Annotated in this window: 58 protein-coding genes, 1 tRNA gene, 1 other RNA gene and 1 pseudogene (2 of these 61 only partly in view); 39 read left to right on the forward strand and 22 right to left on the reverse strand. The window is 70.7% G+C overall.

From position 1 onward, the window contains the following. The 4 genes from ftsX to HUT12_RS05960 all read left to right on the forward strand — a co-directional run. Positions 1-256, forward strand: the end of a protein-coding gene (gene ftsX, locus HUT12_RS05945) for a permease-like cell division protein FtsX (RefSeq protein WP_131054688.1). 620 nt of this gene lie to the left of the window's left edge; the window shows 256 of its 876 coding nt (coding positions 621-876); its start codon lies off the left edge, out of view; its stop codon occupies positions 254-256. A gap of 133 nt (positions 257-389) precedes the next feature. Then, positions 390-869, forward strand: coding sequence for an SsrA-binding protein SmpB (gene smpB, locus HUT12_RS05950; RefSeq protein ID WP_131054687.1), 480 nt, complete (start codon positions 390-392; stop codon positions 867-869). A 107-nt stretch (positions 870-976) separates the two neighbouring features. Then, positions 977-1,352: a transfer-messenger RNA gene (ssrA, locus tag HUT12_RS05955) on the forward strand. Positions 1,353-1,445: 93 nt separating this feature from the next. After that, positions 1,446-2,414 carry a hypothetical protein gene (locus tag HUT12_RS05960; protein ID WP_176092738.1) on the forward strand — a complete coding sequence of 323 codons (969 nt, stop codon included), beginning with the start codon at positions 1,446-1,448 and terminating at the stop codon, positions 2,412-2,414. A 55-nt stretch (positions 2,415-2,469) separates the two neighbouring features. On the opposite strand, the gene mdlC is transcribed toward HUT12_RS05960, so the two are convergent. Next, the gene (gene mdlC / locus HUT12_RS05965) at positions 2,470-4,065 is read right to left on the reverse strand and encodes a benzoylformate decarboxylase (protein WP_176092739.1); all 1,596 of its coding nucleotides are present in this window, start codon (positions 4,063-4,065) and stop codon (positions 2,470-2,472) included. A 271-nt stretch (positions 4,066-4,336) separates the two neighbouring features. Here mdlC and HUT12_RS05970 point away from each other — a divergent pair, with 271 nt between their 5' ends. Both HUT12_RS05970 and HUT12_RS05975 read left to right on the forward strand, forming a co-directional pair. Further along, complete coding sequence (locus HUT12_RS05970; RefSeq protein WP_131053527.1) at positions 4,337-4,927, forward strand: YqgE/AlgH family protein; 591 nt, start codon at positions 4,337-4,339, stop codon at positions 4,925-4,927. Positions 4,928-5,027: 100 nt separating this feature from the next. Next, positions 5,028-5,100: transfer RNA gene (locus HUT12_RS05975), tRNA-Ala, on the forward strand. A 96-nt stretch (positions 5,101-5,196) separates the two neighbouring features. On the opposite strand, the gene HUT12_RS05980 is transcribed toward HUT12_RS05975, so the two are convergent. From HUT12_RS05980 to HUT12_RS06045, 14 genes and pseudogenes are all read right to left on the reverse strand, one after another. Continuing rightward, on the reverse strand, positions 5,197-6,333 hold the full coding sequence (locus HUT12_RS05980; protein WP_176092740.1) for a site-specific integrase: 1,137 nt from the start codon (positions 6,331-6,333) through the stop codon (positions 5,197-5,199). Further along, entirely contained in the window at positions 6,334-6,543 is a 210-nt protein-coding gene (locus tag HUT12_RS05985) for an excisionase family DNA-binding protein (protein WP_176092741.1), read from the reverse strand. It lies immediately after the preceding gene. Between the two features lie 248 nt (positions 6,544-6,791). Beyond that, positions 6,792-7,906, reverse strand: a pseudogene (locus HUT12_RS05990) (AAA family ATPase). Next, a complete protein-coding gene (locus HUT12_RS05995; protein ID WP_176092743.1) occupies positions 7,903-8,826 on the reverse strand; it encodes a bifunctional DNA primase/polymerase in 924 nt (307 codons plus the stop codon). Before HUT12_RS05995 ends, HUT12_RS05990 begins: the two are co-directional and overlap by 4 nt. A gap of 15 nt (positions 8,827-8,841) precedes the next feature. Beyond that, a complete protein-coding gene (locus HUT12_RS06000; protein WP_176092744.1) occupies positions 8,842-9,144 on the reverse strand; it encodes a hypothetical protein in 303 nt (100 codons plus the stop codon). Continuing rightward, the gene (locus HUT12_RS06005) at positions 9,144-9,431 is read right to left on the reverse strand and encodes a hypothetical protein (protein WP_176092745.1); all 288 of its coding nucleotides are present in this window, start codon (positions 9,429-9,431) and stop codon (positions 9,144-9,146) included. Before HUT12_RS06005 ends, HUT12_RS06000 begins: the two co-directional genes overlap by 1 nt. Then, positions 9,428-9,670, reverse strand: a complete 243-nt coding sequence (locus HUT12_RS06010) for a hypothetical protein (RefSeq protein ID WP_176092746.1) — start codon at positions 9,668-9,670, stop codon at positions 9,428-9,430. Before HUT12_RS06010 ends, HUT12_RS06005 begins: the two co-directional genes overlap by 4 nt. Before the next feature lie 143 nt (positions 9,671-9,813). Further along, positions 9,814-12,018 (reverse strand): cell division protein FtsK, encoded by a 2,205-nt coding sequence (locus tag HUT12_RS06015; RefSeq protein WP_176092747.1) that lies wholly within the window; start codon positions 12,016-12,018, stop codon positions 9,814-9,816. 97 nt (positions 12,019-12,115) lie between these two features. After that, positions 12,116-12,583, reverse strand: coding sequence for a DUF3307 domain-containing protein (locus tag HUT12_RS06020; protein ID WP_176092748.1), 468 nt, complete (start codon positions 12,581-12,583; stop codon positions 12,116-12,118). Between the two features lie 92 nt (positions 12,584-12,675). Then, on the reverse strand, positions 12,676-12,867 hold the full coding sequence (locus HUT12_RS06025) for a hypothetical protein (protein ID WP_176092749.1): 192 nt from the start codon (positions 12,865-12,867) through the stop codon (positions 12,676-12,678). Next, entirely contained in the window at positions 12,867-13,667 is an 801-nt protein-coding gene (locus tag HUT12_RS06030) for an ABC transporter permease (protein WP_176092750.1), read from the reverse strand. Before HUT12_RS06030 ends, HUT12_RS06025 begins: the two co-directional genes overlap by 1 nt. A 15-nt stretch (positions 13,668-13,682) precedes the next feature. After that, complete coding sequence (locus HUT12_RS06035; RefSeq protein ID WP_176092751.1) at positions 13,683-14,369, reverse strand: NUDIX domain-containing protein; 687 nt, start codon at positions 14,367-14,369, stop codon at positions 13,683-13,685. Next, a complete protein-coding gene (locus HUT12_RS06040; RefSeq protein WP_176092752.1) occupies positions 14,366-14,740 on the reverse strand; it encodes an RRQRL motif-containing zinc-binding protein in 375 nt (124 codons plus the stop codon). Before HUT12_RS06040 ends, HUT12_RS06035 begins: the two co-directional genes overlap by 4 nt. Further along, a complete protein-coding gene (locus tag HUT12_RS06045) occupies positions 14,740-14,988 on the reverse strand; it encodes a DUF6284 family protein (protein ID WP_176092753.1) in 249 nt (82 codons plus the stop codon). The genes HUT12_RS06040 and HUT12_RS06045 overlap by 1 nt, the downstream gene beginning before the upstream one ends. 126 nt (positions 14,989-15,114) lie before the next feature. Between HUT12_RS06045 and HUT12_RS06050 the strand changes: the two genes are divergently transcribed. From HUT12_RS06050 to HUT12_RS06060, 3 genes are all read left to right on the forward strand, one after another. Then, the gene (locus tag HUT12_RS06050) at positions 15,115-15,528 is read left to right on the forward strand and encodes an XRE family transcriptional regulator (RefSeq protein WP_176092754.1); all 414 of its coding nucleotides are present in this window, start codon (positions 15,115-15,117) and stop codon (positions 15,526-15,528) included. Positions 15,529-15,602: 74 nt separating this feature from the next. Beyond that, positions 15,603-17,090 (forward strand): helix-turn-helix transcriptional regulator, encoded by a 1,488-nt coding sequence (locus HUT12_RS06055; RefSeq protein ID WP_176092755.1) that lies wholly within the window; start codon positions 15,603-15,605, stop codon positions 17,088-17,090. Between the two features lies 1 nt (position 17,091). Beyond that, positions 17,092-18,030, forward strand: a complete 939-nt coding sequence (locus HUT12_RS06060; RefSeq protein WP_176092756.1) for an NAD-dependent epimerase/dehydratase family protein — start codon at positions 17,092-17,094, stop codon at positions 18,028-18,030. A gap of 290 nt (positions 18,031-18,320) precedes the next feature. Here the strand turns inward: HUT12_RS06060 and HUT12_RS06065 are convergent, their stop codons facing one another. Further along, complete coding sequence (locus HUT12_RS06065) at positions 18,321-19,541, reverse strand: hypothetical protein (RefSeq protein ID WP_176092757.1); 1,221 nt, start codon at positions 19,539-19,541, stop codon at positions 18,321-18,323. 575 nt (positions 19,542-20,116) lie between these two features. Further along, positions 20,117-20,524 (reverse strand): VOC family protein, encoded by a 408-nt coding sequence (locus tag HUT12_RS06070; protein ID WP_131053528.1) that lies wholly within the window; start codon positions 20,522-20,524, stop codon positions 20,117-20,119. Between the two features lie 74 nt (positions 20,525-20,598). Between HUT12_RS06070 and HUT12_RS06075 the strand changes: the two genes are divergently transcribed. The 3 genes from HUT12_RS06075 (at position 20,599) to HUT12_RS06085 (ending at position 23,271) form a co-directional block, all read left to right on the forward strand. Further along, entirely contained in the window at positions 20,599-21,177 is a 579-nt protein-coding gene (locus HUT12_RS06075) for a TetR/AcrR family transcriptional regulator (RefSeq protein ID WP_131053529.1), read from the forward strand. A 151-nt stretch (positions 21,178-21,328) separates the two neighbouring features. Then, positions 21,329-22,159 (forward strand): aspartate/glutamate racemase family protein, encoded by an 831-nt coding sequence (locus tag HUT12_RS06080; protein ID WP_176092758.1) that lies wholly within the window; start codon positions 21,329-21,331, stop codon positions 22,157-22,159. Continuing rightward, positions 22,129-23,271, forward strand: coding sequence for a nitronate monooxygenase (locus tag HUT12_RS06085; RefSeq protein ID WP_217705958.1), 1,143 nt, complete (start codon positions 22,129-22,131; stop codon positions 23,269-23,271). Before HUT12_RS06080 ends, HUT12_RS06085 begins: the two co-directional genes overlap by 31 nt. A 53-nt stretch (positions 23,272-23,324) precedes the next feature. On the opposite strand, the gene HUT12_RS06090 is transcribed toward HUT12_RS06085, so the two are convergent. Beyond that, on the reverse strand, positions 23,325-24,548 hold the full coding sequence (locus tag HUT12_RS06090) for an MFS transporter (protein WP_176092759.1): 1,224 nt from the start codon (positions 24,546-24,548) through the stop codon (positions 23,325-23,327). 266 nt (positions 24,549-24,814) lie between these two features. Here HUT12_RS06090 and HUT12_RS06095 point away from each other — a divergent pair, with 266 nt between their 5' ends. From HUT12_RS06095 to HUT12_RS06220, 26 genes are all read left to right on the forward strand, one after another. Further along, the gene (locus HUT12_RS06095) at positions 24,815-25,693 is read left to right on the forward strand and encodes a hypothetical protein (protein ID WP_176092760.1); all 879 of its coding nucleotides are present in this window, start codon (positions 24,815-24,817) and stop codon (positions 25,691-25,693) included. Beyond that, positions 25,690-26,496 (forward strand): enoyl-CoA hydratase/isomerase family protein, encoded by an 807-nt coding sequence (locus HUT12_RS06100; protein ID WP_176092761.1) that lies wholly within the window; start codon positions 25,690-25,692, stop codon positions 26,494-26,496. The genes HUT12_RS06095 and HUT12_RS06100 overlap by 4 nt, the downstream gene beginning before the upstream one ends. Beyond that, a complete protein-coding gene (locus tag HUT12_RS06105) occupies positions 26,477-26,905 on the forward strand; it encodes a MaoC/PaaZ C-terminal domain-containing protein (protein WP_176092762.1) in 429 nt (142 codons plus the stop codon). The genes HUT12_RS06100 and HUT12_RS06105 overlap by 20 nt, the downstream gene beginning before the upstream one ends. Beyond that, positions 26,902-28,431 (forward strand): class I adenylate-forming enzyme family protein, encoded by a 1,530-nt coding sequence (locus HUT12_RS06110; protein ID WP_254876730.1) that lies wholly within the window; start codon positions 26,902-26,904, stop codon positions 28,429-28,431. Before HUT12_RS06105 ends, HUT12_RS06110 begins: the two co-directional genes overlap by 4 nt. 262 nt (positions 28,432-28,693) lie before the next feature. Beyond that, positions 28,694-29,716, forward strand: coding sequence for an ABC transporter substrate-binding protein (locus HUT12_RS06115; protein WP_161594969.1), 1,023 nt, complete (start codon positions 28,694-28,696; stop codon positions 29,714-29,716). A 29-nt stretch (positions 29,717-29,745) separates the two neighbouring features. Then, positions 29,746-30,606 (forward strand): ABC transporter permease, encoded by an 861-nt coding sequence (locus HUT12_RS06120; RefSeq protein ID WP_131053536.1) that lies wholly within the window; start codon positions 29,746-29,748, stop codon positions 30,604-30,606. Further along, positions 30,603-31,427 carry an ABC transporter ATP-binding protein gene (locus tag HUT12_RS06125; protein WP_176092763.1) on the forward strand — a complete coding sequence of 275 codons (825 nt, stop codon included), beginning with the start codon at positions 30,603-30,605 and terminating at the stop codon, positions 31,425-31,427. Before HUT12_RS06120 ends, HUT12_RS06125 begins: the two co-directional genes overlap by 4 nt. Continuing rightward, positions 31,424-31,936, forward strand: coding sequence for a MaoC/PaaZ C-terminal domain-containing protein (locus HUT12_RS06130; RefSeq protein ID WP_176092764.1), 513 nt, complete (start codon positions 31,424-31,426; stop codon positions 31,934-31,936). The genes HUT12_RS06125 and HUT12_RS06130 overlap by 4 nt, the downstream gene beginning before the upstream one ends. Continuing rightward, positions 31,933-32,724, forward strand: a complete 792-nt coding sequence (locus tag HUT12_RS06135; protein ID WP_176092765.1) for an enoyl-CoA hydratase/isomerase family protein — start codon at positions 31,933-31,935, stop codon at positions 32,722-32,724. The genes HUT12_RS06130 and HUT12_RS06135 overlap by 4 nt, the downstream gene beginning before the upstream one ends. Further along, positions 32,724-33,656, forward strand: coding sequence for a TIGR03564 family F420-dependent LLM class oxidoreductase (locus HUT12_RS06140; protein ID WP_131053045.1), 933 nt, complete (start codon positions 32,724-32,726; stop codon positions 33,654-33,656). Before HUT12_RS06135 ends, HUT12_RS06140 begins: the two co-directional genes overlap by 1 nt. A 118-nt stretch (positions 33,657-33,774) precedes the next feature. Then, positions 33,775-34,551 carry a FadR/GntR family transcriptional regulator gene (locus HUT12_RS06145; RefSeq protein WP_176092766.1) on the forward strand — a complete coding sequence of 259 codons (777 nt, stop codon included), beginning with the start codon at positions 33,775-33,777 and terminating at the stop codon, positions 34,549-34,551. A gap of 172 nt (positions 34,552-34,723) precedes the next feature. Beyond that, on the forward strand, positions 34,724-35,257 hold the full coding sequence (locus HUT12_RS06150) for a MaoC family dehydratase (protein WP_131053043.1): 534 nt from the start codon (positions 34,724-34,726) through the stop codon (positions 35,255-35,257). Beyond that, positions 35,254-36,294, forward strand: a complete 1,041-nt coding sequence (locus tag HUT12_RS06155) for an LLM class flavin-dependent oxidoreductase (protein WP_254876731.1) — start codon at positions 35,254-35,256, stop codon at positions 36,292-36,294. The genes HUT12_RS06150 and HUT12_RS06155 overlap by 4 nt, the downstream gene beginning before the upstream one ends. After that, positions 36,291-37,565 carry a CaiB/BaiF CoA-transferase family protein gene (locus HUT12_RS06160; RefSeq protein WP_176092767.1) on the forward strand — a complete coding sequence of 425 codons (1,275 nt, stop codon included), beginning with the start codon at positions 36,291-36,293 and terminating at the stop codon, positions 37,563-37,565. The genes HUT12_RS06155 and HUT12_RS06160 overlap by 4 nt, the downstream gene beginning before the upstream one ends. After that, the gene (locus HUT12_RS06165; RefSeq protein ID WP_176092768.1) at positions 37,562-38,920 is read left to right on the forward strand and encodes an MmgE/PrpD family protein; all 1,359 of its coding nucleotides are present in this window, start codon (positions 37,562-37,564) and stop codon (positions 38,918-38,920) included. The genes HUT12_RS06160 and HUT12_RS06165 overlap by 4 nt, the downstream gene beginning before the upstream one ends. Positions 38,921-38,934: 14 nt before the next feature. Beyond that, on the forward strand, positions 38,935-40,173 hold the full coding sequence (locus HUT12_RS06170; protein WP_176092769.1) for a RidA family protein: 1,239 nt from the start codon (positions 38,935-38,937) through the stop codon (positions 40,171-40,173). After that, positions 40,170-40,673, forward strand: a complete 504-nt coding sequence (locus HUT12_RS06175) for a MaoC family dehydratase N-terminal domain-containing protein (RefSeq protein WP_131053039.1) — start codon at positions 40,170-40,172, stop codon at positions 40,671-40,673. Before HUT12_RS06170 ends, HUT12_RS06175 begins: the two co-directional genes overlap by 4 nt. Further along, the gene (locus HUT12_RS32690; RefSeq protein ID WP_176092770.1) at positions 40,670-41,131 is read left to right on the forward strand and encodes a MaoC/PaaZ C-terminal domain-containing protein; all 462 of its coding nucleotides are present in this window, start codon (positions 40,670-40,672) and stop codon (positions 41,129-41,131) included. The genes HUT12_RS06175 and HUT12_RS32690 overlap by 4 nt, the downstream gene beginning before the upstream one ends. Next, the gene (locus HUT12_RS06185) at positions 41,128-42,285 is read left to right on the forward strand and encodes an acetyl-CoA acetyltransferase (protein ID WP_176092771.1); all 1,158 of its coding nucleotides are present in this window, start codon (positions 41,128-41,130) and stop codon (positions 42,283-42,285) included. Before HUT12_RS32690 ends, HUT12_RS06185 begins: the two co-directional genes overlap by 4 nt. Then, positions 42,285-42,701, forward strand: a complete 417-nt coding sequence (locus HUT12_RS06190) for a Zn-ribbon domain-containing OB-fold protein (RefSeq protein WP_176092772.1) — start codon at positions 42,285-42,287, stop codon at positions 42,699-42,701. The genes HUT12_RS06185 and HUT12_RS06190 overlap by 1 nt, the downstream gene beginning before the upstream one ends. A gap of 21 nt (positions 42,702-42,722) precedes the next feature. Further along, positions 42,723-43,880 carry an acyl-CoA dehydrogenase family protein gene (locus HUT12_RS06195; protein WP_131053035.1) on the forward strand — a complete coding sequence of 386 codons (1,158 nt, stop codon included), beginning with the start codon at positions 42,723-42,725 and terminating at the stop codon, positions 43,878-43,880. Continuing rightward, positions 43,880-44,740 (forward strand): CoA ester lyase, encoded by an 861-nt coding sequence (locus HUT12_RS06200; RefSeq protein WP_176092773.1) that lies wholly within the window; start codon positions 43,880-43,882, stop codon positions 44,738-44,740. The genes HUT12_RS06195 and HUT12_RS06200 overlap by 1 nt, the downstream gene beginning before the upstream one ends. Further along, positions 44,737-45,345, forward strand: coding sequence for a hypothetical protein (locus tag HUT12_RS06205; protein WP_131053033.1), 609 nt, complete (start codon positions 44,737-44,739; stop codon positions 45,343-45,345). Before HUT12_RS06200 ends, HUT12_RS06205 begins: the two co-directional genes overlap by 4 nt. A gap of 3 nt (positions 45,346-45,348) precedes the next feature. Beyond that, on the forward strand, positions 45,349-46,128 hold the full coding sequence (locus HUT12_RS06210) for a thioesterase family protein (RefSeq protein WP_176092774.1): 780 nt from the start codon (positions 45,349-45,351) through the stop codon (positions 46,126-46,128). A 7-nt stretch (positions 46,129-46,135) separates the two neighbouring features. Continuing rightward, the gene (locus HUT12_RS06215) at positions 46,136-47,308 is read left to right on the forward strand and encodes an acyl-CoA dehydrogenase family protein (RefSeq protein ID WP_176092775.1); all 1,173 of its coding nucleotides are present in this window, start codon (positions 46,136-46,138) and stop codon (positions 47,306-47,308) included. A gap of 152 nt (positions 47,309-47,460) precedes the next feature. Continuing rightward, a complete protein-coding gene (locus tag HUT12_RS06220) occupies positions 47,461-49,479 on the forward strand; it encodes a sigma-70 family RNA polymerase sigma factor (RefSeq protein ID WP_176092776.1) in 2,019 nt (672 codons plus the stop codon). 33 nt (positions 49,480-49,512) lie between these two features. Here the strand turns inward: HUT12_RS06220 and HUT12_RS06225 are convergent, their stop codons facing one another. The 4 genes from HUT12_RS06225 to HUT12_RS06240 form a co-directional block, all read right to left on the reverse strand. Beyond that, the gene (locus HUT12_RS06225) at positions 49,513-49,911 is read right to left on the reverse strand and encodes a carboxypeptidase-like regulatory domain-containing protein (RefSeq protein WP_176092777.1); all 399 of its coding nucleotides are present in this window, start codon (positions 49,909-49,911) and stop codon (positions 49,513-49,515) included. A gap of 132 nt (positions 49,912-50,043) precedes the next feature. Beyond that, the gene (locus HUT12_RS06230; RefSeq protein ID WP_176092778.1) at positions 50,044-51,084 is read right to left on the reverse strand and encodes a serine protease; all 1,041 of its coding nucleotides are present in this window, start codon (positions 51,082-51,084) and stop codon (positions 50,044-50,046) included. A 175-nt stretch (positions 51,085-51,259) separates the two neighbouring features. Continuing rightward, positions 51,260-52,531 carry a cation:proton antiporter gene (locus HUT12_RS06235; RefSeq protein ID WP_176092779.1) on the reverse strand — a complete coding sequence of 424 codons (1,272 nt, stop codon included), beginning with the start codon at positions 52,529-52,531 and terminating at the stop codon, positions 51,260-51,262. Positions 52,532-52,610: 79 nt separating this feature from the next. Next, a complete protein-coding gene (locus tag HUT12_RS06240; protein WP_176092780.1) occupies positions 52,611-53,921 on the reverse strand; it encodes an MFS transporter in 1,311 nt (436 codons plus the stop codon). 489 nt (positions 53,922-54,410) lie between these two features. On the opposite strand from HUT12_RS06240, the gene HUT12_RS06245 reads away from it, so the two are divergent. Continuing rightward, on the forward strand, positions 54,411-55,500 hold the 5' portion of the coding sequence (locus HUT12_RS06245) for an amino acid adenylation domain-containing protein (RefSeq protein WP_176092781.1). It continues 785 nt past the right edge of the window; only the first 1,090 of its 1,875 coding nucleotides appear in the window; it begins with the start codon at positions 54,411-54,413; the stop codon falls past the right edge of the window.

The following is a 55,500-nucleotide window of genomic DNA, read 5'->3' on the forward strand; positions in this document are numbered from 1 at the left end:
CTCCAACTGGTTCATCCAGGCACCGTTCGTGCTGGAGGCGGTGGTCGCCGGTCTGATCGGCTCGGTCCTCGGCCTCGGAGCGCTGGTCGCCTTGAAGGTGTTCCTCTTCGACGGCGCGCTCAGCGCTCTCCAGGGGCTCTTCGCGCCGGTGAGCTGGGGCGAGATCCTGCTGACCTTCCCGATCATGGCCGGTGTCGGTGGTTTGATCAGCGCGGTCACCGCCTGGGTCACCCTCCGCTTCTACCTGCGGGTCTAAGGCAGCCTCGGCAGGGCCCGCCGGCGTCGGAATAAACGGCGCGGGCGGGCCCTTGTCGTTCGGGTAGCATGATCTCCGCTCTGCGGCGGGCCGCGTCGCCGGCCGGGAGCGTTCACGAGAGAGGGGGCCGGCGATGCCACGGGAAAAGGGACGCAAGGTCGTCGCCTCCAACAAGAAGGCCCGGCACGACTTCGCCATCCTCGACACGTACGAGGCGGGCATGGCGTTGACCGGCACCGAGGTGAAGTCGCTGCGGGCCGGGCGGGCGTCGCTCGTCGACGCGTTCGCCCAGGAACGTGACGGCGAGATGTTCCTGCACGGGATGCACATCCCCGAGTACACCCAGGGCACCTGGACCAACCACGAGCCCCGGCGGACCCGCAAGCTGCTGCTCAAGCGGCTGGAGATCGACCGGCTGATCGGCAAGATCCGGGAGAGCGGTCTGACGCTGGTGCCGTTGCAGGTCTACTTCCAGGACGGCTGGGCCAAGGTGGAGATCGGCCTCGCCAAGGGCAAGAAGGCGTACGACAAGCGCCAGGACCTCGCCAAGCGGGACGCGGACCGGGAGATCGCGCGGGCCGTCGGTCGGCGCGGCAAGGGGATGGATAGTTGATTTGTCCGGATCATCCTTGTCCTGGTCGGTCGACCCGGGCTCGGGATGAATCCGGTTGCGGCAGGCGTTAGGCTTGTCGGAGTCGCCGGAGTCCGGCGGCACGTCGAGGGGGTGACTGGTTTCGACTTCGTGTGTTGCGGCAGGGGAAGCGAGCCGAGGAAGCCGACGTCGTCTCGAGAATCGTTCGTCGGAAACCAATAAGCGCCAAGAACAATCGCGCTGACTTCGCTCTCGCCGCCTGAGGCGAGTAGTGAGTCTGTCGGCCTGGGAGCGCCTTCGACCCAGATAGCCGGCATCAGCTAGAAGGCTGGCCAACCGGACCCGGTCGCGGGGTCCGTGCGGCGAGATTAATCAGCGACTGGGCCCGTCACACCGACTCGCTCGCGTGATCGGAGGGGCCGAGTAGAGGCACAGCGAGCTGCGCTCGGAGAAGCCCTGACAAGGCAGCGAAGGACCCGGGTTCGATTCCCGGCACCTCCACCCCCGTACTGCGCGCCCCGGTCGTCACGACCGGGGCGCGCAGTCGTTCCCGCCCCGGCTGCGGAACCCCGTCGGGCGTTCACCCGTCGAACCGGTATGCGCCGATCAGTCGCCCTGTTGGGCCTGCCCCTGATGATGATCGTGGCCGGATGCGCTCCGGTGGGAACCGAGCCGGACGAGTCCGGAGCCGCGTCCGGCCAGTCGGGTGGCCCGGAGGACCGGCAGGGGGCGTTCACCCGGCGGGCGGCGGCGGTGGCGCAGGCATGGCAGCCCGACGACGCGTGGACCACGGGATTCGTACCGTTGCAGGAACCCACCGTGCTCGTCGGCGACCCCGACTTCACCCCACAGACCAAGACCGCCTTCCAGGCCGGGTGGTACCGCGCCACCGTGGACCTGCCCGACCGGAAGCCGGCCGACGGCACCGTACGCTTCCCGGACGGTTCGGCACGGGTGCCGCTGGTCAGCGCGGCGCAGGCGTACCGCGAACTGCGCCAGGGCGACCCCGGCGCCTGCCCGGGGCCGACGGACCCCGCCATCCCGCCGGCACCCGCGCCGGGCGGTGGACCGGACAGCGCGGTCGGCAGCCGGCCGCAGGGTGACTGCGTCGCGCTCACCGTCACCAAGGTCGAACTGGGTACCGCGCCGGTACACACCGCCCGGGGGGCGGCGCAGGTGCCGGCATGGCTGTTCACCGTGCCGGAGATCGGCGCGGTGGTGGCCCGGGTCGCGGTCGCGCCCGAGGCGGTCGCCACCCCGCCCGCGCCGGTGCCGCCGTCCGAGACGCCCGAACCGGGCCTGGTGGGCGCGCAGGACATCGAGGCGGTCGAGGGGACGACGCTGAGGTACCGGCTCGGGGTGGGCAGCTGCGACACCGAGATCACCCCGTTGGTCTGGGAACAGGACCACGTGATCGTGGTCGGCGGCACGGTCGTGCCGCCGACCGGCGGCTGCGACGAGATGCTCAACCTGCACCCGGCCGAGGTGACGCTGAAAGCCCCGGTGGGTACGCGCCCCGTCCTGGACGTGCTCAGCGGTTCCCCGCTCCGCGTGGTCGCCGGCTGAGATGTAAGGAGGGGACCCCTGCTATGCACGAGGCGTTAGTAGGGGACCCCTCCTTTCACAAGATCGGGGGGATGTCGGTGCGGATGGGGACGGGCAGCACGGTCGGACCGTCGGCGCGCAGCGCGGTGCCGAGCGCCTCGCCGAGCCCGTCCGGAGTGTCGACCACGGTGGCGGCACAGCCGTAGCCCCGCGCGATCGCCGCGATGTCCAATCCGGGCAGGTCCAGCCCGGGTACGCCGGGCGTCTGCTTGAGGTCGGCGAACGCCTTGAGGATGGCGTACTGCTGGTTCACCGGCACCACCACGGCCAGCGGCAGCCGCAACTGGGCGGCGGTCCACAGCGCCTGCACGGAGTAGTGGAACGAGCCGTCGCCGATCACCGCGACCACCGGTCGGTGGCGGCCGGTGTCGCGTTGCGCCAGCGCGATGCCGACCGCCGCGGGCAGCCCGTAGCCGAGCCCGCCGCTGGCCATGGTGAAGTACGAACCGGGCCGGGTGAACCGCAGCCGCCGCCGCAGGGCGGAGAGGTTCGACGGCGACTCCTGCACCAGCACCCCGTCCTCGGGCCAGTGCGCGGCCAGCGCGGCGAAGAGGGCGTCGGCGCTGAGCGGGACGGTGTCCGCCACCGCCGAGGGCTCGGCGCGGACCGGCGGTGGGGGCCGGTCAGCGGGTGGCACCCGGTCGGCCAGCGCGGCGAGGGCGAGCCCGGCGTCGCCGAGCAGGCTGTCGCCGACCGGTGCCCGGGCCGCCTCCTCCGGGTCGTCGGTGACGTGCAGCAGGCGTACGCCGTCGGGCAGCGTCTCGCCCGGTACGTGCGGGTAGTAGCGGAACACCGGGGCGCCGACCACCAGCACCGTGTCGTGTCCGCGGAGGCGCTCGGCCAGCGGGGCGATCGCGAAGGGCAGGACGCCCTGGAAGTGCGGGTGGTCCTCGGGGAAGGCGGTCCGCTCGGGTGCGGGCGCCGTCCAGACCGGGGCGGCCAGCCGCTCGGCCAGCGCGACCGCGTGCTCCCATGCTCCGGCGCGGTCCACGGCGGCACCGAGCACGATCGCCGGTGACCGGCTGCCCGCCAACACCGTGGCGAACTCGGCGAGCCGGTACGGGTCGGGAGCGAACCGGGTGGCCACCGTGCGGGCCTGGGGTGGCGGGTCGGCGGGCTGGGCCCAGTCGTCCAGCGGCAGGGAGAGGAAGACCGGCCCGGTCGGCGGCTGGACGGCGGTGGCGAAGGCCCGCATCAGCGCCGCCGGTACGTCCTGCGCGCGGACCGGTTCGTGGGCCCACTTGACGTACGGCTGCGGCAGCTCGGTGGGGTGCCGGGCGGTGAGTCGGGGTTCGAGCAGCAGCATCTCCCGGGTCTGCTGGCCGGCGGTGACGATCAGCGGGGTCCGGTTGTGCCAGGCGGTGACGATGTTGCCCATGGCGTTGCCGGTGCCCGGCGCGGTGTGCAGGTTGACGTGGGCGGGCCCGCCGGTGGCCTGGGCGTACCCGTCGGCCATGCCCACCGCCGACGCCTCCTGGAGGGCCAGCACGTAGTGGAAGTCGTCGGGGAAGTCCTGGAGGAAGGGCTCCTCGGTGGAACCGGGGTTGCCGAAGACGGTGGTCATGCCGAGGGCGCGGAGCAGCTCGTAGGTGGTGTCCCGGACCGTTGTCATCGTCTTCGAATCTATCCGGGCGGCTCGGTCCACCAGGGGTTTTCGCCTCTGTTCGGCGGCCGGTAGGGCCCGCTGGCCCGGTTGTCGGCCCGGTTTCGCCGCCCCCCGCCGACACCGGTGTCGATCACCCGACGATCAGACCTTCGCGACCGCCGTGGACGCAGGCTATGGTGCCAGGCATGGCAAAGACAGCGTGGATGGTGCCGATCGGGTCCGCCGTCCCGATGTGTGGTCGCTTCCGCTGCCCGGTACACGGTTGACGGGTGCGGTGATGCAGGGAGAGGGGCAGGCGATCGGCGGACGGGCGACGGAGTCGATGGCGGGCAAGCTGATGGTGGCGACGCCAGCGCTGAAGGACCCGAACTTCGACCGCACAGTCGTGTTGCTGGTCGCGCACGAACCCGGCGGCGCGCTCGGCGTGGTGCTCAACCGGGCGACCGAGGTGGCAGTGGCCGACGTGCTGCGCGACTGGGGCGATCTGGCCCGCCATCCGGCCGTGTTGTTCGAGGGCGGCCCGGTGCAGCCCGACTCGGCGATCTGTCTGGCCCGGATGCGGCAGCCGGTCCGTCGACTCAAGGGCTTCCACCAGGTCTCCGGAGCGGTCGGCACGCTCGACCTCTCGGTCGACCCGCAGCGGCTGCGGGAGAGCGTGGAGAGCATCCGGGTCTTCGCCGGGTACGCGGGCTGGGGCGCGGGACAGTTGGAGCAGGAGATCGAGGACGGCTCCTGGTTCGTGCTGGACGCGCTGCCCGGTGACGCGTTCGTCGACCGTCCGGACGACCTGTGGCCGATGGTGCTGCGCAGGCAGGGCGGCATGATGGCCGCGGTGGCGCACTTCCCCCCGGACGTGGCACTGAACTGAGGGCTCCGACGCCGTCTCGCGGGGGACCCCCGCGAGATGACCATGCCGCCGACCGTGTGTATAGTTCTCCCAGTGCCCGGGCAGTCGGGCGCGACAGCAAGGGGCCGTGGCGCAGCTGGTAGCGCACCACACTGGCAGTGTGGGGGTCAGGGGTTCGAGTCCCCTCGGCTCCACCCTAGCGAAAAGCCCTGGTGAGAGATTAAATCTCCCACCAGGGCTTTTGCTATTCGTCAATATCTTGGGTCGCTATATGCCAGATCCGTGCCAGATCACGCGCTGATCTTGCCTCGCGCCTCTTCGATCAGGGCGTCCAAAGCGGCGGCGATGGCGTGATCGCGATCACGGGTCGCGTGCTGGTAGATCATCGCTGCGCGGGTGCTCGAATGGCCGATCCGGGCCATCAGTTCTTTGAGCGTGGCGCCACTCTGTGCCGACCAGGTACTGCCGGTGTGTCGCAGGTCGTGTAGGTGCAGGCCGAGGTCGGTCGGGACGCCAGCGGCGGCCAGGGCCTTTCGCCAGATCCGGTTGAAGTTGCGGCGGCGTGGGATGCCGCGCTGCGCGCCGAGGAACAACCGGCCGTTGGGACCGCCCTCGGCGAACTGCGCGAGGTGCCATTCCACGTCGGTACGTAGACCGGCTGGCAGGCTGATCGGTCGTTTTCCCGCCTCGGATTTCGGGTCGTCGTCAATCTGCGTGCCGTCCTCCATCTCGGCGGTAGCGCGGCGTACCCGTAGCTCCATCGTCCGCAAGTCGATGTCCCGTCGGCGCAGCGCCACCAGTTCACCGAACCGCAGTTGCGCGAACGCAGCGAGCAGCACGAGCAGTCGGTAGCGCGGTTGGATGGCTTCGGCAATCGCGAATACCTGGTGCAGCGTGGCCGTGGGCCGTTCCTCGGCCTTGTCCTGACCGGCGCCCTTGACGCGGCAAGGGTTCCGGCGTATCAGGTCGTCGTCAACGGCGGTGGCGAGAATCGCGTGAAGGATGCGGTACGTCTTCGCCACGGTCGGTTTTCCCACACCATCGGCCAGCCGGTCCGCGCGCCATTTCCGGATGTGCGGCGCGCTGATTTCGTTGAGCGGGTGGTCGCCGAGCTGCGGCCGGACGTGAAGGCGGATATGCCGCTCGTACTCCTCTCGCGTGCGTGCCTTGAGATCGCGCTCGCGCATCCACCGATCGGCGTACTCGCTCAGCGTGATCTTTCCCGCGTCGGGGTCGAGCCATTCACCGCGTAGCATCTCGGCCTCGGTTTCGACCAACCACTGTTCGGCGGCCCGCTTCGTGTCAAAGGTGCTCGGTGCCTTACGTGGCAACCCGTCTGCTGCGGTGTATCGGGCTTGCCACGCGCCGGACGGCAGCTTCCTGACGCTGCCGAAGCGGCGCTTACGCCCCTTGGAGTTGCCGGCCATCTAGGCGGCCCTCCGTGCCCGGCCGATTCGGCGCACCGGCGTGACGGTGCAGGAGTCGATATAGGCGTTCAGGACGGTTTCCGCGATCCGTACGTGTCGGCCGAACCGCTTGAACTCGATGCGCCGTTCCTCGATCAGCCGGCGCGGGAATCGGTCGGTGGTGCCGAGGCGAGCAGCAACTTCCGGGATCGTCAGGTACCTCTCCGGCATAGCGGGCCTCCTGTGGTGCGGCGTGCGGGTGGCGGGAAGGGTGTTCGTCGGCAAGCTGGCTGCCTTTCTGGTCGATTGCAGGGTTCGGGGTGGATCGATGGCCGGCGCTCTCAGCGAGCGTTAGAACGGCCCGCTGAGAGCGCCGTAGAGCCAAGATCTTGGGGATGCGAGGGTGATGGGTAGGGTCTGGGCTGAAACATGGCGGATGGCGTGTGTTTCAGCCGGTCTGCCGGGCCGGTTGCGACCGGTCAGTTGTCACTGGCCTGTCTCCGCGAATCGGTATCGTTTCCGCAGGTGCGTGCGGGTCTGGTGACTGCGGTGACTCGGGTGACAGCGGGGACAGCTAGGCGGGTACCCGGTATCGACCGCCGGGGTCGCAGGCGACTTGACCGGCGTCGAGCATTCGGCCGCAGGTCTTCTTGACGTTGTCGGCGGTGAGGCCGGTGCCTTCGGCGATGGCTTTGGGTGTGCTGCCGGGGAAGGTGCGTAGCCATCGCAGGATCGCGGCGCGGGTGTCGCTGACTTCGTGCTCTGCGGCCGGGCCGTCGAGCATGGTCCACGCGCCATTGGTCGGGTCGAACGCCAGGGCGTATTCGGACTCGTCCACGTCGCGGCCGGTCACGTGCAGCACCCCATCGGCCGACCCGCGCGGCCGACGTAGCACGAGCGTGGCGTCAGCGGCACCCGCGAGGCCGTTAGTGCCGGACACGGCTTCCAAGAAGTCGTCCGATCCGGCCTTGCGGACGTGATGCACCAGCACCACAGCCACGCCGTAGGCGTCGGCGACCTTCTTCGCCCGACCGACGGCCGCGTAGTCCGCGTCATAGGCCGACATGCCCGGTGCGGACGTGCCGCGCAGCTTGGCGAACACGTCGATGATGACCATGCGCGCCTCGCGGTTGCGGTCCAGCCACCCGGCGATCGCTTCGTCACCACCCTGCGGCAGCGGCGGGCACGAGGTGGCGAGGGTCAGCCCGGCCGGCGCGGGTCGCCCGGCGAGGACTTTGCCCATCCGCGACTGCAACCGGCGTGGTGTGTCCTCCAATGCGAGGTAGAGCACCGGGCCAGGCTCGGTGTCGATGCTGCCGAATGCCTGGCCACCGGCGGCAACGGTGAGGCCGAGGCCGAGGGACAGCCACGATTTGCCGACCTTGGGCGGGCCGGCGAGTAGGTTCACGCCCTCGGACAGCACACCGGGCACTGCCCACTTCGGCGGCGGGAACTCCATGGCCATGAGGTCGGCGGCGGTCCACGCGGTCCGGATACGGCCCGGCTCTCGCCGAATCGGGGCGATTACTTCGGCGGCGGTGTCGTCACCGGGCTGGATTACACGCAGGTCGGGACGCTCGGCAGGGGCGGTCATGCGGCCACGCTCCGGGGCCGACGCGCACCGGCCCTCAGCCCGGATGCGATGGTGCGTGCCGTCTCTGCCGGTCGCAGTCCGGCTGCCTGCGCGGCGTTGGTGAGAACCGAAGTGGCGTCGTCCTCGGTGAGCGCGCCACCGGCCACGAGTTGCCCGAGTGCCACCGCCGACACGTAGAGCGTGTGATTACGGCGTCCCGGCGCGGCGGTGGTGATCTCGGTGACCTGGCGGCGGATCGCGGCGTCGACGTAGGCGGCGCGCCGTCCGGTGCCGAGGTCGACCACCACCGGCCGCTGTGGCGGCAACGGTGCCGGGGCTAGCAGCGGCGCCAGCCATTCCGGCAGCGGCGCCGGGTCGGTGTCCAGATCGACGGTGTAGGGCCGTCCGGCGACGGTGCTGCCGGCGGCGACGACGTAACCGCCGTAGGCGCGGGTGTCGACCATCGGGCCGAGCATCCCGGCGGTGTTGCGCAGTTCGGGGCCGGTAGCCGGGTGCTGGTAGTAGAGGTGGGTGCCACGCCGTCCGGTGGTCGCGGTGTAGGTCGGGTCGATGGTTCCGCCGTGCCGGGCAGCCAGTTCGGTGAGCACACGCAGGCCGGAGCCGTATCCCTCGTAACCGGGCGGCATGGTCTGACCGGGCTTGCGGATGTCGAGGTCGATCACCACGAGCCGGGACGGACCGCACGCGATTCCGATGCCGTACGCGTGGACGGACCACGCTCGGCGGATGCGGTCCGGGTCGCAGGTGGCGCGCGGTTCCCACCCGAGGTGGCGGCCTGCGGTCCGGCAACGCGGGTCACGGCCGGTGCACTGGTCGGCGGGGTGGTCGGGAAATGCGGGTCGCTTGTCGTCGGAACGCAGCGGGAAGACGTGCCAACCACGCGCGGCGTGCGCGAGAGCGGCGGCGAGCAGATCGGACATTGGCGTGTCTCCTGATCAGGCGATGTGGCGTTGTGTACGGGCGGCATTGAGGTCGAGCAGCGCCGCGCCGGAGAGGTCCGGTGCCTGGCCGCTTCGTCGGGCGGTGGTGGCGACGGATACGCGTAGGTAGAGGCGGTGTCGGCCAGCGTCGGTGCCGGTCAGCGGGCGCCGGGTACCGCGTTGGGCGAGCCGGTGCCCGGCGGCGGTAAGCGCGGCTGTGGCGGCGTCCAGCTCTGCGGGGGTGCCGGTCAGCCAGATCTCCAACCCGGACAGTCGGGGATCACGTGGTGAGGCGCCGTCACGGCGTGGCCCGCGCATCAGGCGGCCCGCCTCGGTCGAGGTCGCGCCGCGATGGCCGCGCGGGTCACGGCCTGGCGAACGTCGCCGAGCAGGCCGACCAACTGACGGCGGGCGGCCGGTTCGGTCGGTGCGAGGGCGACCCTGACGCGTATCTCGGCGTGGTTGCGGCCGGCGGCGGTGCGGACCCGTACGAGTACGGCCCGAGCGTGGCCGGCGTCGATCAGGATTTCGTTGGATCGGTGTTCGCCGAGGCCGCAGTGGTGTCCACCGGCGCACCATCCGGTGTGCCGGTCGCGGCCGGTCACTGGTGGCCTGCCCGGTACTCGGTGCGGATGTACTCGATGAGTCGTCGGCCGAGGCGGGGCCGGTGGCCGGTGCCGTGGCAGCGGTGGCACTCATGCGGTGTGCGGATGATCAGTCCGCGTCGTTCGCCGGTGCCGTGGCAGGCGCGGCAGCGGGGCATCGGCGCGGCGTAGCAGAGGATCAGGTGCCACGCTGCGTAACCGGCGAGGGTGAGGCTAGCTAGCAGGGCGAGGGTGACCACGGAACGCCTCCCAGGGGCCGTTTCGGGGTGTGGAGGGCCGGCGCCGCTAGGGACTAGGGCGCTGGCCAGGTTTCGGATTGGTCGCTAGTGGTGCCGCTAGGTCTAGCGGGGTTGGCCGCTAGACCTAGCGGCGATCGGTGCGGCTAGCTGGCGGCCCGTCCACCCTGCTCGCGGTCACGCTTGGTGATCGCGGTGAGGATGTGTGCGCGGTCGATGCCGCGCCGGTTGGCGCCCTTGCCGGTGTCGGGGTCGGTGCCCCATACCTGTCCGGTGGTGACGCCGTACGGCTTGAGCGCGGCGGTCAACTGCTCCCGCGTCAAACCCGCGTACACCTCCGGCCGCAGTCCGGTGAGGCGTTCGCAGACCACCTCGGACCACAACTTGGCTTCGCTGTCGGACATCACGGCGGCGATGTCGTCCAGCAGCGTGCCCCGGCGCACGGCCACGGTGTCGACGGTCTGCCCGGCGGCGTGGCCCGTCAGGGTGCCGGCCTGCTCTCGGAGGGTGCGGGCGCGGCGGATGACCTGCTCTGCGGTCGGTCCGTCGATGTAGAACGTGCGGGTGATGGTCGGGTCGTCGCCTTCACCGGCGAGGTAGCCGATGCCCCGGTCACGGCGGGAGAACATGGTCGCTTTGATGCCGGCCTTGTGCATCGACGTGCCCAACACCATGTCGTTCTCGGTGTGGCCCATGACCTTGAGGCAGAACCGCAGCACTGCGTTGGCGCTGATGCCGGTCGGCAGACTCTTCGCGTCGGGGCGTTGGGTGGCCAGGATCAGGGTGATGCCGGCGGCGGGGCCACGCTTGATCAGGTCGGTGCAGATCTCCTCGAACTCGTCGCCGTACTTGGCGTGCTCAAACCACACCTGACACTCATCGACACCGATGACGATGGGCTGTAGGCCGAGGCGTTTCGTGCTGGCCAGGTCCGGGGTGACCTTGTTCTCTGGGCACAGGTCACGCGGCAACTCCCGGATCACCTTCGTGCGGCGCCGCAGCTCGGCGCGTACCTCGCGCATCGCGGCGAGGCCGTAGGCGATGTCTTCGTCTTCGTCACCGGCCCGGTAGCGGTGGCACACCGGCTCCAACGGCGACAGATCCCCGGTGCCCTTGAGGTCGAACGCCAGCACCCACGCGCGGGGGTCGAGGGTGGCGCCGAGCAGGGCCAGACGCAGCGAGAACGTCTTACCCATACGCGGAATCGACCCCACGATCATGGACGCGAACATCAGCGTCAGCGTGACCATCCGGCCGCGCGGGTCGGTGCCGAACGGGAACGGCTTGAACAGGTCCACCGCCCCCGACTTCAACAGCGGCCACGCGCTCTGCTTGGACCGCGACAGGTCCTTGTCCGCGACGAACAGCACCAGGCGGCCGGGGTGAACCTCGGCGTTGGCCTCGGGCCACACGCAGCCGAGCGGCCGGGTGAGCGCGGCGGCCAACTCTTCCCGCTTCTCGACCACCGCCGAGGCGGTCACCCCGCGCGGCAACTCGACATCGGCCCGCCAGCCGGTGCCGTTCTCCCGTGCGATGGGTGCGGGGAACCACCGCTTGCCGGTGTCGCCGCGCCGTAGTGCCTGGTTGATGCCGGAGATGTTGAGCGCGGCCAAAGCGCGCACCACCTCATCCGAGGTGAGCGGGGTGACCGGGTTGCGAACCACGGCGGTGTCGAGCAGCGGCCGGTCGGCCGGTGCGCCGAGCATCCCGAACACCACCACCACAACCGCGACCGTCGCCACCACGGCGGCGGCCGGGGCGGTGGCGAGCAGGCCGAGGCCGACCAGCAGGACACCGAAGGTGGGAACGGCGGTCAGGCCACGCCACCGCACTCGCCGATCCCGTTGCCGGGCAAGGGTTTGGTACAGGCGGGCCTCTTCCGGCCGGTCGATGCTCGCCCGCACCACGGACTGGCGGACGGGTTCGCCTTCCAGGTCGAACAGCCACCGCGTGTACCCGCGCGTCACGCGGTAGACGCCGACCGGGGCACGCCACGCCAGCTTCCCGGCATACTTCGGCACCCGCAGCGCGTGGTAGCCGGCGCCATGCGCGGCCAGCCCGGCCGCCCACGCCAGGTTCCCGGTGAACTCCGTGCGGGAACGCAGCCAGCCGGGCAGGATCGGCCGACGCTGCGCGTCCCGGAAACCGGTCAGGGTGAACCGTGGGCGGCGCTGCGCGTCGATGCTGTCGACCAGCATCGGCCCGCCCTCGGCGGTGTCGTCGGGGTCGGCACCGGCGCGGCGGGACCGGGCGGCGTCCAGGTCGACCACCTCGGCATCCGGCCCGGTGGCGTCAGTCAGGTCAGCTTCGGCGGCTTGCCAGTCGAAACGGTCGTCATCGGGGGCAGTCATGATGGGGGTTCCTCCCACGGGTCTGTCGGATCGGTAGGGGGCCGGCGGCACGGCCCGTGGTTTGCGAGGCCAGAGAGGGCCGTGCCGCCGGGCGGGGCTAGATGGCGCAGAACAGGGCGGCGATGAACAGCCACCCGACGTGCCAGGACTGATCCAGCGCGTAGGCCCCGGTGCCGAGTGACGGGTTGTCGTCGCGGCCCGGCCGAGGTACGCCGAGCAGGTAGAACCGGGCGCTGCCGGTCTGGTCGGCGAGCCACCGCAACGGGGCACGTCGGTCGGCGATGTAGTGCGTCACGGCCGAGATACCGAGTCCGACCGTGACCCCGGCCGGGTCGAGGCGCAGGCCGGTACCGGCGATCAGGAACACCAACGCCAGCAGCGCCGTGCCGGTGTAGGTGGCCACGTGCGCGGCGCAGGCGATGCGGCCGGGCCAGCCGGGCTGGCCCTTGCAGTCGGCCTGATGCTGGGTCTGAATCCAGTGGTCACCCACCTGATGAGCGACGTAGAGAGCGACGAACACGGCCGCGAACACGGCAGCGCGGGAACCGGTCGGGTCTGCGAACATGGATGGCCTCTCCTGAGGTCTTGAAAGGGCTGAGGGGTGAGACCGGCGGCACGGCATCGGTTACCAGGCCAGGGGCCGTGCCGCCGGGCGAATCAGTCGCTGATCGTGGTGCCGTCTGCGCGTCGCTGTCGCTCGTCGGCGGCCCATCCGTGGATCTGCCCTTGCGCCTGCGGCGGCAGATTCCGCCAGGCGGCGCGGGTGGTGTCGTCGCGGTGGGTCTGGGTCACGGTCCACTCGGCGACGATGTTCACCAGGTCTTGTCCGGTCGCCTTGCGCTTGCCCATCAGTGGTCCTCGCGAACGAGGTGGGCCAGAGCGGCGCCCATGCCGAGTACGGCGACCGGCAGGCACGCCACGGCGGTGGTGATCCACCACGGGGCGGCGGTGACACCGGCCGCTTCCAGCAGGTGATAGGCCACCTGCCCGAGCGCGCCGACCAGGAGTGAGGCGATCGCAGACCACTTGGCGAACCGCAGCGCGCGGGGTGGGACGCGGCCGGACAGCCACACGTACAGGGCGTACGCGCCGTACGTCTCCACACCGATCGGAAGGGTGATGGCGGAGTTGATGGAGAAGCTGTCCCAGATGCCCGGCAGGGGGTGGACCACCCCGAACCCGGTGAGTTCGCCGAGTCCGACCCACCCGGACCAGATGGCGACGAACGCGGGCAGCGCCAGCAGCACCACCGGCCACACCACGGCGCGGCGGGCGGGCCGTGGCGTGATGTTGGTGCCCGGGTCTGCGACGGGTGCGGGCTGCGCCTCCACCGGCGGCGCGATGGTGTCGGCGGGCGGCGGCGGGTCCACCACCGGGACGGCGGGGGCCGGATCGGTCGCGGTGGACTCATCCGGGTCCGCCGGGGGCGGGGTGGGCTCAGGCGTCGGGTCGGTGTTGGGCGTCGGGGGCGTGTCGGGGGTGCGGGTCAGTTCGGCCAGGATGGCGTCGGCCTTCGGGCCGCCGACCCGCAGTTCCTTCTTGATGCGGTTGCGGGACGGAACCGTGCCGAGCCGGTCGGCCAAGTCCCGCGCGGCGGGTACCAGTTCGTCCACCGGCTTCGGGTACGCGGACAGGGTGGGGGCAGTCATCAGAGTGACCTCCGGTCAGTGGTCGAGGATGTCGGCGAGCAGGCCCCGGTGCGCGGGGAACAGGTCACCGTCGAGGTAGTGCCGCAGGTACTCGATGAGTCCTTGGTAGGAGTCGGCGCGCACCCACGAGGCGCGGCGGGCGTCGTCGCGGCCGGTCACGTCGGGCAGGCCGCGCCAGCCGTGGCCGAGGTCGATGCGGACCGGGGTGGTGACCATCCACGCCTCATCCGAGGCGCGGGGGTCGGGCACGTAGCGGGCCGGTAGCGTCCTGACCCACGGATCGGTGGGGTTGGCGACCAGGCCGGTTTCCTCGGCAAGTTCCCGGAACGCGGCGTGCGTCGGGTTCTCTCCGGGGTCGACGTGGCCACCCGGCAGCGCCCACCCGTGGTCGTCGTCGCGTTCGATCAGCAACAACCACCGGTGGTTCAGCACCCAGCGGTGGCCGTGGTCGGTCCAGGCGGTCACGATCGCGTCGGCGGCCTGCGCCTCGCCCCAGTGGCCGAGTTCGTTGCGGCCGTAGCGGATACCGGTCGGCGCGTACGGGTTGACCGGCCGACCATCCACCAGCGGGAACGGGATCGCGGCGGCGGCGCGGCGGGTCGTCCAGTCGATGTCGGCCGGGTTCATGGTCGGATCGGCCCACGACGCACCGGCGGCGATACCGGCCAGCACGGACGGATGGGTAAAGGTGCGAGCGCTCATGCTGCTCCCTTCATCGGGTAGGCGCAGTCGACGCACTCACCGAGTGAGCGCGGGATGCAGTACGGGCGGACCACACCGCACACGCGGCAGGTGCGGCGGGCGGTCAGGGCGGCGGTGATGGCGCGCATCTGGGCGGGGGTCGCGGTGCGCTTCGGCCGGGCCAGCTCCACCCGGTACAGGTACGCCACCCGGTTGCCACCGACGCCGCGCCAGAGGATCTGCGCGGCCACCGGCTGACCACCGGGCCGCAGCCCAGCGGCACGCAGCTGACGACGGGTGGCGTAGCCGGCGGGGGCACCCTTCCACCAGAAGGTGGGGATGCCGTACTTCGTCCCGTCCGGGTCGTGGAAGGCGGCGCGGATGCGGGACATCAGGCCGCGCGGTCCGGGCCGGTGGTGCGGGTGGCCACCTCGGCGGCGGCGCGGGTCACGCGGGCCTCGGCCCGGCGCAGCCTGCGCCAGTCCAGGGCGGTCGGGCCGCCGTGATCCTCGGCGTTGATCAGGGTGATTTCGGCGTCGAGGACGTCCAGTTCGGCGGCGATCAGCGGCCACTCGGTGGCGATCGCGGCCAGGTCGGCGGCGGTCGGCTCAGTGGTGACGAGTGCGAGGCGTTTCCGCACGGGAACCTCCAGGGCAGGGCCGGGGATAGCTGATTTCAGCGCTAAAATTAGCGCTGATGTTGCACGATGTCAACGAGGGAAGAAGCTAGGATCAGCGGATCAGTACGTCAGAGGTGGAGGCATCGGGTGGAGGATTGGCAGGCCGTGGCCAGCGCAATCAACGGCCGGATGGCCGAGTTGCCGTTGACTCAGCAGGAACTCGCAGAGAGATCCAAGGTGTCCGTTGCGACCCTGCGTGAGTTGCAGTACGCCAAGGCGAACCGGAAGCGTTCGACCCGCACCCTCGCTGCGATCTCCCAGGCACTGGACTGGCCAGACGGTTACCTGCAAGCGGTTCTGACGGGCGCCACGCCACCAGGGGCGCGCACGGGGGCGGGAGTGCCGGACGGCTCGTCGGTCGTGCTTGCCCGACTCGATCAGCTCCACGCCGAGGTTCGTCGGCTTGCCGATGCCGTCGAGCGGATTGCTGTCGATGTCGGTCATGGAAACAAGGACACCAGTTCACGGCGCGCACCCAAACGCCGTGCTGAGGGCAGCTAGGGCGCATCCACTAGGCACCGACTAGGCACGCTCGGCGGAACCAGTCGCTGACAACGCCGGAGGGGAACGAAGAGTTGGCTGCTCGCGCCAAAGACGCCACGCCCAATCTCGCGCTCTACAACCTGCGTGATGCGGCGGGAGAGTCCCAACAGGACGTGGCCGATGCCCTGAACCGCCTAGGCGCGGCACGTGGGAAGAGGCTGGCTGTCACGGCCAACCAGGTCAGTCGGTGGGAACGCGGCATCACCTTTCCATCCGCGCTCTACCGGCAGTTGCTCGCAGAGCATTTCGGCGTCACTGTGCAAGACCTCGGCTTGACCAGGCAGCGCATCACACCGCAGCGAAGCGAGAAGGCTGAGAGCGACGCGGGAGGCTTTGCCATCCATCCAGAACCCGTATCTCATCCGCAAGCCGAGGACAGCCAGGAAGAGTGGCGGACCGTCCGGCGGACGCTGAACGCCTACCGCGTCCAGCTCGCCCGCGAGGCGGCCCGGTTGTACGAGCCAGAGCATCGAGTAGGGGATAGCGGACTGATCGCAGCGCCGGCTTGGCTGCCGGCGGCACCGATCGAGCTGGGGCAGTTCGGGATCGCGCACGCGGCGGATGGGGCCTCGCCGGCGGTTACTGGCACCGAGGATGCGGCGACAGCCGTTCGTCCGCTAGCTGCCGATGGCCGGCGACACCAGCGCTACAGCCTCGCTCTCCGGGATGTCGAACAGCCTCGGCTCTTTGAGAACCGGCTTGCGTGGCACCTCACCGATGTTGATTGGAGTCACCCTGAGCGAGCGCTGACATTCTCGACTGGCACCTACTTCGGAGCCGTCGATGTCTCCGAGGCGCTGGCTCATGAGATGGCCATGTTTCATATAGCTGGCGATGGAAGCGGGATCTTGCCGGCGTCCTGGCGCAACTTAGCGCTCCGTCGGCTGGTCAGTGATCCGTTTACGCCGAGCCGCCGGGCAACGGCGTCCTCAACCGACACGTTGACGCTTCGAGTAGATGAAGACGGTGTCTCTTTCGTTCTGCATAACCGCGCTGCTGGGAACGTGGCAGTAGCCGGTGGAATGCTGCACATCATGCCTGCCGGGGTCTTCCAACCGTCGAGCATTCTTCCCGCTGCACAAGCTGCCGATTTCGATCTGTGGCGCAACCTGATGCGAGAGTACAGCGAGGAATTCCTGGGTAACGCCGAACATGGCGGTGAGGGAGAACCGGCGGACTACTCCATCGATCCGCTGGCTTCCTTCGATCGGGCGTACGCTGCTGGCGGAGTTCGTGTCTACTGCCTCGGCGTCGCCCTTGATGCCCTCACGCTGTGGGGAGAGATCCTGACCGTGGCGGTCTTCGACGGCCCAACTTACGACCGGTTGTTTGCCAACATGGTCAGCGCCAACGCCGAAGGAACCGTGGTCACGACTGGCCGAGTAAAGCCCGTCCCTGCGTTGCCGTTCACCCGCCACACTATCGAGGAACTGGCTGCCAGCGGCAGGCTGGCCCCAGCAGCGGCCGGATGCATGCAACTCGCATGGAAGCATCGCCGCACGATCCTAGGGAGAGGTTGACGTGCACGTACTGGTCACCGGTGGGCTTGGATTCCTGGGACGCGCTGTCACGCTCGAAATGCTTGCAGCTGGGCACCATGTGACCGTGATGACCCGTGGGCGAGTCGATACCAAGCCACCGGTTGGCGCCGATTTGGTGACGGGCGATCTTCGAGACCGCGAGCGGCTCTCACGGATCATTCAAGAGTCTGAGTATGAGGGCATTGTGCACCTTGCGGCTCTGACTAGCGGTCGAGGCTCCCTTACCGACCCGCTTGGCTATTTTGACGTAAACACGGCAGGTACTCTCAACCTACTAATGGCACTGGATTCGCTGCGGAATTCGAGGCCACCTGTCTCAATGGTCTTTGCATCGACCAACATTGTCTACGGATCTCAGTACAGCGGGGCACTCTCTGAAGATCTCGCAGCCCATCCCGAAAGTCCATACGCCGCATCCAAGGTTGCGGCCGAGCAGCTGGTGGCGGCTTACGCGGCGACCGGCGCAATGGGGGCTGTCACCGTCCGGCCATTCAACATTTCAGGCGCCGTGGACGGTGTAGCAGACACCGATACGGCTCGGATCATCCCCAACATCTTCCGAGCTATCACGGGTCAGCTCAATTACGTTACGCTGAATGGTGACGGATCGGCGGTGCGCGACTTCGTGCACCTGGCAGATGTGGCAAGCGGCATTCGGCTTGCTCTGTCAGCGTGTACTCCTGGCGCCAGCCAAATAATTAACCTTGGATCCGGCACTGGAACGAGCATGGCGGCAGTAGTGGCGACTGCTGAGCGGGTCACTGGTCGTCCGGTGACGGTGAGGCGCATGCCGCCCAAGTCAGAGCCACCGAAGCTGGTCGCGGACATAAGCCGTGCACACGCCGTTTTGGAATGGCGCCCAGCTAGATCTGACCTAGGCGAGATGCTCACCGACGCATGGAAAGCATGGCAGCCCTGACTTCCTCTGCACGGGCTGTTTTGACGGTACCTTTTGGCGGAGCTTCCGTAGCTTGGTGGTGGCCGCGAGTCGGGTAGTGTCACCAGTGTCACCCTGTCACTCGATCCACGTTGAGCTGCGGTAGCACTTCGAAACTTGGTGACATGTCAGAGACAAGTGCGTCGTTTGACGACCGATCTGGCTGTCGCCAGCAACCTAGCGGCCCCTCGACGGCTCACGCCTGAATGACCTTCCGGCGCACGTTGGCCAGTCTCCGACATGTCCCCAATGGTCGATTATCGGCGCCACAGTCAACCGGCGAGTGTGGTAGCTATCGCTCCTGCGATTGCACCGATTAGAGCGGCAGCAGCACCAAGAGCCGTTTTTGACGCCATGTCATAGGTGTCTTGGCGGGCGGCGCTCTGTTCCACTGCGGCTTTGATGAAACTAAGATCCAACGATTGAATCGCGCCGTCGTCGTCGAGCCGGTCACGCTCAAAGAGGCTGCCTGTCTCGTATCGATTGACTGCGTCTTCGAGTCGTCTGTGCAGTTCGGACCAGTCGCGTTTGCTTGCCTCGATCTGGGCAAAGCTTAACCAAAGAAGGGCTATCAGTTGACTGGCTCTACGCCTTTGGGTTCTTTTGTCTCGCCATGTCACCACGCGACGCCACCAAGGCAAATGAATGCGTTGGATGCTGAGTATGTTGAGACTCAGCAACTCCTCGGTCATGCTCCGTGCAGACTCTTCGATTTCCCTTATTCGCCGGGCTTGATTTTTGTATTCCGCGAATATCTCGGCTTCGTATCGGAGATCATTTGCTATTGATTTCGCGATTTCATTAGGTTCGTTTGGTGCGTGAAGATGCACATCAACGAATGAGCCATTTTTCTTATACTCGTTCGCGTCGGTCACCTCATCGCAAACGTGAACAACCATTGTGGTGTGCGCGAAGCCGTTGGTGCAGTTTGGACTGCATGGCTGTGCGTATAGTTCGAACCCCGCAGTGTTTGCAACATCGCTCAGTATGTCGATTGCAATATGGCCCCCGGATCGAGGAAACGATTCACCTTTTTGGTGGGGCCACGTCACGATCATCGTTATCCCATCCCAGGCAACCCAGTAATCATCCGAGGGGATGTCTAGATGCCCCCTAAAAGGTTTTTGGTTTTTTCGGGGTACCTGCACTTTGAAGACGATGGGCTCGGAAAATTGTAGAGCCTTGATTTCATTTCCGCTCAAGAAGCTTGGCTGGGAGGCGTCGTGTCGATATATGCGGCGGGTTCCCATGCGCTTCGACTCGAACTCGGTCGATACTACCTCCGCTATGCGATAGTCGGCCTCTAGTGCATCTTTTAGCCTACTCATGACGGTTTCAGGTTGCGGAAACTTGCGGGCTATCAGCATAAATGTCCCGAAGCGGGCAAGATGCAAGCCATCTGGCGCGTGTTTTCCTACTACCCCCTTTTCCTGGCGGCGTGTGAGCTCACGCCCTGCGCTGGCCGACGGTTGCTGGGTCTTTCTGTCTGCCACCAGGAGTTCTCCTTTTCGAGCAGCGCTGATCCTTCAACGGGCGCTGAGCGCAAGCAAGCATAGGTCGCGCTGTACGGCCTGCCCCCCTGCCGCTTCGGTCAAAACTATGGATCAATCGGCGGATGCGGACGGTCGCTTCTGCCATCGGTTGGCGCCGATTAGTGCAAGAAAGCGAACTAACTTCATATCCTCTTTCTGTCTGTCCGGCGGGGCTGCGGAAGCATGTTGCGGTGCAGTGGAAGTCCAGGCAAGCCATCCATGCTCGTGCCAGATTCATGCCAGGTGCATCGGTCGGGACCGGGGAGTTGCGGTGAACGCGAGATCCATTCGCACTTCTTGGCTGCTGACGGACTTCTGCTGGTCGGCGCAGGCCGGGAGATCCCCCCTGGCAGTGTGGGGGTCAGGGGTTCGAGTCCCCTCGGCTCCACCGAACGCACCATGTGCGAACCGGTGGTTTGTTCCTCGTAGATGCCCCCGCCCGGGTGGGACGGGGGCATCACTGTGTCACCGGTGGCATACGCGCCCCGGTCCGGGAGCACGCCGCCACCGGGCTGCGGGGATTCGAGCCGGCCGGGTCACGCCTGGCGGTAGGCGTCCTGGTATCCGCCCTGGGGCGGGATCGGTTGGATGACGTCCAGCAGCACCCCGTCGGGTGCGGCGACGATGAAGTGCCGCTGCCCGAAGTCCTCGTCGCGGAGTGCCAGCACCGGCGTCAATCCGGCCTCGTCGGTCAACCGGGCATGGACCGCGTCGACGTCGTCGACCTCGAGGTTGACGATCACTCCGCGCGGCAGCTTCCGGTATCCGTCGGGGATGGTGGTGTGGTCGTGGGCGAGGATCGCCAGCTCGAAGGTGCCCAGGCGCAGGCTGACGTACCAGTCGGACTCGTAGGTCGGCTCGAAGCCGAGCACGCGCCGATAGAAGCCGGCTGCGGCGGCCACGTCCTGGGACGTCAGGACCGGGTAGAAACTGGTGACGGTCATCGAATGCTCCTTTACGTACACTGTGCATGTATCGCTGCACACGATACATACACTGCGTACGTAAAGGAAGCTCCATGCCTCGCGCCACTGCGGCTGCCGCCGCCCGGACCGCCCAGCAGGTCCTCGATTCGGCGATCGACCTCTTCGCCGCCAGGGGATTCGCCGACGTCTCGCTCGACGACGTGGCGCGATCCGCAGGAGTGACGCGGGGCGCGGTCTATCACCACTACCGGAACAAGCCAGGTCTGTTCCGTGCCGCCGTGGCGCAGCTCCAGGCGCGTGTGGCCGCGAGCGTGGTGGAGGCGGCCGGTCGGGCCGGTGACGATCCCGGTGAGCAGCTGCGGGCGGGTTCGCATGCGTTCCTCGACGCGATCACCGCCCCGTCCGTCGTCCGCATCCTGCTCGTCGACGGTCCGGCCGTGCTGGGATGGGAGCGCTGGCGCCTGCTCGACGCGGAGCACTCCGCCGCTCACCTCAGTGAGGCTCTCGGTGCGGTGGGTGTGCCGGACGGCCTCCTCGACGCGTTGGCGGCGCAGTTGTCCGGGGCGATGAACGAGGCCGCGCTCTGGGTCGCGCGACACGACGACGCCTCGGCCGCGCGCGAACAGGCGCACTCGGCCCTCGACCGGCTCCTGGCCGCCGCGCTCACCTGAGGGTGCACGACAGTCCGAGTCGCCAGGTGGGTCGAGAAGCAGACCTTTCGGAAGTGTGGACAGATAGATCTCTCAGCTCTTGGGTTGATGGTCCATCTGCATCGTTGACACTCTCGCGATATATAAGTCAGACTTTTCGCGGGAGGTCGACATGAGTGAGCCTCGACGGCTGGCGGTCATCAACTCCGACGCGAAACGAGCCCCGGTGCTGCCCGATCCACCCGGTCTCGTCACCGACCTGGTGGACCCGCGACTGCGCCGGTTCGCCCGCACCAAATACGATCATCTGCTCACCGAACTGGGCACAGTGGACGCCGCCGAGGCGGCCATCGCCGCCGGATGCGACGCGGTCTACATCGACACCTTCGCCGACTACGGGATGGCGCAACTGCGCGCCGCCGCACCCGTACCGGTCGTCGGGGCCGGTGAGGCCGTACTGGCCTGGGCGGCCGAGTCCGGTCGCCGGTTCAGCATCGTCACCGTCTGGCCGACGTCCATGGACTACATCTATGCCGATCGGCTCGCCGCCTGCCCGGGCGGGGAACTCGCCGTCGGGGTGCACTACCTCTCCGACGAGTCGGAACTGGACCGGGTCGGCACCGACGCCGGGGTCAAGGCGCGGATGGGCCGGGGCGAGGACGACGTCGTCTCCGCCATCACCCGGGCCTGTCTGGACGCCGCACAGCGCGACGGGACCGACCTGATCCTGTTCGGCTGCACCTGTATGACACCGGTGTCGGCCGAGGTGGCCCGGCGTGCCGGCATCGAGATCGTCGACCCGTCGGTGATCGGGTTGCGCGCGGGTCACGCGGCGGCACTCGGCCCACGTCCGGAGCCGCCGGTCGCCGCGCAGCGACTCGGGGCGGTGACGGAACTGGTCGACGCCTACCTCGGCGTCGCCGCCGGGTCCGCCGGGGCGAGCTGCGGCGTCGACGCCGACGGCTGTGAGGTGTGCGCGGTGACCGCCGGGCCGTCGTCGTGACCCCGCTGTGCCGCCGGCTCGGGGTCGACCTGCCGGTGCTGGCGTTCAGCCACTGTCGGGACGTGGTCGCGGCGGTCAGCCGCGCGGGTGGGTTGGGCGTACTCGGGGCCGCCTCGATGACCCCGGACGACCTCGACCGGGACCTCACCTGGCTGGACCGGGAGTGCGCCGGGCGGCCGTACGGCGTGGATCTGCTCTTTCCGGCGAAGTCGGCCGGGGACGACCCGGCGGAGCTGGCCGGTCGGATCCCGGCCGACCACCGGGCGTTCGTGGACGCGCTGCGGACCCGGTGGGGTGTGCCGGTGCGGCGCAGCGAGCCCGGCCACAACCGGCTCGGCGGTATGCCGACCGAGATCGACCACCTGATGACCCACGCCAACGCCCATGCCCTGTGGGAGGTCGCCCGGGCGCATCCGATCCGCCTGGTGGCCAGCGCTCTCGGCCCGCCGCCGGCCGAGGTGCGTGCCGAGACGACCCGACGCGGCATGCTCCTCGCCGGTCTGGTCGGCGATCCGCGGCACGTGCGCCACCAACTGGCCGCCGGGGTGGACGTGCTGGTGGCGCAGGGCTACGAGGCGGCCGGGCACACCGGCGACATCACCACGATGGTGCTGGTGCCGCAGGTGGTGGCCGCCGCCGGTGACGTACCGGTGGTCGCCGCCGGTGGGATCGCCACCGGCCGGCAGGTGGTCGCGGCCCTCGCGTTGGGCGCGCAGGCGGTCTGGACCGGATCGGTCTGGCTGGCCACCGCCGAGAGCGACCTCGACCCGGTGGTCAAGGAGAAGATCGTCGCCGCAGCGGCGACCGACACCGAGAAGACCACCTCGTACACCGGCAAGCCGACCCGGCAACTCACCACCGCCTGGACCTTGGCGTGGCGGACGCCGGAGGCACCGCCGTCCTTGCCGTCGCCGGTACAGCAGGTGTTGGCGCGGGACACCGTGGTCAGCGCGTTCGAGCACCAGGTGACCCCGGTGATGGGTTCGGCGGCCGGGCAGGCCGTCGGTCTGGTGACCGGGACCCGCTCGGTCGCCGCCGTCCTGGACGACCTGCGGATGCAGATGGCCGACGCGGTCGAGGCGGTGACGAGGCTGGCCGACGACGCGGGCTGACCGACGAGGCCGTCCGGTCGGCAGGTCGGGCGGCCCGGTCGGGAACGCCGTGGTCACCGTGCCGACCGTCGGTCGCGGCGCGCCTGCACGGCCACCGCGACCAGGGTGTACGCCGCCAGTGTCGTGATGCCGCCGGTGGCCACCGCCATCACCGTGGTCAGCGCGACACCGCCCAGCGCGAGCCCACCGAGCAGCGAGGTGCCGCCCAGGGTGGCGAACGCGGCGACCATCCAGGCGGCGAAGACCTCGGCGCGGCGGTGCGTCGGCGCCCAGTAGCCGATCAGCCGGGTCGCGCCGAGCAGCACCAGACCGCCGCCGGTGCCGACCAGCACCGTGCCGGCGATCGTCACCGCGCCGCTGGCCAGGTGCAGGGCGGCGGTGGTGGTGCCGGCACCGGCGGCGATGACCAGGACGCCGAGGCCGACCGAGCGGGCCGCCGGAACCCGGTTCGCCGCGAGCTGGGCGAGCAGGGTCATGGTGACCAGCAGGGTGAGCAGCCCGCCGGTTCCGCCTGCGGTGCTGATGCCGGCCCCCTCGGTGAGGATGCGCGCGCCGAACGTGCCGAACAGGGCCATGCAGCTGTTGAGCGTCATCAGCGAGCAGGTCGCGATGCTGAACGGCAGCAGGATCGCCCGGGGGACGCGGACCGTACGGACCAGCCGGACCCGGCCCGCCGTCCGGCGGTCGGCCGGTGCCCGGAGCAGCAGCACCAACGGCACCAGCGCGACCGCGCCGATCACGACGTACGGCAGCACCAGCGGGTACGCGGTGTGGTCGGCGAGGAGTCCGGCGATCAGCGGCCCGAAGCCCATGCCGAGGGTGGTGCAGACCGCGTGCGTCAGGCTGCCGGCCCGGGTGCCCCGGGGGTGGAAGTCCAGCAGCGCGGCAGCGGTGGTGGCGCTGACCATGCCGGTCGCCATGCCCTGCACGAATCGTCCGGCGACCAGCACCGGCAGCGTGGTGGCGGCGGCGGTCACCAGGCAGGCGAGCAGCACCAGTGCGACACCGAGCAGCATCGTGACGCGTCGGCCGATCAGGTCGGAGAGTCCGCCGAGCAGCGTGACCACCACGATCACGCCGACCGGGTATCCGGCGAACGCCAGGCTCACCTGCGCGGGATCGAGGTCCCACCGCTGTGCGTAGACCGCGAACAGCGGGGACGCGGCGAAGCTGCCGAGCACCGCCACCAGGACCAGCGCGCCGGAGGCGGCAGCCATCACCACCGAGGGTCGGTACGCCGGTGCGTCGGGCGGGCCGGTGGTGGTGCCGTCGCGCACCTCAGGGGCTCCGGGGCAGAGAGGTAGACACTAGGACACCACCTTCCGTCAAAAGTCTGAGGAATGAACAGCAGCAGTGTCAAGGTCTTGCCAGACCCGGTCCTCGGCCTGCACAGTGTGCACCTGAGCTGCTCAGGTGGACGTTGCAAGACGGAAACGACGGGGCACTTCGCGACGCGCCATCGTCATCTTCTCGGTTAACACCTGACATATGCCTTTCGGAACCTGGAGAACACCCCACACCGGCGAGAGGTGGAGGAACGCAGGTGACAGTGACGATCGTCGACTCCACGACGCTGCCGTGGGTCAACGGCCAGGACGTGTACGACTCGATGGAACCGGCCTTCCGGGACAACTTCGGAGGCGATCCGGAGCAGGTGCGTGACCTGCTGTCCCGGTACTGGATGCGGTCGCTGTGGCGGGACCGTGAGAGCACCCGACGCATCGACCACGTACGGGCCACGCCCGGCTACCGCGACCTCAGCGAGGCATACCACGACAGCGTCGAGGAGTCGTACTTCCTGGCCGGGGTCGCCGAGCTGAGCGCCGAGGGGCGGCTGGTCGAGGGCGACTACTTCTGGCGTCCGCCCGGCTGGGTGCACAAGGCGTGGAGCGACGAGGGCTTCGAGAACATCCTCTGCATGGAGGGGGAGGTCGCCAGCGAACACAGTGGTCGGGTCTCCCGGGTGGTCTGCCCGGACGACCGGGCCGGCGCACAGGCGCGCGACGACGCGGACGGTGGGATCGGACCCCGGGGCTACCAGCGCCGGGTCGAGTCACGGTTCGTGCCCTGGACACCGCTGGACGCACCGTGGTCCGGGGTGGACGCCATCGTGCTCGGCCTGCCGGCCATGTCCGACGGGGTGCCCACCGCCGACGACGCGGTGCCGCTCGCCAAGGCGCTGAGCCAGAACGTCGACACCGGTGCCTGTAGCGCCCTGGTCCGCCTGCCGGCCGGCTACACCGGGGCGCCCACCCCGGTGCCCCGGGACCGTTTCCTGGTCACCACCCGGGGCGACCTCGTGGTGGACGGCGTGACGCTCACCCCCTGCTCGCTGCTGCACGTACCCGCCGGCGCGCGGGTGCCGGCGCTGACCGCGGCGACCGACGTCGAACTGTTCGTCAAGGTGGGGGAGCGGACATGACGCGGGTGCGGCACACCACCGACGACCAGGTCATGACGATCGTGCTGGACGGTCCGGACTCGATGAACAGCCTCACCCCAGCGGTGATCGCCGGGCTGGACGCCGCGCTCGACGAGGCCGAGCAGGACCACGCTCTGCGGGCGGTCGTGGTCACCGGTGCCGGGGAGCGGGCCTTCAGCGTCGGGATGGACATCGACTTCCTGGAGTCGTGCTTCGCCGATCCACAGCGGACGTTCCTGCCCTTCCTGCGGTCGTACCACGCGGTGCTGCGCCGGATCGAGCATCTCGGCGTACCGGTGATCGCGCGGGTCAACGGGCTGGCGCGAGCCGGTGGGTTCGAACTGATCCTCGCCTGCGACTTCGTGATCGCCGCCGACGAGGCCCGGGTCGGCGACATCCACCTGGAGTTCGGGATGCCGCCGGGTGCCGGGTCGAGCCAGCGGGCCCCGCGCAAGCTCGGCGACCAGCGGGCCAAGGCGCTGATGCTCACCCCGACCTGGCTGCGCGGCCCCGAGCTGGTGCAGTGGGGGGTCGCGCTGGCCAGCGCGCCCCTGACCGAGCTGGACGACGAGGTGGGCAAGCTGCTGGCGATGCTGCGCGGCCGGTCCCGACCCGGGCTGGCGATCACCAAGCGGCTGCTCAACTCGGTGCACACGATGACCCTGGAGGAGGGCCTGCGCTACGAGCGCGAGATGTTCTCCCGGCTGCACGAGGAGGTCGACGAGGTGGCCGAGGGCTATCGCGCGTTCGTGGAGAAGCGCCCACCGGTCTGGGGGGACGTCGATGTCCGCACCCTCGCCTGAGTCGACCGCGACCCCGCAGGTGGTCGTCGACGCGGACCTGGTCGACACGCTGATCGGCCGGGGCGGGTACACCCACCCGCTGTTCCAGCGGGTGCCCGGCGGTGACGCCGACGGTCCGCCGCTGCCGGGTCAGGCGGTCGTGTTGCTCCTCGGTGGCCTGGTCGAACAGTCCGGCCTGCTCGACGACGCGATCGCACTGCTGGAACTGCGTCGGGTGCGATTCCACCGGATGGTGAAGGCCGGCGCGACGCTACGGGTGCGGATCGAACGCGTCGCAAGCCGGGTCACCTCCCGTGGCACGCAGGTCGTGGACTTCCGCTGGACCGGGATCGACGCGGACGACGAGCCGGTCGCCGAGGTCGAGGCCGTGATGCTGATGAACGGGACAGGAAGGGAGGACACCAGGTGAGGGGTGTGCAGCTCAACATGGCGGCCGGTATCCGGGAGTTCGGCCGGGCCACGCCGCACCGGGTGGCGGTGGTCGACGGCGACCGCCAGATCTCCTTCGGCACGCTGGACGAGCGGTCCAACCGCCTCGCCTCGGCCACTCTGGACCGTGGGCTGCGCCCCGGTGAGCGGATCGCGGTCCTGGCGAACAACCGCTTCGAGTACTTCGAGATCTCGGCGGCGATGGCCAAGGCCGGCATTCCGACGGTGCCGCTGAACCCCCGGAACAACGTCGGCGACAACGCGTACGTCCTGGACCACGCGTCGGTCCGGGGGATCATCGTGGCGGACGAGCTGGCCGACCGGGTCGACGGGCTCGTCGACGACCTGCACCTGGTGCTCAGTTTCGGCGGCACGGTGGGTGAGCACTACGACTCCTTCGTCGCCGCCGGTCGCGCGGTGGACCCGGCGGTGCCGGTGGACGAGATGGACCCGTTCTGCATCACCTACACCTCGGGGACCACCGGGCGGCCCAAGGGCGTGCTGCTGACCCACCGGGGGCGGGTGCTGACCGCCTTCGGGGTCGGGCTCGACTACGGCCTGGGCCCCAACAAGAGCACGATCGCGGTGGCACCGATGTACCACGGCGCCGGCTTCGAGTTCGCGTACGCGGCGCCGATGCTCGGTGGCTCCTGCACCGTGCTGCCGACCTGGGACCCGGAGCGACTGCTCGACCTGATGGTGAGCAGCCGTGCGGAGACGGTCTTTCTGGTGCCCACGCACGCCCAGCACATCCGCCGGTTCTGCGAGGACCCGGCGGCCCGCTACGACCTGTCGGCGCTCAAGACCCTCTACTTCAACGCCGCCGCGTTGCCGGTGGCGCTCAAGGAGTGGGTGATCGCGGCGTTCCCGGGGGTCGCCGTGCACGAGTTGTACGGGTCGACCGAGTGCTCCATCGTGACCAACCTGCGGCCGGAGTTCGCCCTGGCCCGGGCCGGCAGCGTCGGCCACCCGTGGTTCTGGAACGAGGTGCGCCTGGTCGGCGAGGACGGCGCCGAGGTGGGGCCGGGCGAGCCCGGTGAGCTGTACGCCCGCTCGCCGTTGCTGCTCACCGGGTACCTCGACGACGAGGAGGCCACCCGGGCCGGGTTCGACGCCGACGGGTTCTTCTCGGTGGGCGACGTGGCGGTCCGCGACGAGGAGGGCTTCATCTCCATCGTGGACCGGAAGAAGGACATGATCATCGCGGGTGGCGTGAACATCTTCCCGCGGGAGATCGAAGAGGTCATCGCCCGGCACGAACCGGTCGACGACGTCGCGGTGGTCGGGGTGCCGGACGAGGTGTACGGCGAGCGCGTCGCCGCCTTCGTGGTCAGCCGGCCGGGCCGGCAGGTGGACGTGACCGCCCTGGACGGGTACGTGCGGGAGCACGTCGCCCGGTACAAGGTCCCCCGGGAGTGGCATCTGGTGGACCGGTTGCCGCGTAATCCGAGCGGCAAGATCCTCAAGCGCACCATCCGGGACGAGTACGCCGGTCCGCCGGAGTAGAGCCAGACCCGTTAGGCCAAAAGTCTGACGTTCCGCGTACCGGTCCACGAAATCCGGCGCGCGTCTCCTGCCCAGATGGCTCGCTGGGTCGACAAGTGCTGTCCAGAAGCGTCGAAATGATCGATGAAGATGTCAGTACTGTAAAACTCTGACTTTTTATAGACTGCCTGCTTGGGGACCGTTATGGTCGCCGTAATCAGGTGTAGATGCGGCCCCGGGCTTTCACGTCGGGCCGTGCGGACTTCGCCATCAGGAGGCCATCGTGTCCCACCTCAATAGCCCCGGTGCCGCCCTCTCCCGCCGTCGTCTGCTCACCGGTCTCGGGGGTGCCCTCGTCGGCAGCGCCCTGCTGACCGCCTGCGGCAGCGACGACGCCGATTCCAGCTCGAACGACGGACGGACCACCATCCGGCTCGCCGGCATCCCCGCCTCCGCTCTCGCGGCCTTCAAGCTCGCCCTCAAGGAGGGTGCGTTCGAGGAGGCCGGCCTCGACATCAGGTACGAGGAGTACGCGGAGTCGGCGGCCGTCTACACCGCCTACCGGGCCGGTCAGGTCGACGGCGGCCTGGGTGGCATCCCCTCCACCGCCAACCTGGTCGCCACCGGGGTGGACCGCAAGGTGGTCTTCGCCCTTCAGCGCACCACCAACGGGATCCTGGTCCGCGCGGACAGCGGCATCCAGTCCATCGCCGATCTCAAGGGCCGCAAGCTCGGCCTCTTCGGCAGTGCGATCGGCTCGTCGACGAACCAGTTCTTCGCGCTCTGCCGCGAGAAGCACGGGTTCAACCCGACCACCGACTGTCAGGTGCAGTACGGCGCGCCGAACCTGATGGCCGAACTGCTCGGGCAGGGCGACGTGGACATGGCCCTGGTGATCGACCCGGCCGGCGCACCCGAACTGGCCAGCGGGAAGTACCGCTCCCTCGGCGACCTCGGCGTTCTGCTGGAGGAGGCCACCGGGCTCAAGGCGTTCACCGCCGGCTGGGACTTCGCCAGCGAGTTCATCGAGAAGAACCGGGAGGCGGTGCAGGCGTTCGTCGACGTCAACCTGCGGTACCAGACCAGGTTCAACAACGACCAGTCGTTGTGGGACGCCGCGCTGCGCGAGCTCTACAACATCGACGACCAGGCGGTGCTGGACGTGATCTGGAACAGCCAGCGCGGCCGGTTGGTGGAGCAGTGGGGTGACGCCGAGAAGCAGCAGGCGGCGCAGTTGCTCACCTTCCTCAGCGAGAACGGCGAGCCCGAGTTCCTGCCCAAGGTGCCCGACGGGCTCTTCGCCTGACCACCAGCCCGGCATGAGGAGAGGCACCGATGACCCTGTCCGAAACCACCCAGCCGGCGGCCGTGACGGCCGGTACGGCCGACCGTGGCGCGCCGCCGGGACACGGCGGTGGGCCCGGCGGCCCCCGCCGTTTCCTCCGCAACGGCATCGTGCTGCGGGTGGCCTCCGTGTTCATCCTGCTCGTCATCTGGTGGCTGGGCTCACTCGTCGTCGGTGAGCGCATCCTGCCCACCCCGGGCACGACCGCCTCCGCGCTGGCCGACAGCATGCAGGAGCAGACCTTCTGGACCGACCTCCAGGTCACCATGGTCCGGATCCTCATCGGGTTCGCCGCGTCGATGGTGCTCGGTGTGCTCGTCGGTCTGGTGATGGGTCTGTCCCGGATCGCCGAGGGCCTCCTGGACATCTGGATCGCCGTCGGCCAGACCATCCCGAGCCTCTGCTGGGTGATCGTCGCGTTCATCATGTTCGGGCTCAACGACACCGCCACCGTCGTGGCGATCACGCTGACCTCGTTCCCGATCATCGCGATCAACATGTGGACCGGGGTGAAGGCGATCGATCCCCGGCTCGGTCAGATGGCCCGGACCCTCAAGGCCTCGCGCGGCCTGCGGACCCGGGAGGTGACCCTGCCGCAGGTGCTGCCGGCGGTGATGGCGTCGGCCCGCTTCGGGTTCGGCATCGTCTGGAAGGTCGTGGTGATCGCCGAGTTGCTCGGGCGTACCGACGGCATCGGCTACCGGTTGAACTACTGGTTCCAGCTGTTCCGGATGGAGCAGGTCTTCGCGCTCACGCTGTTCTTCTCGATCCTGATGGTGGTGCTCGAACTGGCCGTGTTCAAGCCGATCGAGGCGAAGCTGTTCCGCTGGCGTCCGGAGGGAGCCCGATGAGCACCGACGACCGGATCGTCATCAAGGACCTGGTGAAGGGCTTCCACACCCGGCACGGCTTCACCACGGTCATCGACGGGATGGACCTCACCATCGCCGACGGGGAGTTCGTCGCACTGGTCGGTCCCTCCGGGTGCGGCAAGTCCACGGTGCTGAACATGCTCAGTGGGCTGGACACGGACTTCACCGGCACCGCCGAGATCCGTAGTCGGGCACCCGGGGTGCACTTCAGCTACGTGTTCCAGGAGCCGAGGCTGCTGCCCTGGAAGACGGTGCGGCAGAACGTCGAGTTCGCCCTCAAGGCCACCGGGGTGGACCGGTCCCAGTGGGCCGACCGGGTGCTGCCGGTGCTGCGCCGGGTGGGGTTGGCCGGGTTCGAGAACCACTACCCGCACCAGATCTCCGGCGGCATGCAGCAGCGCACCGCACTGGCCCGCGCGTTCGTGCTGGACGCGCCGGTGATGCTGATGGACGAGCCGTTCAGCGGGTTGGACGAGTTCACCGCCCGTAGTCTGCGCCAGCTCCTGCTGGAGCTGCGGAGCCAGGAGGAGAGCAAGGCGTTCGTCTTCGTCACGCACAACGTGTTCGAGGCCGCCGTGCTCTCCGACCGGGTGGTGCTGATGTCCAACCGACCGTCGACGATCCGCCGGGTGGTCAAGGTGGAGGTGCCGCTGCCGCGCAGCTACGACGACCCCCGCCTCTTCGACGTCAGCCGTGAGCTGACCCACGAGATCATCTCCTCGATGGTCAGCACCGACGACGGTGGTCTGGTGGTCGGCGAGGAGCACACGCGGCTGGCCGGCCCGCAGGCGGCGCGATGAGCGCGCCCGTGGCCGGTCCGCCGCTGACCCCCCGGCTGCCGACCGCGTTCGCGGCCGGCGCGGTACTGCTGACCCCGGCCCGGACCCTGACCGACGGCGACTTCGCCGCGATCGTCAATGTCTCGTGGGAGAACGGGCCGCTGCACACCGATGTCGAGTACATGCGTCGGACCGGCTTCGGTCGCCCGATCCTCGGCGGTCCGTGCCTGATCGCGATCGCCGCCGGGCTCACCTCCACCACCATGTACGCCGCCTGGAACGCCGCCGGGGTGGACTGCCACGCCGCGCTCGGCATCGACGAGATCCGCTACCTGGCTCCGGTGTACGTCGGGGACACGCTGCGGGTACGGATCGAGGTGTCCCGCTTCGAACCGACCCGGGGCGGCCGTATGTACGTCGGCGCGGTCCACGACGACGTCCGCAACCAGCGCGACGAGACGGTGCTGCGGATGACCCGGTCGTACCTGCTGAGCCCGTTGCCGGCGGCCGACGCGGGAGAGTCGGCATGAGCGGACTGCCCCGGACCACCACGCTCGGTCTGGCCCGCCACGACCGGGTGCTGCTGGTCACCCTGGACCGGCCGCACCGGCTCAACGCGTACGACCGGACGATGGTCGACGAGCTGCGTCGGACCTGGCAGGCGTTCGGGGCCGACGACGGGCTGCACGCGGCCGTGGTCACCGGTGCCGGCGAGCGCGGCTTCTGCACCGGCTTCGACGTCGACGACACCCTCGACGCCGGGGTCACCAGCCCGTCGCTGGACCACGCCGGGCGGGTCGCGTTGACCGCCCGCGACATGGGGGTGTTCAAGCCGGTGGTGGCCGCGGTGAACGGGCACTGCTGTGCCGGCGGCTGGCACTTCGTCAACGACGCGGACGTGGTGCTCTGCGCCGCGCACGCCACGTTCTTCGACACCCACCACGACGTCGGTCTGGCGAACCCGGTCGAGGCGGTGGGCGCGTTGAGTCGGTTGCCGCTCGGCGAGGTGATGCGCATGGTGCTCACCGGGCGCAGCTACCGGATCGACGCCCGCCGGGCGCACGAACTCGGTCTGGTCACCGAGGTGACCTCGGCGGAGGAGCTGACCGGGCGGGCGCTGGCGATCGCCACGGACATCGCCCGGCACCCGCTCGACGTGTTGACCACCACCGTGGAGACGGTCTGGACGGCGGTGCAGGCGCAGCGGGGCGCCGCCGAGGCGTTCGGGCTGGCGATGCTGGCCCGGTCGGACGCCTCGGCGCAGCACCGGGGAGCGACGATGCGGGAGTTCCGGCACGGTGACGGGGGAGGCCGTTGATGGAGTACGGGATCTTCAGCCACATCGAGGAGATCGACGAGATCGAGGAGCTGCTGCACGGTGCGGAGGCCGACGGGATCGCCAGTGTCTGGCTGACCCAGGGGTTCGGGCACGACGCGTTGACCGTCATCGGGGCGGTCGGGCGCGGTCTGTCGCGGCTGCGGATCGGGACCGCCGTGGTGCCGGTGTACCCGCGCCACCCGATGGCGCTGGCCCAGCAGGCGCTCACCACCAACATGCTGATCGGCGGGCGGCTGGTGCTCGGCGTCGGCCCGTCGCATCCGCAGGTGGTAGAGCCCTGCTGGGGCATGTCGTACGCCCGCCCGGCCCGGTACATGCGCGAGTACCTGACGGCGCTCAACGGGGCGTTGACGCAGCGGGTCCGGTTCTCCGGCGAGGTGGTCACGGCCCGGGGTGACCTGACCATCGCCGGGGACCCGCCGGTGCCGACGGTGATGGTCTCCGCGCTCGGTCCGAAGATGCTGGAACTCACCGGCGAACTGGCTTCCGGCACGGTGACCTGGATGGTCGGTCCGCGTACGCTCGCGGAGCTGACCGTGCCGACGATCACCGCGGCGGCGGACGGGGCGGGTCGACCGACGCCCGAGGTGGTGGTGACCGCGGCGGTCTGCGTGACCGACGATCCCGGTCGCGCCCGTGCCGCCATCGACCCGGTGCTCGGCTGGTACGACGACAAGCCGTCGTACCGTGCGATGCTCGACCGGGAGGGTTTCGCGCGGGCCAACCAGATGGCGATCGTCGGCGACGCCGCCGAGGTGCGGGCGGAGATCGGCCGGTACGAGGCGGCCGGGGCGACGACGTTCGCGGCACAGCTCTACGGCACGCCGCAGGAGCGGGCGGCGACTCGTGCCCTGGTCGGCGAGCTGGCCACGGCGTCGGCGTCGGCGGGCGCCACGGGCGCGGACTTTTGAGGTACCGGAGTCGGCCATGGGTGACGCTGCGCCGAGCATCGGATGCCCTACCGTGGTTGTTCGCGACGAAGCCGCCCCTCAGAGTGCGGGGCCGAGGGGATGCGGAGCCGGAGTGACCATGGCCAAGGACGTGACGGGGGCCCAGACTGCCCGGCCGGAGCAGGTGATCCCGGGTGGCCGCAAGGGTCCCGAGGTGCTCGGGGTCACCCGGGTGCGCCCGGCCTACCAGCAGGTGGCCGACCAGCTCCGGGAGCGGATCCTGGACGGTTCGTTGACGGCGGGTGACCGGCTGCCTACCGAGATCGAGCTGTCCGAGATCTTCGGGGTCAGCCGGAGCACGATCCGGGAGGCGCTGCGGGTGCTGGCCTCCAAGGACCTGATCCGGACCACCCGGGGCACCACCGGCGGGACGTTCGTGGCGCGGGTCCAGTTCGACCAGGTCAGCGAGTATCTGGAGATGAGTCTCGGGCTGATGTCCGGGGCGCGCGACATCACGCTGGACAATCTGCTGGAGGCGCGGGAGAGCCTGGAGGTGCCGGCTGCGGGGCTGGCCGCGCTGCGCCACGCCGACGAGCACCTGACGTTGATGCGCCAGGCGGTGGAGCGGGAGAAGCTGACCCGCGCCCGGGGCCGCAAGTTCCGGGAGCACGTGACGTTCCACGGGGTGCTGGTCGAGGCGACCGGCAACCAACTGCTCGGGGTGATGGTCGAGCCGGTGTTCCGGGTGTTGCAGGCGCGGACGGCGGATCGGGACATGCCGGCGGAGTACTGGGGCCAGATCGACGCCGAGCACACCGAGATCTGCGGGTACGTGCAGGCCCGGGACGAGGCCGGTGCGCGCGAGGCGATGCGGGCCCATCTCGGCACGGTGCGGCGGGCGTACGAGCAGCGGTGAAAGGAAAGTCACCCTAAAGTTCTGAGGTTTCATCAAGGCGTCCTGTCGAACGGCGACAGGACGCCTTTTCGTGTGCCTGTATTTGCAGTCCAGATCGCTTACGGAGCCTTGACACGTAAAAAGTCAGACAAATAAACTAGCGGCAGTTCAGGGCTGTCGAAAGGATCGACCGATGACGGTGCGCCAAGGATGGACCGGACGTTTCTTCGAGGACTTCCAGGTCGGTGACGTCTACCAGCACCCGCTCGGGCGCACCGTCACTGAGACCGACAACACCTGGTTCACCCTGCTGACGATGAACACCAGTCAGATGCACTTCAACGCCGAGTACGCCGCCCGGTCCGAGTTCGGCAGACCGCTCGTCGTCTCGACCCTGACGCTGGCCATCGCGGTCGGGCAGAGCGTCACCGACCTCACCCAGAACGCCTTCGCCAACCTGGGCTGGGACGACATCAGCCTGCCGCACCCGGTGTTCGCCGGAGACACGCTCTACAGCGAGTCCCTGGTGCTGGAGAAGCGCGAGTCGGGCTCCCGGCCGCACGCCGGCATCGTCACCGTCCGCACCCGCACGCTCAACCAGGACGGCAAGCAGGTGTGCGCCTTCAAACGCACCTTCTACGTCTACAAGCGAGGCGCCGAACAGGTCGAGGGGATCTTCCCGGTCGCCGCCACGCCACTGTCCCTTCCGGACGGGGCGGGCGCATGACACTGCGTCTGACGTACCAGCCGTGGGGCGAGACGCTCGCCGAGGTGGCCGACGCCGGCCGGCGGGCCGAGCGGGCCGGCGCCGAGGTGCTCTGGGTCTCCGAGCTGCACCGTAGTGCCACCGGCACGGCCGCGGCGCTGGCCGTCGCCACCGAGACCGCCCGGATCGGCACGTGCATCGCGCTCGCCTTCACCCGCAGCCCGATGATCACCGCTCTGGAGGCGCTCGACCTGGACGAACTCTCCGGTGGACGGTTCGTGCTGGGCCTCGGCTCGGGCGTCAAGCGTCTCAACGAGGACTGGCACAACGTGGTGTTCGGCAAGCCCGTGCCGCACATGCGGGAGAGCGTCCGCAACATCCGGCACTTCTGGCGGCACTGCACCAGTGGCGAGCCGATGCTGCTCGACGGCGAGTACGAGCCGATGCGGATCCGGGGCTACGAGCGCCCCTTCGCGGTGCCGGCCGAGGCGATCCCGGTCTACCTGGCCGCGATGGGGCCGCTGATGACCCGCCTGGCCGGTGAGATCGGTGACGGGTGGATCAGCCACGAACTCTGCTCGCCCCGCTACCTCGCCGAGCAGATCCTGCCCGACCTGACGGTCGGCATCGACCGCGCCGACAGCCGGACCCGCGCTGACCTCGACGTCGTCGTCTCGGCGTGCTGCTCGATCGCCGACGACCGCCAGGTGGCCCGTCGCCGCGCCGCCGGCCTGGTCGGCTTCTACGCCACCGTCCGCACCTACGCCGACTTCTTCGCCTTCCACGACCTCGCCGACGACCAGCAGCAGGTCGTCGACGCGTTCCGGGCCGGAGCCGGTGCCGACTACCTCGCCGACGCCGTCAGTGACCGGATGGTCGACGCGCTCACCCTGACCGGGACCCGCGCCGACGTCGCCGACCGGATCACCGCGTACGACGGGATCGCCGACTCGGTCAAGCTGAGCCCGCCCACCCACGGGCTGCCGGCCGCCGACACCCGAGCCGCCCAGGACGAGATCATCGCCCTGATCGCCGAGATGACCGGAGCCGCCACATGAGACCCCTGGCCGACATCCGCATCATCGCGATCGAGCAGTACGGCGCCGGACCGTTCGGCACCGTGCACCTTGCCGACCTCGGTGCCGAGGTCATCAAGATCGAGGACCCGCGCGCCGGTGGCGACGTGGGCCGGTACGTCCCGCCGTACGCGCAGGACGAGGACTCGCTCTTCTTCGAGACGTTCAACCGCAACAAGCGCAGTCTCTCGTTGGACCTGAGCACCGACGCCGGCCGGGAGGTGTTCGAGAAACTGGTCGCCGTCTCCGACGTGGTCTACTCCAACCTGCGTGGCGACGTACCGGCGAAGATGCGCATCCGCTACGACGACCTCAAGCATCTCAACCCCCGGATCGTCTGCGTCTCGCTGACCGGCTTCGGGATGACCGGGCCCCGCCACGCCGAGCCCGGCTACGACTACATCCTCCAGGGACTGGCCGGCTGGATGGAGCTGACCGGCGAGCCCGACGGCCCGCCGACCAAGTCCGGGCTGTCGCTGGTCGACTTCTCCGGCGGGTTCGTCGCGGCCATCTCGCTGCTTGCCGGGGTGCACGCCGCACGCCGCGACGGCGTCGGCATGGACTGCGACGTCAGCCTCTACGACACCGCGATCTCGCTGCTCACCTACCCGGCCACCTGGCACCTCAACGCCGGGTTCGCGCCGGTGCGCACCCATCACTCGGCCCACCCGTCCCTGGTGCCCTTCCAGGTCTTCGAGGCCAAGGACGGCTGGATGGTGGTCGGCTGCGCCAAGGAGAAGTTCTGGGCCCGGCTGGCCACGCTCGTCGGCCACCCGGAGTGGGCCGAAGACGGGTCGCCGTACGCGAACTTCGGTGCCCGGCGGGAGAACCGCGAGGAGTTGCTCGCCGCGCTGGCGGACATCTTCCGGCAACGGACCGTCGACGAGTGGCTGCCCGAGCTGTACGCCGCCGCGATCCCGTGCGGCCCGATCAACGACGTGGGCGCCGCGCTGACCGAGGAGCACACCGCGGCCCGCGACCTGATCGTCACCACCGACCATCCCCGCTTCGGCACCGTGCAGCAGCTCGCCAGCCCCGTCCGGGTCGGCGACGAGCCGCCCGCGTACCGGCGGGCTCCGCTGCGCAATGAGGACTTCGCCACCGTCACCGGTGAGCTGCTCGGCCTCGACCCGCAGGCGGTTGCCGTCCTCGCCGAGGCGGGCGCGTTCGGACCGGACGGCGACGGTGGCGCGACCAGCGACGGCCCGCCGCCGCGTACCGCCGATCCCGGCACGGAGGCGGCCAGCCGATGATCGCGTCCGACCTGGCCGAGTGGGCGACCGGCACCGTCGAGCTGCCGGAGCCGGTGCGGCACGCCGCGCGGCGACACCTGCTCGACGGCCTGGGCACCGCACTGGCCGGGCGGCGCGCGGGCGTGGTCGATCCGGTGCTGGTGGTCGCCCGTGACCTCGGCGGCCCGGCGGAGGCCACGCCGCTCGGCGGCCGTGCCCGGATCGGTGCCCCGGCCGCCGCGCTGGCCAGCGGTGCCCTGGTGCACGCGTTGGACTTCGACGACACGCACGCCGCCGGTCTGGTGCACGCCACCGCCGTGGTGCTGCCCGCCGCGTTCGCCGTCGGCGAGCAGGTGGGCGCCACCGGTCGGCAGGTGCTCACCGCCGCCGTGGTCGGCTACGAGACGGTGTGCCGGGTGGCCGCCGCCGCCCCGCACGGCTTCCACTCCCGTGGCCTGCACGCCACCATGGTCGCCGGGGTCTTCTCGTCCGCGCTGGTCACCGCGCGGCTGCTAGGTCTCGATGCGGCCCGGGCCACCGACGCCCTCGGCATCGCCGGCAGCCAGGCCGGTGGCCTGCTCGCCTTCCTGCACACCGGTGCGTCGACCAAGCAACTGCACCCCGGCTTCGCCTCACACGCCGGGGTGCTCGCCGCCCGGCTCGCCGCCGCCGGTGCCTCCGGGCCGGCGAACGTCCTCGACGGCCCGCACGGCGTCTTCGACGCCCTGGCCGCCGGTCCGGTGGAACCCGCGTCGATCGTGGACAGGCTCGGCACCCGCTGGGAGACCACCCGGATCGGCATCAAGCCCTATCCGGCCTGCCAGCTCTCCCACGCCGCGATCGACGCCGCCCGGGACGCCCGTCGGCAACCCGGATTCCCCGCCGACCCGGCCGCCGTCACCCGCGTCGACGTCGACGTGCATCCCGACTCGGCACCCACCGTCTGCGGACCCGGCCGGGACCTGGCCCGACCGGCCACCCCGTACGCGGCGAAGTTCTCGCTGCCGTGGAGTGTCGCCGCGACGCTGCTCGACGGTGACCTGACGACCGCCAGCTACCGACCCGACTCGATCGCCCGCGCCGACGTGGCGGCCCTCGCCGACCGGGTGCGCTGGCGGATCGTCGACACCGGTGGGCACGCCGCCGACGCCCCCGGCGCCGTCGTGCTCACCCTCGCCGACGGCACGACCGTACGCGGCACGGTGCCCCGCAGCGGCGGTGGGCCGGACGCCCCACTCGGCGACGACGAGTTGACCGCCAAGTTCCTCGGCAACGCCGGTGACGTCGGTACGCCCGTCGTCGACCTGATGCGCCGCCTCGACGACCTCGACAGCCTCGACCCGATCGTGGCGGCTCTGGCCGCCGCCGGTGACTGACCCGGGAGACCCACGTGCCGCTGTCCGCGATCCGCCCCGCCCACTTCCCCTGGTTCCCGTACGACGGGTTCACCTTCTGCCTCGGCCTGGCCGACGGTGACGCGGCCTGGACCTCAGGCCACACCGCCGCCGCGCTCGACCCCGCGTTGGGGCGGATGACGGTCGGCGGTGACATGGCCAGTCAGGCCCGCACCGCGTACCGGAAGGTGCTGGCCATCCTGGAGGCCGCCGGGCACGGTCCGGCCGACGTCACCCGCGTCACCGAGAACATCACCGTCGCCGGCCTCGACGAGTACGCCGTCGCGGCGGCCGTCCGCGCCGAGGTCTTCGGCGACCACCAGCCGGTGGTCCGCACCGTGGTGGTGGAGCGGTTGGTACGCCGGGCCGCGCTGATCGAGGTGGAGCTGCACGCGGTGGCCGGTGGCGGGCAGACGCTCGCGGCCAGCGAACCCCGCGCGGCCGGGACCTGGGTGCCCTCGCCGGTGCGCGACGGCCACGACGGCGCGGTCTACCTGCCGACCATGCTGCCGCTGGACGCCTCCGGTGAGGTGGTCCACCCCGGCGACTTCGTCAGCCAGTACGCGTACTGCCTGGACCGGGCACAGGACCTGCTGACCGCCGTCGGGCTCTCCCTGGACGCCGCCGTCACCACCTACGACTACTCCACTCCGGCGACCCGTGACGTGTACCGCAAGACCCACCGGGTCCGCCGCGAACGCCTCGGCGGCGCCGGTGTCTATCCGGGGGCCGGCGGCATCCTGATGAGTCGGCTGCACCACCCCGACGTGCTGGTGGCCATCGACGTCACCGCCTCGCGGCACCCACTCGAACTGGTCAACCCGGGCTGGTCGCGCTACGACTCGCTGACCTACGCGCCCGGGGTACGCGCCGGCCGGACGTTGTACATGTCCGGGTTCGCCGCCCTGGACATGCAGACCCAGCAGGCGTTGCACCCCGACGACATCGGCGCGCAGGCCGAGGTGACCTACGGCGCGATCCGGCACCTGCTGGAGCACGCCGGGCTGGGCCCGCAGGACCTGGTGGAGACCACCGAGTACTGCGTGGCGTCGGCGATCGGCGACTACCGGGCCGTGGCCGGGGTACGCGAGCGGCTGCTCGGCCCGCCCTGGCCGGCGTCGACCGGGGCGGTCTGCGCCGCGCTGCTGCGCCCGGAGTTCCTGCTGGAGGTCTTCCCGACCGCCGTCTACCCCGAGCCCACCGAGCCTGCCGAGAACGCCGGGGGGAGCCGATGAGCCTGCTGACCGACGAGGTGCGGGCGCTGCTGGGCAGCCGCCGGGTGTACACCGCGCCGGAAGCCCTCGGTGCCGCCGCCTGCCGCTACTTCGCCCAGGCGATCGGCGACGACAACCCGATCTACCGGGACGGCGCGTACGCCCGCGCGCAGGGGCTTCCCGGGGTGACCGCGCCGCCGACGCTGATCTGCGAGACCGGGCAGTACACCGGCCTGCCGATGGACCGGGACGGCTACGCCGGGCACTCCTGGCACCTGAACGTGCCGGGCACCCGGCAGGTTCGCGGCGGCAACGCGTACACCTTCCACCGGAGGGTCCGGCCGTCCGACGTGATCACCGCGACGTGGGAGATCCACGACCTGACCGAGAAGCGCACCCGCGACGGCAAGGACATGTTGATCGTCGGCTCCCGGGCCACCTACACCAACCAGGACGGCGACCTGCTCGCCGTCAACGAGGAGACGATCATCCTGGTCGCGTTGGACGGTGAGGCCGGATGAGCCCCCGGGTCGGCGACACCCTGCCGGAACTGCGCCGCACCATCGACCTGGTCGACATGGTGGCCTACGCCGGTGCCACCTGGGACTGGTACCGCCTGCACTACGACCCGGAGTTCGTGGCCGCCGCCCGGGTGCCCGGCCCGGTGGTCGACGGGCAGGTCTTCGGCGCCCTCTTCGTGGAGCTGATCCAGGACACCTTCGGCCCGGCATGCTTCGTGCAGCAGCTCTCCTTCACCTTCCGCAACCTGATGTTCGCCGGGGAGACGGTGCGGTGCACCGGCACCGTGGTCGGAGTCGCCGACGACCGGATCGAGGTCGAGCTGGCCGCCACCATCCTCGCCAGCGACTACGGCCCCGAGCGCCCGGCGGCCCGACCGGCGCGGGCGACCGTGCTGCTCGGTGCCGCCGACGGGCCGGGTGCGCCGGCTGCCGTACCCGTGCCGGAGGGGACGACGTGACCGGGCGCGACCGTGCGTCGGTGGCCGTCGTCGGCGTCGCCGAGTCCGACCTCGGCGTCACCACCGCCAGCACGCTGACGTTGCAGACCCAGGCGATCACCCGGGCCCTCGCCGACGCCGGACTGGCGCTCGCGGACATCGACGGGCTCGCCACCACCGGCATCTCCCGCTTCTCCACCACCTCGCTGGCCGAGCACCTCGGAGTACGTCCCCGCTGGGTCGACGCCAGCTTCGTCGGCGGCAGCGCGGCGGAGATGATGGTCGCCCGCGCGGTGCAGGCGATCGGCGCCGGTCAGGCCGACGTCGTGGTGGTCAGCTTCGCGTCCAACCAGCGGTCCGCGCGTTCCCGCAGCCTCGCCGGGGTGGTCGAGCAGCACACCCCGGAGGCGCAGTTCGAGACACCGTACGCGCCGCTCTACCCGATCTCGTACTACGCGATGGCGGCGCAGGCGTACCTGCACCGGTACGGCGGCACCCCGGAGCAGCTCGCCGAGATCGCCGTCGCGGCGCGCGAGTGGGCCCGGCTCAACCCGGCCGCGTACCGCCACGACGCGCCCCCGCTGACCGTCGACGAGGTCCGCGCCGCGCCGATGGTCTCCACCCCGTTGACCGTCGCGGACTGCTGCCTCGTCACCGACGGCGGCGGTGCGATCGTGCTGACCAGTGCCGAGCGGGCCCGCGACCTGCGGCAGACCCCGGTCGCGGTGCTCGGCTACGGGGAACGCTCCACCACCGCCTCGATGACCGGCGCCGACGACATCCTCGACACCGGGGCCCGGCAGGCCGCCGCCGAGGCGTACGCGCGCGCCGGGATCACCCCGGCCGACGTGGACGTGGTGCAGGTGTACGACTCGTTCACGATCACCGCCGCGCTGAGCGTCGAGGCGCTCGGCTTCTGCGGTGAGGGCGAAGTGCTCGACTTCATCGCCGACGGCCGGATCCGGCCGGGCGGTGCCCTGCCGCTGGACACCTCCGGCGGCGGCCTGTCCTACTGCCACCCGGGCCAGTTCGGGGTGCTGCTGCTGGTGGAGGCGGTACGCCAGCTGCGCGGTGAGGCCGGTGCCCGGCAGGTGCCGGACGCCCGGATCGCGGTCGCGCACGGCACCGGCGCGATCCTGTCCACCCACGCCACCGTCGTGCTGGGGGTGCGCTGATGAACCCGCCACCCGAGGTGCCGCCCGCCGACGACCTCACCGAGGGCTGGTGGCAGGCGACCCGCGAGCATCGTCTGGTGGTGCAGGAATGCACCGGCTGCGGGCACCGCCAGCTTCCGCCCCGCGCGGTCTGCACCCGCTGCGGGGCTACCACCGGTCTGGGCTTCACCGAGACCGGCGGCGACGGGCAGGTCGACACGTACACGCATGTGCACCGTCCGCCCCGGCGGGACCTGGCCGCGCCGTACACCGTCGCCCGGGTCCGGCTCGCCGAGGGCCCGCTGCTGCTCACCCGGCTCGTCGCCGACGGCCCGGACGACCTCGACGGCTGGCGGATCGGCGACCGGGTCCGGGTCGACTGGGTCGACCTGCCCGACGGCCGCGCCCTGCCGATCTTCCGCCGCGCACCCCGCTGACGTCACCCCCAGGAGGCACCGATGGACTTCACCCTCACCGAGGAGCAACGCGAGTTCCAGCAGTTGCTGCGTTCCTTCGTGAACCGGGAGATCATCCCGGTGGCGCGGGAGTGGGAACAGACCGGCCGCTACCCGACGGAGATCGTGCGGGGAATGGCTGACATGGGGCTGTTCGGCATCACCGTCCCCGAGTCGTACGGCGGCCTCGATCTCGACCCGGTGTCGTTCGCCCTGGTCTTCGAGGAGATCTCGCGCGGCTGGATGGGTGTGGCCGGCATCCTCGGCAGCCACTCGCTGGCCTGCCGCATGATCGCCATGCACGGCACCGAGGAGCAGAAGCAGACGTACCTGCCGGGGTTGGCGACCGGTGAGCGCCGCACCGGCATCGGGCTGACCGAGCCGGACGCCGGCACCGACCTCCAGGGCATCCGCACCACCGCCCGCCGCGACGGCGACCACTACGTGGTCAACGGCACCAAGATGTGGATCACCAACGCCCGGTACGCCGACCCGCTGCCGGTGCTGGTGAAGACCGATCCGACGGCCGTGCCGGCGCACCGGGGCATGAGCGTCCTCCTGGTCGACGCCGACCTGCCCGGCTTCACCGTCACCCGGGACATCCCGAAGCTCGGCTACAAGGGCACCGAGTCCTGCGAGGTGCTGCTCGACGACGTACGGGTGCCCGCCGACCGGCTGCTCGGCGGAGTCGAGGGCACCGGACTCAAGCAGGCGCTCTCCGCCCTGGAGTGGGGCCGGGTCAACATCGCCGCCCGGTCGGTCGGCATCGCCCAGCGCGCCCACGAGGAGGCGCTCGGCTACGCCGGCCAGCGCAAGGCGTTCGGTAGGCACATCGCCGACTTCCAGGCCGTCCAGCTCCAGCTCGCCACCATCGCCACCCAGGTCCAGGCAGCCCGGCTGATGGCGTACTGGTCGGCCGATGCGGTCCGCCGGGGACGCGCCGACGCGCAGACCGGCATGGCGAAGATCTTCTGCTCGGAGGTGGCCCTGGAGGCCGCGATCGAGGCGATGAAGATCCACGGCGGGTACGGCTACTCCACCGAGTTCGAGGTCGAGCGGCTCTATCGGGACGCGATCCTGATGAGCATCGGCGAGGGCACCAACGACGTGCTGCGTACCGTCGTCGCCAAGGCCCTGGTGCGGGGCGAGGTGACGATCTGATGGGTGTGCCCCCTCCACCCCGCTCCTACCTGTACGTGCCCGGCAACGCCGCCGACAAGCTGGCCAAGGCGCCGGAGCGGGGAGCCGACGCGCTCATCGTCGACCTGGAGGACGCGGTGCCGCTGGCCGGCAAGGCCGCCGCCCGCGACGCCGTGACGGCCTGGCTCGCCGGCCGCCCGACCGACCTGCCGATCTGGGTACGCGTCAACTCCGGTCCCCTCGCCGAGGCGGACCTGCGGGCACTCGCCGGAGCGCCGGCCCTGACCGGAGTGGTGCTGGCCAAGGTGGACACCTCGGCCGACGTGGCCGCCGCAGCCGAGCTGCTCGCCGCCGCCGGTGACCACGACACCCTGCTGATGCCGCTGGTGGAGACTGCCGCCGCCCTGCTCGACGTCCCCGCCGTGGCCCGGCAGGCGCGGGTCTACCAGCTCCAGATCGGCGAGGTCGACCTCGCGGGCGAACTCGGCCTCTCTCCCGGTGCCGACGACGCCGAACTGGCGCCGATCCGCAGCCAGGTGGTGGTGGCCAGCGCCGCCGCCGGCCTGCATCCGCCGGTCGGGCCGGTGTCCACGATCACCGCCGACCCGGTGGCGTTGGCCGACTCGACGCGTCGGCTGCGCCGGCAGGGCTTCGCCGGCCGTGCCTGCATCCACCCCCGCCAGATCCCGGTGGTGCACGAGGTCCACACCCCGACGGTGGCGGAGGCGCAGGCGGCCCGTGCCGTCATCGCCCTGCTCGACCGGACCACCGCCGCCGGCAGCGGAGTGGTCCTCGACGAGTCGGGTCGACTCGTCGACGCGGCGGTGCTGCGCTCGGCCCACCGCACGCTGGCCCTGGCCGACCGGGCGGGTGTCGAATGAGCGGCACCGGCCCCGCCGGGGCCGCCGTCGGTCGTGGCCGGGCGCCCCGGCCCGAGCAGGTCGACCTGACCGCCGCCCACCATCCGTGGCGGGAGGTGCCGATGCCCGGCGCGAACCTCGGCTTCCACCTCACCCGACTCGCCTCCCGGTCGGGCGCGTTCGTGGTGCACGGCCACTTCCCGGCCGGGTTCGCCCGCGACGTGCCCGGCGGATACCTGGTCGACGAGGAGTTCGTGGTGCTCGACGGCGAGCTGCTGCTCGGCGACGCCACCTACCGCCGGGGTGACCTGACCTTCATTCCGGCCGGCGCGGTCCGGACCAGGATGAGCGCCCCCGGCGGTGCCACCGTGCTCGCCTGGTTCGGCGGTCCGGCGGAGTTCCACCCCGCCGACCGGCTGCCGGACCCCGCGCTGCCGCTTGCCGACACCGTCCACCTCGGACCGGACGCCTCCTTGCCGGACCTGCCCGGCGGACGCTGGCGGCGGGGCACCTCGGTGCCGCCCGGTGCCACCGGTGACGTGCTGGCCGCCGACCTGTCCGGCTGGCGACGGCTCGGCACGGGCGCGGCACCGGGACCGCAGGACTTCGTCCGGTGGGAGAGGTAGCCGATGGGCTCGCCGGTCTTCGCCCAACGATGGCTCGGGATGCAGGGCATCTTCGGCGGGTTCGTGCTCGGCCGGATCGTGGACGCCGCCGACAGCGTCGACGGCTTCGCCCCGCAGGCCGTGACCATGCACTTCGTGGCGGGGGTACGCCCCGGGCCGGTGCAGGTGACCACCGAGACGCTGCACCGGGGACGGGCCACCGCCAGCCTGCGGATCACGCTCAGCCAGCAGGACCGGGCGCGGGTGCACGCGATGGCCTCGCTGGTGCCGGTCGGTCAGCGGTTCCGTTGGCGTCGCCGCGAGGACCCGGCGGCCTGGGGCGACCCGGAGACGCTGCCCGCGTACGTGCCCCGGCACCGGCCGCTGGCCTACAGCGCACAGCTCGACGTACGCACCGGCAGCGCGGCGAGCCTGGCCGACGGCACCTCCGCCTGGGTACGGATCGCCCCCGAGGCCGAGCTGGGGGAGGCACTCGGGCCGCACGCCGTCGCCTCGATCTTTCTCGACGCGCTGCCGCCCGGCCTGTTCACCCTCGCCCCGCCACCGCACTTCGTGCCCTCGGTGGACTTCACCGTCCACTTTGCGCCCGACGTCGGCGACGTCGCGGGTGGCTGGCACCACGTGGTCAACCGGACGGTCTGGTCGACGGAGGACTTCTGCGTCGACGAGTCGACGCTGCACGACCGGGCCGGTAACCCGATCGCGCAACTGCGCCAGGGCCGGGCGATCCAGTGGCACGACCACACCCGTACGCCCGCCACCGCCGGACCCGGGGCCGGGTGAGCGGTCGATGCCGGGTGACAACGGCATCCTCGCCGCTCTCGACCTGGACCGGACGTTCCTCGCCGAGGAACACCGGTCCCTGCGCGACCTGCTCCGGCTGGTGGTCGCCCGAGACGTGGTACCCGCCGCGCCCGAGTGGGAGCGGCAGCGGCGGGTACCACCGGGCGCGTTCACCCACCTCGGCGACCTCGGGCTGCTCGGCCTGTCGTTCCCGACCCGCCTCGGCGGCGGTGAGGCGGGCGTCCGGGGCGCGGTCGTGTTCCACGAGGAACTGGCCCGCTCCACCTTCGGCGGGGTGGCCAGCTCGGTCGGCACCCACACCGACTTCTCCGCGCTGCACCTGGCCCGGGCCGGCAGTGCCGCGCAGGTCGACCGGTGGCTGCCGGCGATCCTCGCCGGGCGGACCGTCGCCGCGCTCGCGGTGACCGAACCCGAGGCGAGTTCCGACCTCACCCGGCTCGGCCTGCGGGCCCGTCGTGACGGTGACGCGTACGTCCTGAACGGCACCAAGACCTTCATCACCAACGCCAACCTCGCCGACCTCTTCTTCGTGGTGGCCCGCACCGGCGACACGGGTCGGCACGGGCTGTCGTTGTTCGCCGTCGAGCGGAGCGCGCCCGGCCTGGCCAACGGCCGCACCTTCGACAAGTCCGGCTGGCATTGCGCCGACACCGGGGAACTCGTCCTCACCGACTGCCGGATCCCGGTGGCGCACCGAATCGGTCCGGAAGGTGCGGGGTTCGGGTTGCTGATGCGCGGCCTCGACCACGAGCGGCTCTGCCTGGCGGCGCAGGCGGTCGGGCTGGCCGAGGCGGCGCTGGACGCCACCGTCGGCTGGGCGCGTACCCGGCCCGCGTACGGCGGGGTGCTCTGGGACAAGCAGGCGGTCCGGCACCGGATCGCGGACCTGGTGGGACGGCTCGCCGCCGGCAAGACGCTGCTGTACCACGCCGCCGCGCAGCTCGACCGGGGCGCCGACGGCCGGGTGTTCGCGGCGCTGCTCAAGGCGCAGTTGCCGGAGCTGGCCAACGAGATCGCCTACGCGGCGGTGCAGTTCCACGGCGGGGCCGGGTTCGTCCGGGAGGGCCCGGTGGAACGGATCAGTCGGGACGCCCGCTTCCTCGCCATCGGCGGTGGCGCCACCGAGGTCATGCGCGACGAGGTCGCCCGCCTGATCTGAGTCCGTGACGGACCGGCCATGGCCCCGACGACGATGTTCGCGGAAACTGTTATCTCGTCCCGGGCCTGCCGTCTCCTGTGGGGAGGCATCGGCCGGATGTCCCGTCCGCCCGGAGTGCGGTGGCGGTGCGAACACGTGGAGGAGTGGCGGGTATGCGGGTCGGAGACCGGGGTGGCGCGGACGCGAGTCTGGTGATCGCCGCCCGCGCCGGTGAACCACAGGCGCTCGACGCCCTGCTCGCGGCCTCCCTGCCGCTGGTCTACAACGTGGTCGGCCGGGCGTTGCGCGGGCACGCCGACGTCGACGACGTGGTCCAGGAGACGCTGCTGCGCGTCGTGCGGTACCTGACCGAGTTGCGGGACCCGACCGCCTACCGGTCGTGGCTGATCGCCATCGCGGTCCGGCAGGTCCGTGATCGCGAACAGCGGCGCCGTGCCGCGCAGGAGCACACCTCGGACCTCGACGTCGCGTACGGGGTGCCGGATCCGGCGGCGGACTTCGCCGGCCTGACGATCCTCCGGCTCGGCCTGACCGACCAGCGGCGGGAGGTCGCCGAGGCGACCCGCTGGCTGGATCCCGACGACCAGACGTTGCTGGCGCTCTGGTGGCTGGAGTCGACCGGCGACCTGGACCGCACCGAGCTGGCCGCCGCCCTCGGCCTCACACCCGCCCACGCGGCGGTGCGGGTGCAGCGGATGAAGGAGCAGTTGGAGGTGGCCCGGAGCGTGGTCCATGCGCTGCGGACCGCCGACTGCGCCGGGATGCAGGAGCTGACCCGGGGCTGGGACGGCCGGCCCCACCCGCTGTGGCGCAAGCGCCTGGCCCGCCACGTCCGCGAGTGCGGCCGGTGCGGCGGGTCCGGCGGCGAGCTGTTCCCGGTCGACCGGCTGCTCGCCGGGCTCCCGCTGCTGCCCGTCCCGCCCGGCACCGCCGAGAACGCGCTGGCCCACCTGTCGATGTCACCCACCCTGACCTCGAACGTCGCGTCGGTCACCCCACGGGCCGGCGTGGTGAGCCCCCACGCCCCGACCTCGGACCCGACGGTCGAGGCGTTCGGGCGCACCGCCGTCGTGCAGACCGACGGCGGTGCGCCCGGGGGTGCGCACGCGGCCCGCCCGCGTGGGCTGGCCGGCCTCCTGCCGGCCGGAGCGGCAAAGGTCGCCGGGCCGGTCGCCGCCGCCGTCGCGGTGGCGGTCCTCGCGGTCGGGGCGATCGTGGTCGCGCAGCGGACCGGCCCCACGCCCGCACCGGCGGCGCCACCACCGCCGGTGGCGGCACCGGCGTTCGAGGCGTCCTCGCCGCCACCCTCCCCGGATGCGACGGTCACGCCCTCCGCGACACCGACCACTCCGGGCGCCGGCACGTCACCGTCGGCGAGCCCGTCGTCGCGGCCGACACCCACGGCGGTACGCCCGGCCGCGCCGCCGCCCGCCGCCACCTCGACGAAGAAGGGCGTCGGCGTCTGGACCTTCGACGGGGTCGACCGGGCGCTCGCCGACTCCGGGGCGAGTTGGTACTACACCTGGAACGTCGCGCACCCCGGCGTCACCACCCCGCGCGGCAGCGAGTTCGTGCCGATGATCTGGGGCGCGGACAGCGTCACCGCCGCCAACCTGCGGCAGGCCAGGCAGAACGGGAAGTACCTGCTCGGGTTCAACGAGCCGGACCTGAACGGTCAGGCGAACATGAGCGTGGAGCGGGCGCTGGACCTGTGGCCGCAGTTGGAGGCGACCGGCCTGCCGCTGGGTAGCCCGGCGGTGGCCTGGGGCGGGGACCGGCCGGGGGAGTGGCTCGACCGTTTCATGGCCGGCGTGAAGGAACGCGGGCTGCGGGTCGACTTCATCGCCCTGCACTGGTACGGCGGCGACTTCCGCACCGCCAACGCGGTGGGCCAGCTCCGCTCCTACCTCCAGGCGGTGCACGACCGGTACGGGCTGCCGATCTGGCTCACCGAGTTCGCGCTGATCGACTTCTCGAACGGGGTCCGCTTCCCGACCCAGGCGCAGCAGGCGGCGTTCCTCACCGAGGCGACCCGGATGTTGCGTGGACTGCCCTGGCTGCACCGGTACGCCTGGTTCGGGCTGCCCGCCAGCGACAAGGACCAGACCGGCCTGTTCCGTCCCGGCGGCCAGACCACCGAGGTCGGGCGCGCCTTCCGGGCCGCCCGCTGACCCGGTCGGCCCGAGCCGGGTGTCACCGGGCGGTCAGCGCAGGACGAAGTCGAGTGTGGTGACCGCGCCGGCCGTGACGGTGGCGGTCTGTGGCTCGCTCGTCCGCTCGCCGGTGTCCACGACGATCTCGTACCGGCCGGGCGGGAGCCGCCACTCGTACCGCCCGGTGTCGCCGGTGAGGACGCCGATCTCGGGGACCGCCGGTGCCGGGTCGTCGAGCGACTCGACCAGGACGGCGGCACCCTGCACCGGATCACCGGTGGCGGTGGCGGCGGCGCCGGTCACGATGCCGGTGGTCTCACTGCGGGGTGGAGGTGCTGCCGGGCCGTCGTCCGAAACCGACCGGTCGCCGTGCCACGCCAGCAGGCCGGCCCCGATCAGCAACGGCGCGGCCACCAGCAGTGCGAGCGCCCCGAGCCGCCCCCTGGTCATGCCGGAACCCCGCTTCGCTCGCCCATGACTGCTCCCTCGCTTCTCGTGACGGACAGTTGTTGAGACGTGCCGCAGTGGCCGGCGGTTCCGTGGGGTGGGGGCGGTTCACCCCCACCCCACGTCCGATTCCGGTCAGCCGTTTCGCCAGGTGACCAGGTTGTTGGCGACGGACTCGGTGATCCGGGTCCCGTGGTTGTTGGTCGAGTGCGGTGCGGAGCCGTGCACGCCGTACGCGTGGATGGCCATCACGCACTCGCCGGCGCAGAACGAGCTGCCGGCCGGGCGGGTCTGGTAGACCGGGCTGCCGCTCTGGCAGCCGAAGGTGTCGTTCTGGTAGAAGACCTGCCGGTCGTGGGTGACCTGGATGGTCTGCCCGGCGTGCCGCCACTGCTGCCCGAAGGTCTTGTCGCACGGGTAGCCGCTGACCGTGCTGGCGGTGCCGGTCAACGTGGCGCTCTGCCACCAGAAACCGAACCAGCCGGTGGTGTTGCCGGCGGCGCAGTTGAGCCGGATCGCGCCGTAGTCGTTGGTCTCGCTGCCGTCCTGGGTCCAGCCGGTGACCGAGAGCAGTTGGGTCGCGGTGCAGGTGCCGTACGGCGTCGACGCCCCGTTCCGGCCGGGGATGATCTGGAAGTCGCCGCGCGGGTAGAAGCCGTTGCCGCCGCCGCCGTTGGCACCACCACCCGGGTGGACGCAGTGCCCGGCGGTGGCCACGATGCTGGGCCCGTACAGCCAGCCGGTGCAACCCCAGGTGGAGCCGCCGGTGGTCCGGACGATCTGCACGATGGCCCGGGACGGGAAAACCGTGGTCGGGTCGACGCGGACCCGGTTGTCGGTGCCGATCACGCTGAAGACGCCGGCCGAGGCGCCGCCCGCCTTCAGTGCCTGGCCGCCGGCGTCGAACCGGAGCCCGCCGGGCTGCACCGCGCCGCTGCCGGCGGCACCGGTGACGCCGCCGCCCCGGGAGCCGTCGACGCCGCGCTGCACGCTGGCGGAGAGGGTGGAACTGGGTACGGACCCGGAGTCCGCGACGGCGGCGTGCGCGCCGGACCGGGCGGTGGTGGTAGGTGCCGCGGTGGCCGGCGCGGCGGCGACCGCCGACGCCAGCACGGCGCTCAGACCGACGGCGAGCATGATCCGCAGTCGGGCGGTGATGGGCGGTGTGCGGGTCACGTGGGCCCTCCTCATCGAACGGTGACGCTGTCGATGGGGAAGCTATATCGGCCCGGATGATCCAGACTCGTCTCTGTCTGTCCGTCGACACCGCTACGTTCGGTTTCGGACAGATCGCACACCGTGTCGGCGTGTCGGGCGACGCGCCGACACGGTGTGTCGTCGAGATCGGGCGCTACCGGGCCGGGGTGCCCGCCGGTTCCAGGTCCGGCGCGTGCGGCGGCGCGGTGTCCCGGCCGCTGGGCATCGGATAGAGCAGGTGCAGCAGCGGCCCGGCCATCGCGGTCGTCACCAGGGCCATCACCACCATCGAGGAGTAGAGCTGGCCGTCGAGCATGCCGAGCTCCAGACCGACGGCGAGGATGATCAGCTCGGTCAGGCCACGCGTGTTCATCAGGACCGCGAGTGCGCCCGCCGGTCGCGGGGCCACCCCGCTGAGGCGGGCGGCGGCGAAGGCGCCGACGAACTTGCCGCCCACCGCGACCGTCAGGATGAGCCCCAGCTCGATCGCGTCGCCGACGTCCATGGCGGACAGGTCGACCTTCAGGCCGGCGACCACGAAGAAGATCGGCAGCAGCAACATGCTGTTCAGGTGCGTGATGCGCTCGCTGACCAGGGCCGTGACGCCCTGTTCGGGCAGGACGGAGCGGGGCATCACCACGCCGAACAGGAAGGCGCCGAAGATGAAGTGCAGCCCGATCCAGTCGGTGAACGCCGCCGACAGCAGCAGCCCGACCAATGTGATCACCAACGCCGCCGGCCGGGGCGGACCGCCCTCGGTGCGTTCGGCCAGCAGCCGGGCCACCAGCGGTCGGACGACCAGGAACATGGCCAGCACGTACGGCACGAAGAGCAGCACCCAGACGGATCCGGCACCGGCCCCGGCGACCGCGACCACGACGGCGAGCAGCGTCCAGGCGAGCACGTCGTCGATGGCGGCACAGGCCAGCGCCACGCTGCCCAGCCAGGTGCGGCTCAGGCCCCGGTCGATGAGGATGCGGGCCAGCACCGGGAACGCGGTCACCGACATGGCCGCCCCCATGAACAGCACGAAGCCCAGCTTGCTGTCGGTGGGGTGTCGGGGGAACAGGTAGACGGCCAGCAGCGCGCCGAGCCCGAACGGCACGGCGATGGAGCCGGCGGCGACCGTGCCGGCCACCATCCGTCGTCCCCGCAGCAGGCCGGCGTTCAGCTCCGTCCCGACGGTGAACATGAACAGCACGACGCCGATCGTGGCCAGGGCGGTCAGGATCGGCCGGATGTCGGTCGGGAAGAGCGTGTCGGAGATGAGGCCGTTGAACAGCGTCGGGCCGAGCAGGATGCCCACCAGCACCTCACCGATCACGGGAGGTTGCCGCAACCGCCGGGCCACCGCGCCCGCCCCGAAGGCGAGCAGCGAGATCAGGGCCAGCGCGAGGAGGAGTGTCGGGACCTGATGCGAAGACATGGGCGTCTGTCTCCTGGTGAGAACGGCGGGTTGTCAGGCGCCGGGAGGAGCCGGTCCGGGCGGGAGCGGCGGGCGGTGCCTAGCGGTCCGAGGTCGGCGTCACGACCGGCTTGGCGGCGGCGGCCAGTACGTCGCCGGCCGGCACGTCGGTGAGCTGCGCGCCGTCGGGCTGCCTGTCGCCGGCCTGCGCGTCGGTGAGCTGCCCGTCGGAATCGGTGGGCTGCGCGGGCCGGGTGACCAGGTAGACGGCGGAGACGGTGACGGCGGCGGCCACGATGCCCAGCAGCAGCCGGTAGTCGAGCAGGGCGATGAGGGCCGCGCCGACGGCGATCGACAGGGTCTGCGGCACGGTCACCGCGAACTCGAAGGCCGCCGACGCGCGGCCGAGCAGGTGCTCCGGCGTACGGCGTTGCAGGGCGGTGGTGGCGCCGACGACGAGCCACGGGATGCAGAGGCCGAGCAGGGCCATCGCGGCGACCACCAGCGGCGTCACCTGGATCATCAGCAGCATGCTGGAGACGGCGACCATCGCCAGGCCGATGATCACGGTCATGCTCTCACTGGTCCGGCGCAGGACCGCACCCGCCGAGACCCCGCCGATGATGGTCCCGACCGCCTGCGCCGCGCCGAGTACACCGAGGAACGTCGGCTCGCGGTCCAGCCCGGCGGTGACCACGGCCAGCCCGATCGCCTCGAAGAAGCCCAGCACGAGCATGGCCAGTCCACAGGAGACGACGAGCTGGCGCAGCGTCACGGTGCGGCCGATGAAGCGCAGCCCGGCGGTGATCTCGGTGCGCCAGGGTTCGCCGGACGGGACCGGCTTCGCCTCGTCCACCTTGATCGCGAGCAGGGCTCCGGCGGCCAGGACGAACAGTGCGGCGTCGATGAGGATGACCGCCTCCGGGCCGAACCAGGCGAACAGACCCGCGCCGACCACCGGTGCGAAGACCCGGATCAGGCCACGGACCGACTGGATGAGTCCGTTGGCGTCGCCCAGCAGGTCCTTCGACACGAGGGAGGGCAGCAGGGCGAGCTGGGCGGGACCGGTCACGCTGCCCAGCGCGCCGTAGGTGAACATCACCACGTAGACGAGCCAGACATGGTGGGCGCCGCCGACCAGGAGCAGCAGCAGGACGACGGCGGCGAGGGCGAGGTTCGCGCCGATGAGCAGGGGGCGTCGGCGTACCCGGTCGGAGAGCAGCCCGGCGGCGGGCAGCAGAAGGCTGCCGGCGGCGAAGGAGAACATCACCAGGGCGGCGGCCGAGGTGCTGCCACTTATCGTCTTGACCCAGATCGTCATGGCGAGGAACAGCGCGAAGTCGCCGAGGTTCGACGCCGTGTCCGCCAATACGAAAAGCCGCATCCGTCGCGTGGCAAGAATCCGTGACATGTCCTTCTCCTTGATAAAGGGCGCGCCGACGCGGGTGCGGCCTAAAGGCTGCCCCCCAAGGGTCACACAAAAGACCTGCTGAAGGGGCGGATCCGTTTCCACTTGGCACAGTTCTGCCAGCGTGCCGCCGGCTGCTTCGTTGGCGGGTGCGCTCCGGAACTAGGCAAAAACGGCCCTAAGATGACGAGGTCCTCGGGGTATCTGACCCAATCTTCCATGGCATGTCCGATTGGTTCCCCCGGTCTCTGGCCGTTGACACCCCGATCCGGTCACTCCTAGCGTGCTGCCTCGTAACCCGGCGGGACCTGATCCAATTGCCGGACACGGACAGTAATTCAAGGATCACTCGTCCAGCACGAATGGGGTGGACGGCGGCGCGATGAATTGCTTTTCTCTGCCCCCGCCGGTATTAGGGAGTGCGCGATGACGCGATCGCTGGTGGCTTCGGGAAACGCCGCTGGGGCGAATGCGTCGGTCAATGTCGAGACGGTGGCGGCCAGTCTGCTGGTGCTCGCGCACGCCGGTGCCGCGCCGACCGTCACCGGTGAGCTGACCGACCCGGCGACCGGGCGGTCGGTGACCGTGTCGGCGCCGTGGCGCGCCCGCCGGTCCGTCCTCGAAGCACTCGTTGGAAAGCAGATCGCGCAGATCGGCAGCGACACCGCGATCCGGGTCGACCACGGCGACGGGCCGCACATCCTGGTCACCGGAGCGGACCTCACACCCTCGGCCGACGCGGCGCTGCTGGCCGGGCGCGTCGACCGGGTCCTCGCCACGGCGGACGACGTACCGGTCGGGGCCATCGACCTCTGCGGCGAGGAGGACCTGCGGATCGTCGCCGCCGCCCACCGTCCGGGCCGCGCCCCCGGCGACAGCGTGCCGGCCCTCGTCCGCGCCCAGGCGCTCGCGCACCCGACGGCCATCGCGATCGAGGACGCCGGCCGCAGCGTCACCTACACCGACCTCGTCGCGGCGGCCGACCGGTACGCGGGCGTCCTGCGTACGGCGGGCGTGGCCCCCGGCGACGTGGTCGCGGTCGGGCTGCCCCGCCGGGCCGAGCTGGTGGTCACCCTGCTGGCCGTCTGGTCGCTGAGGGCCGCGTTCCTGCCGGTCGACCCGAAGCATCCGCAGGCTCGGCTGGAGACCCTGCTCGACACCGCGGACGCGCGGTTCGCCGTGCTGGCCGATCCGCAGCCGACCCGCCCGGACTGCCGGGTCGTGGCGCCACCGGTCGGTGACCCGCTCCCGGCTGCGGCCCCGCTTCCCGCCGGCGACCCGCCGACCGGCGACGACCTCGCGTACGCGATGTCGACCTCCGGCTCGACCGGTCGGCCCAAGGTGGTCGGGGTGTCGCACGCGGCGCTGGCGCACTGCGTCGTCACCTTCGCCGACCTGCTGGCCCCCGGCACCCCGACGGTGGCCGGCACGACGGCGCTGACCTTCGACATCTCGCTGCTCGAACTCTTCCTGCCGCTGGCGACCGGTGGCCGGCTGCTGCTGGTCGACGACGCGACGCGGCGGGACCCGGCCCGACTGGGCGGGTACCTCTCCGCCGCCCGGCCCGACCTGATCCAGGCCA

Origin of the sequence: Verrucosispora sp. NA02020 (assembly GCF_013364215.1) — a bacterium.
Taxonomy (GTDB): domain Bacteria; phylum Actinomycetota; class Actinomycetes; order Mycobacteriales; family Micromonosporaceae; genus Micromonospora.

Coding starts and splice junctions, on each gene's coding strand:
- HUT12_RS06240 (WP_176092780.1), bottom strand. CDS start 53,921: ATGTCACGGATTCTTGCCACGCGACGGATGCGGCTTTTCGTATTGGCG.
- HUT12_RS06140 (WP_131053045.1), top strand. CDS start 32,724: ATGGAGTACGGGATCTTCAGCCACATCGAGGAGATCGACGAGATCGAG.
- mdlC (WP_176092739.1), bottom strand. CDS start 4,065: ATGACAACGGTCCGGGACACCACCTACGAGCTGCTCCGCGCCCTCGGC.
- HUT12_RS06165 (WP_176092768.1), top strand. CDS start 37,562: ATGATCGCGTCCGACCTGGCCGAGTGGGCGACCGGCACCGTCGAGCTG.
- HUT12_RS06025 (WP_176092749.1), bottom strand. CDS start 12,867: ATGGGCAAGCGCAAGGCGACCGGACAAGACCTGGTGAACATCGTCGCC.
- HUT12_RS06210 (WP_176092774.1), top strand. CDS start 45,349: ATGGGCTCGCCGGTCTTCGCCCAACGATGGCTCGGGATGCAGGGCATC.
- HUT12_RS06235 (WP_176092779.1), bottom strand. CDS start 52,531: ATGTCTTCGCATCAGGTCCCGACACTCCTCCTCGCGCTGGCCCTGATC.
- HUT12_RS06150 (WP_131053043.1), top strand. CDS start 34,724: ATGACGGTGCGCCAAGGATGGACCGGACGTTTCTTCGAGGACTTCCAG.
- HUT12_RS06130 (WP_176092764.1), top strand. CDS start 31,424: ATGAGCGCGCCCGTGGCCGGTCCGCCGCTGACCCCCCGGCTGCCGACC.
- HUT12_RS06175 (WP_131053039.1), top strand. CDS start 40,170: ATGAGCCTGCTGACCGACGAGGTGCGGGCGCTGCTGGGCAGCCGCCGG.
- HUT12_RS06075 (WP_131053529.1), top strand. CDS start 20,599: ATGCCTCGCGCCACTGCGGCTGCCGCCGCCCGGACCGCCCAGCAGGTC.
- HUT12_RS32690 (WP_176092770.1), top strand. CDS start 40,670: ATGAGCCCCCGGGTCGGCGACACCCTGCCGGAACTGCGCCGCACCATC.
- HUT12_RS06035 (WP_176092751.1), bottom strand. CDS start 14,369: ATGAGCGCTCGCACCTTTACCCATCCGTCCGTGCTGGCCGGTATCGCC.
- HUT12_RS05985 (WP_176092741.1), bottom strand. CDS start 6,543: ATGCCGGAGAGGTACCTGACGATCCCGGAAGTTGCTGCTCGCCTCGGC.
- HUT12_RS06105 (WP_176092762.1), top strand. CDS start 26,477: ATGTCCGCACCCTCGCCTGAGTCGACCGCGACCCCGCAGGTGGTCGTC.
- HUT12_RS05960 (WP_176092738.1), top strand. CDS start 1,446: ATGCGCCGATCAGTCGCCCTGTTGGGCCTGCCCCTGATGATGATCGTG.
- HUT12_RS06195 (WP_131053035.1), top strand. CDS start 42,723: ATGGACTTCACCCTCACCGAGGAGCAACGCGAGTTCCAGCAGTTGCTG.
- HUT12_RS06160 (WP_176092767.1), top strand. CDS start 36,291: ATGAGACCCCTGGCCGACATCCGCATCATCGCGATCGAGCAGTACGGC.
- HUT12_RS06070 (WP_131053528.1), bottom strand. CDS start 20,524: ATGACCGTCACCAGTTTCTACCCGGTCCTGACGTCCCAGGACGTGGCC.
- HUT12_RS06220 (WP_176092776.1), top strand. CDS start 47,461: ATGCGGGTCGGAGACCGGGGTGGCGCGGACGCGAGTCTGGTGATCGCC.
- HUT12_RS06000 (WP_176092744.1), bottom strand. CDS start 9,144: ATGCGCGGGCCACGCCGTGACGGCGCCTCACCACGTGATCCCCGACTG.
- HUT12_RS06200 (WP_176092773.1), top strand. CDS start 43,880: ATGGGTGTGCCCCCTCCACCCCGCTCCTACCTGTACGTGCCCGGCAAC.
- HUT12_RS05980 (WP_176092740.1), bottom strand. CDS start 6,333: ATGGCCGGCAACTCCAAGGGGCGTAAGCGCCGCTTCGGCAGCGTCAGG.
- HUT12_RS06135 (WP_176092765.1), top strand. CDS start 31,933: ATGAGCGGACTGCCCCGGACCACCACGCTCGGTCTGGCCCGCCACGAC.
- HUT12_RS06020 (WP_176092748.1), bottom strand. CDS start 12,583: ATGTTCGCAGACCCGACCGGTTCCCGCGCTGCCGTGTTCGCGGCCGTG.
- HUT12_RS05970 (WP_131053527.1), top strand. CDS start 4,337: ATGCAGGGAGAGGGGCAGGCGATCGGCGGACGGGCGACGGAGTCGATG.
- HUT12_RS06155 (WP_254876731.1), top strand. CDS start 35,254: ATGACACTGCGTCTGACGTACCAGCCGTGGGGCGAGACGCTCGCCGAG.
- HUT12_RS06190 (WP_176092772.1), top strand. CDS start 42,285: ATGAACCCGCCACCCGAGGTGCCGCCCGCCGACGACCTCACCGAGGGC.
- HUT12_RS06040 (WP_176092752.1), bottom strand. CDS start 14,740: ATGTCCCGCATCCGCGCCGCCTTCCACGACCCGGACGGGACGAAGTAC.
- smpB (WP_131054687.1), top strand. CDS start 390: ATGCCACGGGAAAAGGGACGCAAGGTCGTCGCCTCCAACAAGAAGGCC.
- HUT12_RS05995 (WP_176092743.1), bottom strand. CDS start 8,826: ATGTCCGATCTGCTCGCCGCCGCTCTCGCGCACGCCGCGCGTGGTTGG.
- HUT12_RS06120 (WP_131053536.1), top strand. CDS start 29,746: ATGACCCTGTCCGAAACCACCCAGCCGGCGGCCGTGACGGCCGGTACG.
- HUT12_RS06015 (WP_176092747.1), bottom strand. CDS start 12,018: ATGACTGCCCCCGATGACGACCGTTTCGACTGGCAAGCCGCCGAAGCT.
- HUT12_RS06225 (WP_176092777.1), bottom strand. CDS start 49,911: ATGACCAGGGGGCGGCTCGGGGCGCTCGCACTGCTGGTGGCCGCGCCG.
- HUT12_RS06125 (WP_176092763.1), top strand. CDS start 30,603: ATGAGCACCGACGACCGGATCGTCATCAAGGACCTGGTGAAGGGCTTC.
- HUT12_RS06205 (WP_131053033.1), top strand. CDS start 44,737: ATGAGCGGCACCGGCCCCGCCGGGGCCGCCGTCGGTCGTGGCCGGGCG.
- HUT12_RS06030 (WP_176092750.1), bottom strand. CDS start 13,667: ATGACTGCCCCCACCCTGTCCGCGTACCCGAAGCCGGTGGACGAACTG.
- HUT12_RS06080 (WP_176092758.1), top strand. CDS start 21,329: ATGAGTGAGCCTCGACGGCTGGCGGTCATCAACTCCGACGCGAAACGA.
- HUT12_RS06215 (WP_176092775.1), top strand. CDS start 46,136: ATGCCGGGTGACAACGGCATCCTCGCCGCTCTCGACCTGGACCGGACG.
- HUT12_RS06100 (WP_176092761.1), top strand. CDS start 25,690: ATGACGCGGGTGCGGCACACCACCGACGACCAGGTCATGACGATCGTG.
- HUT12_RS06145 (WP_176092766.1), top strand. CDS start 33,775: ATGGCCAAGGACGTGACGGGGGCCCAGACTGCCCGGCCGGAGCAGGTG.